The organism is Corynebacterium sp. ACRPQ, assembly GCF_022347225.1.
GTDB lineage: Bacteria > Actinomycetota > Actinomycetes > Mycobacteriales > Mycobacteriaceae > Corynebacterium > Corynebacterium tuberculostearicum_D.
Genome location: NZ_JAKRNF010000011.1, coordinates 1 through 56,002, shown reverse-complemented (window position 1 = coordinate 56,002; position 56,002 = coordinate 1). Strand labels below are relative to the sequence as shown.

Here is a 56,002-nt window from a genome sequence, read left to right as displayed (position 1 = left end):
GTCAGTGCTTCAAGCAGCGGAGCGACGTCACGGAAGCGGGTAGCGATGATGCCAAAGAACATCGTGACCCACACGCCGTTGACCAGCAACAAGGCCAAGCCAGGGAGGAACAGGAAGAACTCCCAGCCTAGGCTGCGCGGGAAGATAAGGATAAGCAGCAACCAGATGATGAGGTTATGGCCCAAAAACAGCGTCTGGCGCCACACCAAGCGGTAAACGTGCACCGACAGCGGGGCGGGGAGCTGCTTAATCAAGCCCTCGTTGTCAATGAAGACCGTGGAGCCTTCCTTGATGCAGCCCGAAATAAAGGTCCACATAATAAGGCCCACGGTGACGTGGGGGAGGAACTCCGCGACGGGAATCTGGAAGAGCATGGAATACAACAGGCCCAAGGCGAGGGCCATCACGCCGGTGGCGATGGTGATCCAAAACGGGCCCAGGACAGAGCGGCGGTAGCGCTGCTTAATATCTTGAATGCCCAGTTTGAACCACAGCTCGCGCTGCTGTGCACCCTGCGCCAGGTCCGCGAAGGCGGCCTTGAGGGTCTCGGACTGGGACGCTGGGGTGGCCTCGCCGTCTGGCTGGGAGGTCATGCGGGCGATATCAGCGCGCAGTTGATTGTTATCTTGCACGCTCAACACCCTAGCGCGCGGGCTGGGCAAACGGGAACTACACGCCGCCAGCCTGCGAAAACAGCGGTATCCAGCGAAAATTCAAATTTGGGAAACTTGGGCCAAACGCGTATACAGTAGGGAACCGACCGCCACTGTGTGGCGATGCCTAGCGCGATAAAGAAGGGGACCGTAATGCCAGCAGGAGCTTCGGCACACTACGACGTATTCAGTGTGCGCGGTTTATACACCGGGCTATCTGATGGTTGGACCTACCTCAACGCGCACGCGGTCCCCCAAATCTCTGAGCGCGTCGCCTCCGGCGTGGCGCGCTCCTTCCGGATGTCCACCGCAGTGGCCACCCAGGAGGGCCCAGGCGGCGCCCACTCTGCCACTCCCGCGCCGGGCCGTTTGGAAGGCGATGGTAATTACACCGCCGCACGCATGGCTGTAGCGGATATGACCGGGTCCAAGGCGGACCGCGTGGTGCTTGGCCCGTCCTTGCCCGTGTTGTACCAGTCCTTGGCGCACGCGGCCCGCCCGCTGTTGGGCAGCAACTCTTCGGTGGTGCTCTCCAAGCTGGATCCACCGTCTTTGTACTCGGCATTTTCTGAGGTCAAGGCAGAAACCCGCTGGGCCCAGCCAGACTTGGGCACGGGTGAGCTGCCAGGTTTCCAATTTGCCGAGCTTGTCGATGGCTCCACGCGCCTCGTTGCCTTCTCCGCCGCGCACGAGCTTTTGGGCACGGTATCCCCGGCCGCCGAGATCATTGACACCGTCCATGAGCGCTCCCGCGCCTGGACGCTTCTCGACGTCTCCGCGATCGCTCCCTACCGCCCCATCAACTTTGATGATCTCGGCGCCGATATCTTGGGCCTCGACCTGGGGCTGCTGGGCGGACCGCAGCTAGCGGCGCTTGTCTTCCGCGATACCCGCATGTTCCGCCGCCTCGACGCCCTCGATCCGGTGCATACCGGCAAGGGTTCTCGCAAGCTGGAAACACCCATTTCCTCTGGCTTGGCCGGCGGTGTCGGACCGCTCGTGGACCATCTTGCCGCCCTCGCCGGTGGGGAGAGCGGCTCGCGCCGCAAGCGTCTGCGCACCTCCATGGATGCGCTCAGCGTCTACTTGGAGGATCTGCGCGCTGACCTCTATTCCTTCTTGAGCACCCTGCCCGCCGTGCATATCCTCGGCGTGACCGGGGAGGCGGCCGCGGGCGCCTCCGACGATCGCCTGCCTCGCCTCACCTTCGCGGTAAAGGGTGTTCCGGCCGAGACGGTTTACAAGCGCCTCTTTGATAACGGACTTGTTACCACGCTTGCCCCGCAGACCCCGTTGCTTACGGAGATGGGCGTGGAAGAAATTGGCGGCGCCGTTACTGTTGCGCTCGGCCCCTTCAACACCTATCACGACGTTGAGCATCTCATCCGCGTCGTAGCCTCGCTGGCTTAAACGGTAAGAACCAAGGTGCCGGTGACCTCGCCGCTGTCTAGGGCGGTGTGGGCCTGGGCGGCGTCGGCAAGCGGGTAAGTAGCATGCAGCGCGTGCTTTACGCGGCCGTCTTCCAACATGGGCCACACATTTTCTACCGTGCCCGCCACAATCTGTGCCTTGTCTTCTAAGTCGCGGGCGCGCAGCGTCGTGCCCTGGATGGTCAGGCGCTTGGGCAGCATAGCGCCCAAGTTGATTTCCGCCTTGGTACCGCCTTGCATGCCAATGATGATGAGCTTGCCGTCCTTAGCCAGGCACTTCATATTCTTTTCCAGATATTTCGCACCGATGATGTCCAAAATGACATCGCAGCTTCCCTTCAACTCTTCTACGAAGTCGTGCTCCTTATAGTTGATGAGAATATCGGCGCCCAGCTCGCGGCAACGCTCCAGCTTCTCCTGTGAACCGGCCGTCACCGCCACCTCTGCGCCGAGCGCCTTGGCTACCTGAATGGCAAAAGTGCCAATGCCGCCGCCTCCGCCATGGATGAGGACGCGCTGGCCCTCGTGAAGGCCCGCCTCAATGCCCAGGTTGGACCACACGGTGCATCCGACCTCAACCACCGCTGCAGTTTCCTCAACGCTCAACCCCTTGGGCACGGGAAGCAGCTGGCCCTGCGGAACCGCAACGTATTCGGCGTAGCCGCCTCCTGCTAGCAGGCAGCCCACTTCAGCGCCCACCTCCCAATCGGTATCACCAGCATCCGCGATGGTGCCTGCGGCTTCTAAGCCTAAGATTTCGGACGCTCCCGGTGGTGGCGGGTAGGCGCCCATCGTTTGCAAGATATCGCCGCGATTAACGCCGGCAGCGTGTACCTTGACGAGTACTTCACCTGGTTGCAGCTGCGGGACAGCGACTTCGCGGAGCTCTAAGGACCGACGATCCTGCGGGTCGGTCTGAACGATGGCCTTCATGTGTGTTTTAGTCATGGGCCCAATCTAACGAACCTTGTGTGTCCTGTGCCACGAAATTCGGAGTATCCTACGGTGACATTCAGTGCTGCAGGTGGCTTTTTGGGAAACCGGGCTATCTATTTAGTACACTGACCAAGTTGCTTCGTAGGCACGATGAGCGTTTTCGAAGAACACCATGGAGACGTGGCAGAGCGGCCGAATGCACCGGTCTTGAAAACCGGCGAGGTAATACCTCCGCGGGTTCAAATCCCGCCGTCTCCGCAGCTGCCTAAGCTTCCTTTCTAAATTAAAGGAGCATAGAAGCTTATAGCTTCTGAGTGAGAGAGTGCAGTATTAAGGCACCCTACCGATCCGGTAGGGTGCCTACTCACGTTTTGGGACGGATGCGCCGAGAGGCAGTGAAAATTAAGTCCACGGCCAGTCAGCGTTTACATTGAGCTCCTACCTTGAGGTACGGACTTTCAAACACCGTTAACGTCGAGGCGACTATGACAAGTTGCATTTCCTACTTGGCAGAGGACCAGATACCGGCATCGTATGACTGGCTATGGAGCGGGCTAGGAGCCGTCATCGTTATTGGGCTGTTGGTCTTTTGGTTGGCCTCTCTCATTTCCATCATCCGTTCGGGATATAGCGTTGGCGTCAAGGTATTGCTGGTGATGGCGGCATTTGCCTACCCATTCCTCGGGCCACTTGTATGGTTCCTTTTTGCGCGAAATAAGGAGCATAAGACCAAAATCGACCGTTAGGCTGCGGTCTTGCCAAGGGGCATTCGGTTACTGCTGCTCGAGCCAGGAATTGATGCCGCCGCGCAAGGAGACGACGTGGGGGAAGCCGCGTTTGCGGAGGACATCGACGGCTTGGGCGGAGCGGATGCCGCTGGCGCAGTAGATAACGGCCGCAGCATCTGGTTCGATGTCGGGATCTTCGCCGGCGAGGATGCGGTCGAGCTCAAAGTGAGTGGAATTGGGGATGGCGGATTGGGCACGCTCGGGGGAGGTGCGGACGTCGATAAGCGGGGCGTGCGGGGGAACCTCGCGGACCTCGGGGGCGTCGGCAGGCTGGGTTGGTTGTGCGCCGGTGGGCTGGAGGGGAATGTATTCCCAGGTACCCGATAGGGCGTCGAAGTAGCCGAGCGTGCCGATGAGTGGGGTGCCCACGCCGGTGATGAGTTTGAGGGCTTCGAGCGCCATGGCTGAGCCGACAACGCCGACCACTGGTCCTAGGACTCCGGCCTGTGAGCAGGAAGGAACCTCGCCGGGTGCGGGAGCTGTAGGAAAGACATCCTCGTAGACGGGGCCGTGGCCGGACCAGAAAACGCTGAGCTGAGCATCGAAGCCGAGGATGGAGGCCCATACGTGGGGGATGCCGAGCTCGTGGGCGGCCCAGGAGCTGAGGTAGCGGGCGTCGAAGTTATCGGTGCCATCGAGGATGAGATCGCAGCCGCGCAATTGTTTCAGCGCCGTCGCTGATTCGAGGCGGCCGTGGTAGGTGATGTCCACCTCTGGATTGAGTGCGCGGACGGCGGCCGCCGCGGAATCTGTCTTCGGTGTGCCGATGGCGGCGGTGGTGTGGATGACTTGGCGGTGCAGGTTGGAGGGGGAGACCACGTCGTCGTCGAAAAGCGAAATGCGGCCCACACCCGCGCCGGCGAGGTAAAGCAGGGCCGGGGAGCCCAGGCCGCCGGCGCCAATGACCGCTACGTGGGCATCGCTGAGCTTGCGCTGGCCCTCCTCGCCCCAGAGCGCTTCCTGGCGGGCATAGCGGATACTCATTCCAGGCCCACCCAATTGGTGGAGCCATCGCCGTGGCTTTGCTCCTTCCAGATGGGGACCTCTGCCTTGACGCGATCGGCGCATTCCTCGGCGGCACGGAATGCATCGCCGCGGTGCGCGGCGGCAGCTACTACGGCAAAGGCGAGGTCGCCGACCTTGAGATCCCCCGTGCGGTGGGCGGCCCACAGGCGCACAGGGTGGTTGGCTGCGACGGAATCGGTGACGTCTTGCAGCTTCTCTGGCGCGGATGGGTGGGCGCTATAGGAAAGCAGGGTGACATTCGGCCGGCCGCCATCGTGATCGCGCACAACCCCTTCAAACGTGACTACAGCACCCATGGCGGCCGTGGCGGCCTCTTCCTTGGCAGCGGCAAGGAGGGATTCAAGGGGTTGATCACTCAGCAGCGTGCCAATGGTGCGGCCGGTTTGCTCGGCCACATAGGAGGGATCAGTGCTCATGTTTTCCTTCTAACATATCGACGATCGGAACGATCAATTCTTCCAAAACCGCGCAGCCGTCTTTTACCCCGCCGGTAGAACCGGGAAGAGTCATGGCAAAGGTGGAGTCATTGACGCCGGCGATGGCGCGGGAGGCCACCGCGGTGGGCACGCTTTCCAATCCCTTCTGCCAGAAGGCGACCGCGATGCCAGGAAGCTCGCGGGTGATGTGTGGTGCTACGGCCTCTACCGTCTGGTCATCGTGTGTCAGCCCAGTGCCGCCAGAAGTCAAGATGACCGCGGGCTTTTCCGCAAAGGCGGCGGCAACGGCGGCGGCAATATCGGCATCGGGGACGATGCGCGCGTCGGGGCAGTCAAAGCCCTTGCGACGCAAGAAGTCCACCGCGATGGGGCCGGAGCGGTCGTCGTAGATGCCCGCGGCGGCGCGGGTAGAGGCGACGATGACGATGGCGGTGCGCTGTGGACTCATAGTGGGTAAACCTCAACTTCTTGGCCTTCTTCCAAGCGTTGACCGGCAGGAATGCGGATGAGATGGGTGGCGTCTGCCGCTTGGGCGAGCAGGTGGGAGCTGGCACCACCGAGGATATGGGCGCGGGAATCGACGCGCCCGCGGCGAAATTGGTCCTTGTGCGGGAGGCCCTCGACGCCCGCGGCAAGGGGGACGAGGAAAGGCCGCGGAGCCCAACCGAGCGCAGGGGCGACGAAGAGGCGGAAACTTACCAAGGTGGAAATGGGGTTTCCGGGCAGGCTGATTACCGGCGTGCCGTCGAATGCGGCGATGCCCTGCGGGCCACCGGGTTGCTGGTCCACATGGCCGAACCAGCCATCGAGTACCTGGCGGACTACTTCAAATTTCCCGGCGGAGATTCCGCCTGAGGTAATGATGGCATCCGGGTGGTGTTGCGCGATGGCCTCCGTGAAAGCGCGCTCTAGGGCCTGTGGGTCATCGTCGGTAGTGATATAGCCGGCGACGTCGATGCCGGCGCGTTGGGCCATTGCCGTCAAGAGTGGCGCATTGGCATCCGGAATGGCGGCGCTGCCGTGGCCGATTTCCGCGCCGCCGGTGCAGATGAGGATGCGGGCGGGGCGGTAGACCTCTACCTCGGCGATTCCTTGGGAAGCGAGGGCGGCCAAGCGCACCGGCGTGAGCTTATCGCCGCGGGCGGCGAGGAGGGCGCCTTCTTCCAAGTCGGAGCCGGTGCGGCGGATGAATTGGCCTGGCGAGGTCTCTGGCACGGTAATGCGGCCGCCCGGAGCGAGGAATTCTTGTGGTTCGCAGCGCTCGATGGGCACGATGGCTGCAGTTCCTTCCGGTACCTTGGCGCCGGTCATGATGGGGCAGGCGCTGGAAAGCGGACTGTCGAGTACCTGGGCGGGCTCAGTGCCGGCCGCGATGGTGGGGCCCACCGGGTAGGTCCCAGCCGCACACTGCGGGAGGGCGTAGCCATCCATCTGGGAGTTATCAAAGCGAGGGGAGGGGAAGCCGGCGTGGATATCCGCAGCCAGAACCATATCCTGCGCCTGGGTGAGGGGCACGGTGGTCGCCTGGCGTGCGGGCAGGGCCGCGGCGACCTCGCGCGCGTGAGTCTCGGGTGTGCGCATGGCGGCTAGTTTACCCGCGGTCTCGACATGGCATGGGCGTGCGGGGCATAGTAGAGGGCATGTTGACCGTTCACTATTTCGCCGCCGCCCGCGCCGCTGCGGGCGTGGCTTCTGAGCAGGTAGAAGCCCCCGCCACCTTGGGTGATCTGGTGGCACAGCTGGGCAGGGAACATACCGGCACCACCGAGGCCGGCATGAGCCTGAAAGAGGTCTTGGGGCGCTGTAGCTTTCTTATCGACGGCGCCGGGAACACCGCCATGGATTCCCCACTGGCTGGCGTCACCCGGGTGGACGTCCTGCCGCCGTTTGCGGGCGGCTAATCGCGCTGCCGCAGCGGGCTAGTAAAGAAGTTGATGACGCTGCTGACGATGGACAGCACGATGGCGCCGATGATCGCGGCGCCCCAGGAGTCGATGACGAGGTGGCCGATTCCCAGGTCCAGGGAATTGAGCGCCCACTCCACGATGATGAGCGCGGCGCCGTTGATGACGAGGGAGAAAAGTCCGAGCGTCAGGCAGGTCAGCGGCGTGCCGAGGACGCGCAGCACCGGCATGACCACGGCATTAATAATGATGAAGACGATGGCGATGGCGATGAAATTACCGGTCTCTGCTGGGGTAATGGTGATGCCGGGGATTACGGCGACCACCGCCCACAGCGCCACCGCGATGGCAAAGACGTTCAGGGCAAAGTTAATGAGTGAGCGCATTTAGCCTCCTACGGTTGCGTTCCACGCCTTAAGCAGGGTGTCGGTTTCTTTTTCGGTGGTCACGGTAATGCGTAGGCCTTCGCTAAACGCGCGCACGAGCACGCCACGTTCGGCCAGGCGAGCGGCCACCTCCTGCGGGGTACCAAGGCGGGCCAGATTCGCGGCCGGCAACCAGACGTGGTTTGCCTCGGAATGCGGCACTCCCCAGTCCTGCAAGGCTTCTTCTAGGCGCTCGCGCTGGGCGACGGCCTCATCGGTGCGCTCCCGCAGCGAATCCTGCGCCGCCAGTGCCGCGCGGGCACCAACCTGTGCCACGGTGCTGGCGGAGAAGGGGATGGCCACTTTATTGAGGGCCTCAATAATATTTTCCGGGCCAAAGGCATAACCGATGCGCACCCCGGCCAGGCCATAAGCCTTTGAGAAGGTGCGCAGGCACACCAGGTTGGGATAGGTGCCCACCAGCTCCGTACCCAGCGGAATATTGGTGGCGCGGTTGTATTCGATATAGGCCTCGTCAAGGGCAACGAGGACGTCGGCAGGCACGGCATCCATGAAGGCGGCGAACTCCTCCTTGGTCACCGTGGTGCCGGACGGGTTATTGGGATTGCACACGAAGATGAGCCGGGTCTTGTCTGTAATCTTGTGCGCCATTGCCGGCAGATCCACGCGCTGGTCTGCACCTAGCGGAACCGGGATGGGGTGGGCGCCGACTACCTGGGCGAAGATGGGGTAGGCCTCGAAGGAGCGCCAGGGGAAGAGGACCTCTTCACCAGGGGTAGCGGCAATTTCCACCAGCTGTTGGCACAGCGCGGACGATCCGGTGCCCACCGCAACCTGTCCATACTCCACACCCAGGTGCGCGGCGAGGTCCTCGCGCAGCGCGGTGGCCGCAATATCCGGGTAACGGTTGGCCTTCGTCACGGCCTCCGCCATGGCCGCGGCCGCCTCCGGCAGCGGCGGGTGCGCCGCCTCATTAGAGGAGAGCTTGAGCGCGTCATCGTTGCGCGCACCGGCGACGTAGGCGGGGATGGCTTTCAGGTCTGGGCGAATCATGCCTCCCACTTTAGGGCCTGCATCTTTGCTGCGGGCGCGAAAGCAGGGGGCTAGTTTGGCAGCGGCGGGGCAGGCAGGTATTCTCAAACGAGGTTCCTTGCGAACCGTGGAGATGTGCCAGAGCGGCCGAATGGGGCTCCCTGCTAAGGAGTTGACCCTTCTGGGGTCCGGAGGTTCGAATCCTCTCATCTCCGCCATCTAATCCCGAGCGTGCGAGCTCGGGATTTTCTCATTTCAGGTGGCGGCGCAAAGCTCTGGTTAAGGGTTAAGAATTCTGCTATTAGCGCTGGTACGCGGCGCAGCGGCGGAAGAGCACGAGCATGCCGGTGCCGAAGATAAAGCTTCCGGTAAATGCCGCAGCACGCAAAGAAGTGACCTCGTGGAAGAGGGCGGGCACCAAGAGAATGGCGATAACAGAGCTAATAACTCCGAGGACGAGGATACAAATCGTTGTGATAGGCCCAGGTGTGGATGGTTGCGGCATGGCGGGGTGTCCTTTCATCAATAAGTCCTGATGAAAATAACTTTAAGTTAACCTCCTAGGAGGTGCAATAGGAAGCGAGAAAGCGCCTTAGAGCCGGTCGGGGGTTAGGGACGCAAGGCGGGAAAGACCTCGTCGCGCAAGAGGTGGGCGAGCTCGCGGTCCGGGTTGGTGGGGTCGACCCACGCGATTTCGGCAATTTCTGCGGCAGCGCGGGCAAGGACGGGGCGCGGATAAGTAAAGATGCGTCCGCGCACGGTCTCGCCGGGTTCGTTGGCGGCCGGGGCATCGAAGGTCCCGAGTGGGGATAGCTCAGGGAGGCGGACATCAACGCCGATTTCCTCTGCGACCTCGCGGGCCGCGGCCTGTACTGGGGTTTCGCCGACCTCTAGCTTGCCGCCGGGCAGCTGGAACTTGGTGGAAGACTCCTTGCGCACGGTGAGGACATGGCCAAAGGAATTACGGAAAACTACGGCGGCAACTTCAATCATGTGCCCGACTATAACTCGCGGCAGCGGATTAATTCAGAAAGCCTGGTACCCACTCGCGCCCACACACAGACCGTCGGGCTTATCACGACGCGGATGGCAAATGAATATAAAGTGGTACCCATGAGTGACTCGAGGTTTCCCCGCTCGGTGTTCGCGGTTGGCACCGACCCTGATCCGCGTTTCACGCTTGCTAATGAACGCACGTTCTTGGCATGGATCCGCACCTCCCTGGCTTTGATTGCTGGTGGCGTGGCGCTGGAGGCCTTTGACGTTCCCCTGCCGGCTGAATTGCGCTCTGCAGTGTCGGTATTTATGCTGGTCGTCGCCATTATTCTGCCGCTCGTGGCATGGGTGCATTGGAAGCAGTCCGAACGCGCGATGCGCGAGGAACGCCCGTTGCCCTTTAGCTTTGCCATCCCGGTGCTCGTCGTGGCGATCATGGTGGTAGCGGGCGCGCTTGTAGTGGGCGAGTTCCTTGGCTAGCCCACTTTTTGATCCCGGCCTGCAGCCCGAACGCACCCGCCTATCGTGGCAGCGCACCCTTCTGGCGTTGTCCTTGGTGGTGCTGGGGGTAATGCGGGCGGTAAGCGTGCACGTCTTCTTGCCACTGGTCTTCCTGGCCGCCGGCGTTGTGGCGTTGGCCTTGGCTGTGTGGCAGCGTGCCGCGCTTGTCGACGCCGCCTTGTCCACCCACCGTTCCCTCTCGCACGCGGTCATCCTTGCGAGCACCGCGGGACTCGTGTCCCTGCTGGCCTCTTTCGCACTGTGGGGGCTCTTCTTCTAGGTTTTCACCCGGCTCGGGGAGCCGCAGCGCTGTATATTATGCCTATGTCTAAATCCCTATCTCTCCCTCTTGCCGTCCTCGCGGTGACCGCCGTCGCCGCCTTGAGCGGCTGTTCCAATTCCACTGACTCCACCGAGTCCGCGGATAAGCCGAATTTCACCGGCACTGCCCCGAGCTCCTCTGCGGCGGCCGCATCCGATACAGAGGCCGAGTCTCAGTCCTCGGCCACGGACTCCCCGGCAGAAGAAACCACCACCGAAGCCGCAGCGGATAAAGATGAAAACGATGCAGACAAGGACGCCGAGGGCGGCGGGGAAAATAAAATCATCCCGGTAGAGGCCCTCGATTCCCTATGGGTGCCGGCGTTGTGCGATAACCAAGCGGGCAACTTGGAAGGCGGCCAGCTACCACAGCATCTTAAGACCGGGATGCTCTATGACGTCGCCGCGGCGGGCCTGAAGTTGAATCAGGACGATACGCCAAAGGGCGCGTACGCGGATATTAACGGCGATGGTAAAGACGAGGCCGTTATTACTTATGTCTGCAATAAAGGCGGCGTGGGCTGGCCGGATAATTTGCTCATCTATGACAACGACCTGAATTACATCACCAAGGTGGATGATTGGGAACGCGAGGGAATGCCACCCGCGCGCGGGCATATCCAGCAGCTGCAGTGGACCAAAGACACGGTCACCGTTACCTGGCGTGCCTATGCTGACGGTGACCCGGCCTGCTGCGCTACCCAAGAGTTCACCGGAAACCTCACGTTGGACGGGGATACGCCGCACCTTGCGGTAACCGGTCACCGGCAGGTTGCCGGCTAGCGCCATTCCCTGCAGCATGGCGTAGTCTAAATGGGCTGTAAATAATACTCAGGGAGCTAAATCCCAGAGGCAAGAAAGGCAGGGTAGGGCGATGGCGGAGACCACCAATCAGGCTAGCGATATCGTCGAAGCGTGGCTGAAACAAGAAGACGCCATCGATCCACAAAAGGCCCCGCGCCTGCAAGAACTTTTGGATAGGGTGCCGCTGCAGGATCTCATCGCCGTCGTCGAGCGGCAAAATGCCATCCGTGCGGCGCTGGCCCTGCGCCTGCTGCCGCGCCAAAAATCGATCGCCGTCTTTGATGCCCTCGATGCCAAGCACCAGGCGGATATCATCGATGAGCTGGGCAATTCCGATGTCTATGAGTTCTTTGATGAGCTCGACCCAGAAGACCGCGTGGCCTTGTTGGACGAGCTTCCCGCGGAAATCGCGGACCGCCTGCTGCGCTCGCTGACTCAATCCAAGCGCGATGTCACGGGCGTGGTGCTGGGCTATGACAAGGGCTCGGTGGGCCGCCGCATGTCGCCCGAGGTGCCCGTAATCCATCCAGAGATGAGCGTTAAGGACGCGCTATTCAAACTGCGGGAGACGGCGAATGAGCTAGAAACCATCTATACCGTGCCCATCACGCGCGAAGATCGACGCCTAGTGGGCGTGGTGAGCCTGCGTGAAATCTTTACCGCAGATGCCGCTTTGACCATGGCCGATATTATGCACGATCCCATCTTTGCTCGTGCCAGTGCTGATGCCGAGGAAACCGCGCGTTGGTTCCTGCCATTGGATATCCTCGCGTTGCCCATTGTGGATGATTCGCACCGCCTCGTTGGCCTGCTGACGTGGGATGATGCTACCGACATCGTGGAGGAAGAAGATAGTGAGGACTCCGCCCGCGCCGGCGGTACCGAGGCCCTCCAGCAGCCGTACCTGTCCACTCCGCTGCTCAAGCTGGTGCGTTCGCGCATCGTGTGGCTGCTTGTGCTGGCCGTCTCTGCGCTGCTGACGGTGCAGGTACTCGATTCCTTCGAAGACACACTGGCCAAGGCCGTGGTTCTCTCGCTATTTATTCCGCTGCTGACCGGCACCGGCGGTAATACCGGCAACCAGGCGGCTACCACGGTGACGCGTGCCTTGGCGCTGGGCGACGTCCGCACGCGCGACCTTCTCGCCGTCATGTTGCGCGAGCTGCGCGTCGGCATGCTGCTCGGCGCCGTGCTAGGACTAGCCGGCCTGGCGCTGGCCACCCTGGTCTATGGCCTAAGCATCGGCCTCGTCATCGGCTCGACGCTGTTTTTGATCTGTTCCATTTCCGCGACCGTCGGCGGGCTTATGCCCATCGTGGCTAAGACCATCGGCGCCGATCCGGCGGTCTTTTCCAACCCCTTCATTTCTACCTTTTGCGACGCCACGGGCCTGATTATCTACTTCCTGATTGCCAAGACCGTGCTGGGCATCTAGCACACCTCCCTGCGGTTCGGGGGTGGGGAAGTGGTGGGGACATTTCCGGTTTCAGGCAGGTGCGATGTGTGCTCTATGGGGGTGCGGGGGTGCTTGCGTGTGGCGGGATATGGTTTCTGCGTCACATGTTTTGTATGGTCAGTGCATGCTTCGCAGTGAACTGGATAACTTTCGGTCTGCTGCCTCGGCCTAGCTAATAAACTGGGAAATACGGAGCATAACCCACAGCACAATCCCCTCTAAGTGAAGGAGCGCGCGGTATGACCACCCCGCATACTCACGAATCTACCGCCCACACCGAAGGTGACGAGGCCCCCGGAGCGCCGCGCAGCGAGTGGCGCCGCCAGTTCATCGGCCTCTTCATTGGCTTGGGCTTGGCCGTACTGGTCTTCTTTATCTTCCCCTCGAATGCGATCGAGACCGTACAGGGCTCCGCGGGTGCAGATCCGGAAGCCGAGTACACGCTCAGTGCCATCCGCACCGTCGCCGCAGTAACCATCTTGATGGGTGTGTGGTGGATGACGGAGGCCATTCCGCTCGCCGCCACCGCGCTGCTGCCGCTGATCATCTTCCCGCTCGCCGGTGTGGGCACGATTAAGGAAGTAGGCGCCCCATACGCGTCCGCCACCATTTTCTTGTTCATGGGTGGCTTCCTGATTGCGCTTGCCCTGCAGCGCTGGAACCTGCACCGCCGCTTAGCGCTATACGTGGTGAAGATCATCGGCACCTCGCCCAAGCGCCTGATCTTGGGATTCATGCTGGCTACCGGCTTTTTGTCCATGTGGGTATCTAATACCGCCACGGCAGTGGTGATGCTGCCGATCGGTACCTCGGTGCTCGCGCTGACCGCGGAAACCGTAGGTGGTTGGGATAAGCAAAAGAAGTTTGCCACGGCACTGATGCTCGGTATCGCGTATTCCGCCTCCATCGGTTCGCTGGGTACGCTCATCGGCACCCCGCCGAATGCCTTCCTCAATGCATATATGGCCGATACCTGGGGCGTGACCCTCGGCTTCGGCCGGTGGATGGCGGTCGGTGTGCCGCTCGCCGTGATCTTCTTGCTGATTGCCTGGGCCCTGCTTATCACCATTTTCAAGCCGGAGATGAAGGATATTCCAGGCGGGCGCGAGCTCATTAACGACGAAATTAAGGCACTCGGCCCCTGGACCCGCCCTCAGATCATGACCGGCATCATCTTTGTCCTCGCCGCCGCAGCCTGGGTTACCCTGCCTTTGGTCCTCAAGAAATTTGAGAATTATGACGATGCCATCGTGGGTATCGCCGCCGGCACCTTGCTCTTTATCCTGCCCGCGGATAACCAGCGCCGCATCCGTTTGCTGGACTGGAAGACGGCCAATGAAATGCCGTGGGACGTCCTCCTGCTCTTCGGCGGCGGCCTGTCGCTGTCCTCGGTCTTTAATTCCTCCGGCCTGTCCCTGTGGATTGGTGAGATGGCCAAGGGGCTAAGCGTCCTGCCGGTTGTCCTCATCGTCTCTGCCGTGGCTGCGCTGGTGCTCTTCCTGACGGAGATCACCTCCAATACCGCGACGGCGGCTACGTTTATCCCGATTATGGGTGGTGTTGCCGTGGGCGTGGGGCTTACTGCCGATGGCGATATCAACGTCCTTCTCCTCACCATCCCGGTGGCCCTCGCGGCAACCTGCGCATTCATGCTTCCTGTCGCTACCCCGCCGAACGCCATTGCCTATGGTTCTGGCTACGTCAAGATTGGCGAGATGATCAAGGGTGGCCTTGGCCTCAATATCATCGGCATCTTCCTCATCACGCTGACGGTGTACTTGCTGGCAGTGCCAATCTTCGGCCTGTCCATTTAAGATTAGGAGCTTCGTAGCCATTCCCTAATGAAAAACGTTACCATTAGGGAATGGCTACACCCGTTACTGTACTGTCCGGATTTTTGGGCAGCGGAAAAACCACGCTCTTGAACCACCTGCTTGCCAACCGCGAAGGGCGCAAGCTTGCCGTCATCGTCAACGACTTCTCCGAGGTAAATATCGATGCCGCCCTCGTTGCTGGCGAAGGGCACCTCGAGCGCGGCGAGGACCGCTTTGTCGAGCTATCCAATGGCTGTATCTGCTGCACCCTGCGCGAAGATCTCATCGAATCCGTAGGTAAGCTGGCCCGCTCCGGCCGCTTCGATCAGATCGTCATCGAGTCCACTGGTATTTCCGAGCCTATGCCCGTGGCCGCCACCTTTGAATGGGAGTTTGCGGACGGCACCACGCTTGCCGACGTCGCCCCTATTGACACCATGGTCTCTCTCGTGGATGCTTCCACCTTTCTTGATTACCTGCGTCGCGGCAAGAGCCTCGCGTCCGAGAATATTGAGGCCACACCCAGCGATGATCGCACCGTGGCGGACCTACTCGTGGACCAAGTCGAGTTTGCTGACCTCATCCTTGTTACCAAGACCGATCTGGTTGATGCTGCCGAAACCGAACGCGTCATCGCGACCGTTCGCGCTATGAACCCCCGTGCTCGAGTCGTAATGGTCACCGATGGTGCCATTGACCCACGGCTGGTCCTTGATGCCCACCTGTACGACGCCGCCACTGCCGCGACTTACCATGGCTACACCGAGGAGCTGGCTAAGCCGCACACGCCCGAAACCGAGGAATATGGCATTTCCTCCGTCGTTTTCCGCGCCGACCGCCCCTTTAACCGCGACCGTCTGCTCGCCGCCCTTCGTGCCAGTACCGGCCTGGTGCGCTCTAAGGGGTATTGCTGGCTCGATACCGATCTTCAACTCGCCCACGCTTGGCAGCAGGCTGGGCCTAACCTTCAAATCCTGCCCGCTTCGCTCTGGGCTGCAAATGATGTGACGCCCGGTACCGAAATTGTCCTTATCGGTATCGACTTCGATCACCGGTCCACCCTCAGGGCGCTTCAGGGTGCCTTGCTTTCCGACGCCGAAGTTGCCGCCCTCATCGCTTCCTAATTGCCTCCGTTTCCGTCAGGTGAACGGCGGGTGAACAGGCGATTTGTTAGTTTTCCGGACCGTGGGTATAGTAAATTCTCGTTGCACAGCAGAGCACACGCACTGCTTACCAACGGTCTGCGCCCGTAGCTCAACGGATAGAGCATCTGACTACGGATCAGAAGGTTGGGGGTTCGAATCCCTCCGGGCGCACAATGTCATGAGTCGCGACATGTTTGACAGATGAGTCGCGACATCGTTAACAAACCGGCATTCCAGTTGCTTTTTGTTCTGGGGTGCCGGTTTCTTCGAACAGGCGAGCAGTGCCAGGGCGCATCGTTCCAAGCAGCAGTACCAAGACGCCGTAAGAACACCTACGTCTGACGGGCGGAGCCCTTTCCCTCTTGGGCTCTAGAAGGTGCCTTAGGCCCTGAATGGCCGCACTCTATTTCGACGCCACCGGATTGGCGTACAGCTTTGACGATGGCCATATTGCGGTTAGGACTGTTCATAGTGTCAAACATGTCCCGACTCACCAGTCAAGCATCACCCGACACGGTAAGGTAGCCCTAAGCGTCAAATATGTCGCGGCTCACCTGTCAAGCATCACGACGATTCCCTCAGGCACAGACTGTCAAATATGTCATGAACTCAGACACCTCCGGGCGCACAAAATCAGCCGCCTTCGGGCGGCTTTTCTTGTATCTAGTTCGCCCCACCCAAGGCTCGATCTATGAAGTCTTCCGTCCTTGTTCCCGGCCTCATTGCCGGCGCCATCCTTGGCCTCCTGCTGTGGCTAGGGTCTGGCGTTTTCTGGCTCTTTTTGGCAGGCTTAGCCGTCGGCATCGCCGCAGCCCCGCTTCTAAAGCTGGCCACCGATCCTTCCCGTTCGCGCAAGCGCCGCGATAGTTCCTTCCGTGACTAGTCCCGCACCGCTGTACACCGTGCTCCACACAAGTCTCACTCAATCCACTTATAAAATGCAGGACACGTATAAAATATTTGCAGCAACCTTCCAGACAGACTTAGTAGAAAAAGAAAGTCTTTATTAACAAGGGGAGCGCGGTGACGCGTTCCCCTCCGTCTTGAAGGAGAACGCTAGGTGTTAGCACCCTCGCGCATTGTAGGGCTCGATATAGCCCGCTCACTTGCGATTATCGGCATGATAGTTTTGCATATGGCCTCCTTGGTGTGGCATACCAAGGTCATTTTAAATGGCCTGCCCGCCGCACTATTCGCCGTTCTGGCCGGCGTCACGTTGATGCTTATTTCCCGCGATTTCACGGCGACTACGTTCCTGCGCATCATCGCCCGCGGCTGCATAATTACGTTTATCGGCCTTGCCCTGCTGCCCGTGGGCGGCGAGATTCAAATCGTCCTCGTGGTCATCGGCATCACGATGATCCTGGTGTCCTGGGTCCCGCCGCTGCGCTGGTGGTGGAAGCCCCTGCTCCTCGCCGCCGCCACCGCTGCCGCGACCATAAAATATGCGCCGCTGACCCTTCCGCAGGTCTATCCACTGCTGGCCTATTGCGCCTATTTCCTCGCTGGCATGCTGCTCTATGAGGTCTATATCCGCAGCTCCCGCGCCGCTGCCCAGTGGGTGTCCACCGCCATCGCGGCCGCCGTTGCGGCTGCCGGTTTTTACTTCCGCTCTAACCCGGATATGCCTGGTTGGCTGCGCTTTACCGGCCACACCGGCGTGCTAGGAGAGATTGTCCTATCCATCGCCGTCGCCGCCATCGTCCTGCACCTATGCCTGCTTATCGGTTGGACGGTGCCTAAGTTGGCGTATCCCTTTGCTGCGCTGGGCGCGATGTCGCTAAGCATCTACATCCTGCATGTGCTCACCGCTTACTACTGGCAGAGCCACGTTTCCCTCCACAACACCGGGTGGGCCTGCGCGTTTATCGCCCTCTTTCTCGTCCTCGCGAGCCTATGGCGCCGCCTGATAGGGAAGGGGCCGGCCGAATGGGCCGTCGCTAAGACCATCGCCATCGCCGTTCCTGCCGGAAAGAAGGACTAATCATGCAGCACAAAATCTTCCCCGCCCTCCTTACCGCCGGCATCGTGGCATTAACCGCCGCCCCTGCCAGCGCCCTCGAGCGCGGCGAGCCGGCCCAAGACTCGGCCGAGTCTCGCACCGTGGCGCAATTGAAAATCGGGCGCGTGGGCAGCTTCGGCGATTGCACCGGCACCCTCGTGGCCGCCCAGTGGGTCCTTACCGCGCGCCACTGCCTCGAGTCCGTCAACAACGAGGGCACGCAGGCCCGCATCAATGGCACCACCTACGACGCCGATTCCTGGGCGCTATCTCCGCTTTCCGACGCCGCCCTTCTCCACCTCACCACCCCCGTCACCGACACCACCCCGGCCGAGATTTCCACTCACGTGCCAGAACCTGGCCAGCGCGGCACGCTTTACGGCTGGAGCAGCAGTTCCTCCATGGCACGCCGTGGCCAGCTGCCGCAGGCGGAGATGGAAGTGGCCGAGCTCCTCGGCGCCGGCCCTGCTAGCCCCGCCAGCTCCACCGCACCAGGTGCCGCAGACGCCTCCGAGGTTGGCGCCGAGGTTGCCGCCGAGGATGCCGCTGGCGGAGAAAGCATTCCTGCGGCCGAGGCCATGCCGGGGCTCAGCGCACCAGAGGGGACAGAAAGTGTGCCGGCCGGCGAAGCGATGCCGCTGATTGAAAGCGCGATCCTTGATGTGCACTCCACCGGCCGCGCCGGCATGCAGGGCGGTGACTCCGGCGGTCCCTTCTTCGTCGACGGAAAGCTTGCCGGCCTGGCCACCGCGGGAACGGCGAATGGGGATCCGGACTTGCCCTCGCCAAGCGCGGCAATCACCACGCTGGCCGGCACCAAGGATTGGATAGAAGGCGTGGTGAGCGACCGCGATAAAGGCGCCATCCTTTCCGCTAAGACCACCCCTGAACCGCCGAAAACCCCGCAGACCAGTGCAGATCATGCGGGGCTCTATGCGGGCATAGCCGCCATCGGCCTGATCGCCGCCGCGGTGCTGGCGCGGATTCCCCGTCTGCGCAACCGCGGCCGCAAGGGCTAGAAAATCTCGATGCGTCCGCCCAGGGACTCGGATTGGCGCAACTGTGCCACCCACTTCGGGCCGCCTGGGTGCAGGCGCAGCACCGGGCGCGAAGAAATCTTGACCGGGGAGACCGATTCCTTGCGCGCGCCGGAGCGGGCGTCGATGCGGGTGCGGGCGCGGTAGCCGGCGTCGGAAAGCTCAGCGATGGAAGGCTCGGGGGAGTCGAGCTTCTCGCGGGCATCGCGCAGCAAGTCCATGGCCTCGTCCAATGCCTCCACCAACGCCGGCGCATTGGTCTCGCACATCTGCTGCACCAACTCCGGGTGCGTGCCGGCCACGCGGGTAGCGTCCTTGAAAGAACCGGCGGACAGGGACTGCGCCAGGATTCCGCCGTTATCGCCCACCACGGCGAGGATCTCCGCAAAGACGTGTGGTAGGTGGGAGATGCGCGCCACCGCGGCATCGTGATTAGCCACGCGGATAGGCACCGCCTCTGCGTGCACCATCTGAGTCATGCGCACGACCTCGGTGAAGGTCTCAATCCACTGCTTCGGAATCTTTTCTCCGCGTGCCTCGCACTCGGCGGCGTAGTCATAGGTAATGCCCCACGCCGCGCGGCGGAACAGGTCCTTCTGCGAGTTATCCCAGCCGGACTTGGACGTGCCCGCCATCGGGTGGCCGCCCACGTAGCGCGACTCCATTCCGCGCTCCAGCACCTGCTGGCGCACGGCCGTCTTAACGGAAACGACGTCCGTAATACCGCAGCTCGGCGCGTGCTCCTGAATGGCGTCGAGCACCTCGCCCACCGCGCCCATAGGCACGGCTATGACAATGAGCGCGTTCTCCGTTTCCGCGCGGGTCAAAATTGCGGGAAGATCATCGGTGACGTCAAAACCCTGCTTTACTGCAGTGCGGGCGCCGGACGTGGAGTGGTTGTAGCCAAAAACGGGGTGATTGTATCCGGCGAGATCGCGCAGCAAAGAGCCGCCGATGAGGCCGAGGCCAATAATGCAGATAGGGCGTTGAACATCTTGAGAACTCACGATGACAATTGTGGCACAACACGACTAATCTCACGAGGTATGAGCAACGAAAATTACTCCTTCGCAGTAACCGTCGCCCGCAACTCGGGCCAATGGCTAGTGCGCAGATTCAACGATGACTTTGAGGATCCGCAGACCTCCATCAATGCGGTGCGCAGCCTGCGTTCCGAGGGCGCTGCGTTCGCGCTGCTGTGTGTGGAGGATGCCTATTTTATTGCCGTGCGCCCAGTGCCGGGCGGGGTAAAGATGCTCATCTCGGACGCCACCTATGGTGTCGACGATGACTTCGCCGCCGATTTCATGGATATCAACGATCATGAAATCCCGGATGTGGACCCCGAAGAGGCCGATCCTTATGGCGAGGGCGATTTCGATATCTTCGCCGACCTTGGCCTATCCGAGGACCAGGTGGGCTACATCATTGACAATGATGAGGACTGGCCTTCCGATATGTTGCTGCGCATCGCCGGCGAGCTTGGCTTTGGCGATGAGTTGGAAGACGTCATTGATAACGCCTGAGCCCCTGCTGCGCGCTGAGGCTAGGATGCGCCGCGCCCTCGACGTCGCCAAGCGCACGCCAGCCGGCGACGTCCCCGTGGGTGCGGTGCTTTACGACGCCGCCGGAACCGAACTTGCCACCGGCGTCAACCGCCGCGAAGAGCTGGCGGACCCCACCGCCCACGCCGAGGTCGAGGCCATTCGCCAGGCCGTCCGCGTGCACGGCGATGGCTGGCGGCTTTCCGGCTGCGAACTCGTGGTCACCCTGGAACCTTGCGCCATGTGTGCCGGTGCGCTGCAGGCCGCGCGGGTGTCTTCCGTCGTCTTCGGCGCCTTTGAACCCAAGACGGGCGCGTGCGGCTCGCTTATCGATGTCCTGCGTGCCCCCACCGCCCCCTTTACCCCGCAGGTTCGCGGCGGCGTCCTCGAAGACGAATGCGCTGGGTTGCTCCGAAACTTCTTCAACGGCCTGCGCTAAACGCGCGTACACTGGTCGTTATACGACAACCGTCTACTCAAAGGAGTGATTATGGGCGATTTGGAAAACAAGAAGGATGGCCTCGTAGGCAAGGCAAAGGAAGCCTACGGCGACGCTACCGGCAACGAGGACGTAGCTAACGAGGGCAAGGCCGATCAGGTCACCTCCGAGGCTAAGGACAAGCTGTCTGACGCCGCTGAAGGCGTTAAGGACAAGGCCAACGAGGTTATCGGCGGCCTGAAGGACGACTAATCCTCGTTCCTCGTTTCCACATCTCGCTGCGCTGGCACCCCGCCGGCGCAGCGATTTTGTCGCTCGGGCCCACTCCCGTAATCTGGAACGCGGTGGCGTGTCCGAGCGGCCGAAGGTGATCGCCTCGAAAGCGATTGTTGGGTAACCCCCAACCGCGGGTTCAAATCCCGCCGCCACCGCACCGGGATCCCGGCCTGTTTGCGCAGGTCGGGATTTTCTTTTGCCCAATTTTCCGGGAGGCGCGGGGAATCCGGCTGGCTGGCCGCCAGCTGTGAAAACTGGGACGCAGGTGGCTTCGCGATAGGGGATTAGAGGGGATGGCCACTACACTAGGGCAAAGTTCAACCCGTCCCCCACGCGAATGCAAAGGTACATCTACCCGTGGCTAAACTGCTTTATCGTCTTGGGCGCTGGTCTTTCCTCCATAAGTGGAAGGTCATCGTGGCATGGCTGCTGCTGCTCGCCGCCGTCGGCGGTGCCGCCGCCTTGCTGATGAAACCGATGACGAGCGAGTTCTCCATCAAGGGAACCCCGTCCATCGACGCCACCTACAAGACCATGGACCTCTTCCCAGAGGGCGGCAACCCTGCCAACTCGCCCTCGGTCAACGTGGTCTTCAAGGCCCCAGACGGCCAGAAGCTTTCTGATCCCGCCAACCGCGAGGCTATCGACGCCACCATCTCCTATCTCGAGGACAACCTGGAGATGGGCGATACCACGCGCTTTGGCAACCCGCTTGAGGTCTCTCCTCGCCTGCAGGACCAGGTCATCCACCAGTTCACGGATATGGGGCTACCGGAAGCATCCGCCCGCGCGGACGCACATAACCTCGCCATGGTCAATGATGACGAGACCATTGCCTACACCACCTTCAATTTCGACGCCGAGTCGCCCTATAGCGTGGAGCAGGCCGACAAAGACACCGTTACCGACGCAATGAACATCGCCCGCGACCGCGGCCTCACGGTAGAAGGCAATGGTGCCGGCTTCGGCGATGAAATCGCGGTCAATTCCACCTCTGAGATCATCGGCCTCGGCGTTGCCTTTATCGTGCTCATCTTTACCTTCGGCTCCCTGGTGGCCTCGGGCATGCCTTTGGTGTCCGCCGTTATCGGCGTGGGACTAGGCGCGCTGGGCATGTTCATTGCCACCCACTGGATTGAGCTCAATAATATGACCCCGGTCCTGGCCATCATGATTGGCCTTGCCGTGGGCATTGACTACGCGCTGTTTATCCTGTCGCGCTACCGCGCCGAGCGCCGCCGCATGGACGGGCCCGATGCCGCAGGCATGGCGGTGGGAACCGCCGGATCCTCCGTGGTCTTTGCCGGCGCGACGGTCTTTACCGCGCTCTTCGCGCTCCTCATTGCGCGCATCGGCTTCCTGACGGCGATGGGCTTGGCCGCCGCCGGCACCGTGGCCATCGCCGTATTGGTCTCGCTCACGCTCATCCCCGCGATGCTGGGCGTGCTGGGCGATAAGGCCTTCAATGGCCGCATCCCCGGCGTGGCCGGCAACCCGACCCGCAAGGGCAAGCGCCGCCGTGGTCCCACCATGGGCAACCGCTGGGTGCGCCTGGTCCAGAGGGTCCCCGGCCTGGCCATGGCGCTGGTTGTGCTCTCCCTAGGCGCGATGACCGCGCCGGTGCTCCACATGGAGCTCGCCCTTCCGGCCGATACTACTTCCAATCCCGATACCACCCAGCGCAAGGCCGCCGACATCATGTCCGAGGGCTTCGGCCCCGGCGTCAACGGCCCCTTCCTCGCCGTGGTCGATGCCCACACGGTCAACGCGGATGCCGGCGCCCTCGCCCCGCTTGTCGACGCCCAATCCCAGCCCGAACCAGCCCCCGCCCCCGAGGGCGCTGCACCAGAGGATGGTGCGCCGCAGGACGGTGCGCCGGAGGACGCAGCCCCTGAGCAGCCGCAGCCGGACCAGCCCGCAGCCGAGGCCGAGCCGGAAATCGCCCCGGCCGCAGAGGTAGTAGACACCTCCGCAGACGCAGCGGACAATTCCTCGCCGGAGGATAAGGCCGCGCTCGCGTCCTTCCTGTACACCGCGGACCAGCTCAAGGGACTGGGCGGCGTGAAGCACGCACAGATCGTCGGCCTGAGCCAGGACCAGCGCGCCGCGCAGATCATGGTCACCCCAGAAACCGCGCCGACGGACGCCGCGACGGTCAACGTCGCGCATGCGCTTCGCTCGGCCACCGGCGAGATCGAAGACGCCACCGGCACCGACATCGGCCTGACCGGCCTGACCGCCGTGCAGCTCGATATTACCGAGCGCCTCGAGGAAGCCATGGCGCCGTACCTGGCCATCGTCGTGGGCCTGGCCATCGTGCTACTGCTGTTGGTCTTCCGCTCCATCCTGGTGCCGCTGGTTGCCGGCCTGGGCTTCCTGCTGTCCGTCGGCGGTGCCTTCGGCCTGACCGTCCTGGTTTGGCAGGAAGGCCTGTGGAACCTGGTTCCCGCGCCGGGCCCGCTGATTTCCTTCATGCCGATCTTCCTTATCGGCGTGACCTTTGGCCTGGCGATGGATTACCAGGTCTTCCTGGTCACCCGCATGCGCGAGCACATTTCTCGCCACCCGGAGGGCACCGGCGGGCGATATAGCGCCGTCGACGAGGCCACCATCACCGGTTTTACCCAGGGTGCCCGCGTGGTCACGGCCGCGGCAATTATTATGATTTCGGTCTTCGTGGCCTTTATTAATCAGCCGCTGCCCTTCATCCAGATTTTCGGCTTTGCCTTGGCCGCCGGCGTGCTTTTCGACGCCTTCTTTATCCGCATGACCCTCGTCCCCGCCACCATGTTCCTCATGGGCCGCGCGACGTGGTGGATGCCAAAGTGGTTGGCGAAGATTCTGCCCACCCTGGATATCGAAGGCACCGCCTTGGAAGAAGAATGGGAAGCTAAACACGCTACCCCTAGCCCAACCCCTAGCCCTGCACACAAGGAAGAAGAGTAAAGATGGACTTGAGCTTCGACGTCGGCAAGCGCCTGCCCGAAGGCCCCGGCAAGCACGGCCGCAGCGGTGTCATCCACACCCCGCACGGTGATATCCAGACCCCCGCCTTCATCCCGGTGGCCACCAAAGCCACGGTCAAGACGCTGACCCCGGAACAAATTCGCTCTACCGGTGCGCAGGCCATCCTGTCGAATGCGTACCATCTCTACCTGCAGCCGGGCCACGACATCGTGGACGAGGCCGGCGGCGTGGCCGAGTTTGAAAACTGGCACGGCCCGACCTACACCGACTCCGGCGGATTCCAGGTCATGTCCCTGGGCGTGGGATTCAAGAAGGTCCTCGCGATGGATATTGCGGATCTCAGCGATAAGGACATCCGCGCCGCCAAAAAGGAACGCATGGCGCAGGTGGACGAGGACGGCGTGGATTTTAAATCCGTCATCGATGGCTCCAAGCACCGCTTTACCCCCGAGAAGTCCATGCAGATCCAGCACGGGCTGGGCGCAGACATCATGTTTGCCTTCGACGAGCTGACCACGCTGGTTGATACGCGCACCTACCAGGAAGAATCTGTCGCGCGCACGCACCGCTGGGCCAAGCGCTGCCTGGATGAGCACGATCGCCTCACCCGCGAGCGCGCCCACCGCCCGAAGCAGTCGCTGTGGGGCGTTGTTCAAGGCGCGCAGTACGAGGATCTGCGCCGCCAAGCCACCCGCGGCCTGCTCGACCTCGACCGCGCCGCCCGCGAGGACGGCAAGCGCGGCTTCGGCGGCTTCGGCATCGGCGGCGCGCTGGAAAAGGAAAACCTGGGCACCATCGTCGGCTGGGTCTGCGATGAGCTACCCGAGGACAAGCCGCGCCACCTGCTCGGCATCTCCGAGCCGGACGATATCTTCACCGCCGTCGAGGCCGGCGCCGATACCTTTGACTGCGTGGCGCCCACCCGCCTGGCGCGCCGCGGCGGCGTCTACACCCTTGACGGCCGCATGAACCTTACCAATGCGCGCTTCAAGCGGGATTTTGCCGGCGTCGACGAGGAATTCGGCGGCTACGTATCCGAGAATTACTCCCGGGCCTACCTGCACCACCTGCTCAAGGCAAAGGAATTCCTCGCCGGCACGCTGTGCACCATCCACAACGTGGAGTTCATGATCCGCCTGGTGGATAATATCCGCGCCGCCATCGACGGCGGCTACTACGAGGCCTACCGCGATGAATTCCTCGGCCGCTATTACGCCGGCAAATAGTCCTCGCGCTTCTTCACCCACTTAATGACCGCGGCCGTCACCGGCAGCATGACGGCCTCCATCAGGGTCTTCCATACGAAGCCCACGATGACGTAATTGATGAACCCGCCCACGGTGTCTACGCCGATAACCGGCGCGGCGATGGCGCAAAAGAGTAGCGTATCGCCGAACTCGCCCACCACGGTGGAGGCGATAAGGCGCGCGAAGAGGCCCTTTTCGCCGGACCGCTTCTTCATGGCGGTCAGCGTCCAGGCATTCAGCAGCTGGCCCACCAGGTAGCCGGCCAGCGAAGCTGCCAGGATCTGCGGCATCAGGCCGAGCGTGGCGGCGAAGGCCTCTTGGCCCTCGTAGAAATCGGCTGCCGGCAGCCAGATGGCGATATAGAAGCACACGGCCGCCAGAATTGCCATCGCGAAGCCGATGTAGACCGCGCGCCGGGTGGACTTGAAGCCATAGCACTCGGAGAGCACATCGCCGACGATATAGGCTAGCGGGAAGAGGAAGAAGGCGCCGTCGGTAACCAGCGGGCCGAGCTGGACGCCCTTGGTGGCGTTGATATTAGAAATCAGGAAGGTCACCACAAACACGGTGACCAGCCAGGGGTAGAGGGTGGAGCGGACGGGAATGAAGCGCACCTCAGCGCCGTTCGATTTTTCCATGCCCGCCATTGTGCCAGCCCGTAGACTGTGGGCATGAATTCCGCGACCACCGGCGCCGGCCGCTACGCGCCAAGCCCCTCTGGCGATCTGCACTTTGGCAACCTCCGCACGGCGCTTCTGGCGTGGCTTTTCGCCCGGTCCACGGGCAGGCGCTTTGTGGTGCGCGTGGAGGACATCGATAAGCAGCGCTCCTCCCAAGAGGCGGCCGAGCGCCAGTTAGCGGACCTGCGCGCGCTCGGGCTGGACTGGGACGGCGAGGTCATCTACCAACACGACCGCGACGCCGCCTATGAGCAGGCCCTGGCCCAGCTGCCCACCTACGAGTGCTATTGCTCCCGCAAGGATATCCGCGAGGCCTCCCGCGCCCCGCACGCCATTCCCGGCCAGTACCCGGGCACCTGCCGCAACCTCACCGAAGACCAGCGCGCGGCCAAGCGCGCCGAGCTTGCGGCCCAGAATCGCCAGCCCGCCCTTCGCCTGCTTGCCGACGTCCCCACATTCACCATCCACGACGCCCTCCACGGCACCTATACGGGCGACGTGGATGACTTCATCCTGCGCCGCGGCGGCCAAGACACCGGCTGGGCCTATAACCTGGCCGTCGTCGTCGATGATGCCTACCAAGGCATCGACCAAGTGGTCCGCGGCGATGATCTGCTCTCCTCCGCGCCGCGCCAGGCCTACCTTGCCTCGCTGCTCGGCATCGAACCGCCGGAGTATATCCACGTCCCGCTCGTGCTCAATGCATCCGGCGAGCGTTTGGCCAAGCGCGATGGGGCGGTGACCATGCGGGAGATGGGGGAAGAGGGGGACGTCGTCAAGCAGCTGGCGGCCTCCCTGGGGTACGAAGCTCACAGTGCTGCGGATCTGCTCGCGCAATTCGCGCCCGATCGACTCAGCCCTGAGCCTTATATCTGGCGCGGGTAAAATCTGAGCCCATGGAAGTTCTACTGGTGCTCATTGGGCTCATGCTGCTGACCGTGTTCGTCGTCGCCATCGGTGACAAGATTGGGCTGCCGTGGCCGGCCCTGCTGACGATCATCACCGCCTGCGCCGTCTTCGTGCCCGGCCTGCCCCAGTTCGAGCCGCCCACCGAGCTCATCCTGCCCATCTTCCTGCCGCCGCTGCTGTGGGCGCTCGCCCGGCGCACCTCGTGGGGTGTTATCCGCGAGCAATGGGTGACCATCTTGAGCCTGTCCGTGCTGCTGGTGGTCGCCACCACGCTGGCCGTTGGCTTCACGGCCTATGCCTTCCTGCCCGGCATCAGCCTGGCCGCGGCCATCCTTATCGGTGCGGCCATCGCCCCGCCGGACCCCGTCGCCGTTGACGCCGTGGCCGAGCCCGCCGGCATCCCGCGCCGCATCATCACCACCTTGCAGACCGAGGGCTTGTTTAACGACGCCGCCTCTATCGTCGCCTTCAATCTCGCGCTGACGGCCGTAACCCAAGGCGATGAGCTTTCCTTCGGCGGCGGCGTGCTCAACTTCTTCTACTCCGCATTCGTCGCGGGCGGCCTCGGCTGGGGCGTCGGCCGGCTGGTGGCGCTGTTTATTACCCACGTCCACGACGTCACCGCGCGCAACGCACTGACCTGGGTGACGCCGTTTGCGGTCTACCTCATCTCGGAGGAACTCGGCGCCTCCGGCGTTATCGCCGTGGTCATTGCGGCCGTGGAGCTTAATTCCCGTGCCGATATCCAGGCCGAAGACCGCCTGTCCGGCCAGTCCTTCTGGGAGACCATCGAGCTGCTCTTTACCGGCGTGGCCTTTGGACTCATTGGCCTGACGGTCAATACCGCTATCGGGGAGGTGGGCTCGGACCTATGGCACTCCGTGGTGGTGGGCGTCATCTTGTCCCTTGTGGCCTTCGTCGTTCGCTTGGTGTGGATGTACATCTATTACCGCATCAACGTCTCCCGCGGCCGCCCGCGCGTGGCGCCGCTGCGCCTGCAGGAGGTGCTGCTGATGACGTGGTCCGGCATGCGCGGCCTCGTCACCTTGGCACTGGTTTTGTCCATCCCAGCCGGCGTGTTCAGCTTCCACCACGAACTGGCGGTCATTGCGCTGACCGTTCTCCTGGTCACGATGGTGGTACCCGGCCTGCTGCTGCCGTGGCTGATGGAGCGCCTCGACCTCACGGAGGCCTCCCAGATTGCCAGCGATAAAATGCGCGCCGCCGTGGTGAGCCGCGCGCGTGCGGCCAGCATCGAGGCCCTGTCACACTTCCGGCCGGACGGCCACATTACTGCCGACGCCGAAAAGGTCGACCCCGAAATTTCCGCCAACGTGATTCAGTGGTTCGAGGACCGGCTGGGCGATGGCGAGGATGTTTCCGATGATTCCCGCAAGCAGCGCGCCTGGCAGGCCCGCCACGTGGCTCTGGAGGCCCGCCGGACCGCTTTGGCGGCGGCGCAGGAGGAGCTGCTACGCATGCGCGGCGATCGGGCTTATAACCCGGCCATTGTGGACGAGGTGCTCGAGGAGATTGACCGCATGGTTCTAGGCGCCAAGCGCCACTAGGCTGGGCGGCATGGATCCCTTCGATTATGCGCAGCTTGAGGACGCGCTGGATTACCTCTACGACTTCCTCGACCAGGACCTAGCGGACCGCGTGCGCGCCGAGCGCGAATATGTCCCGGCCGGGTTGGAGGGCCTGCTTGCCGACGACTCCCTCGACGACTACGTCTGGCTCTGGATCAAGGACCCAGGCCCGAATGGCTTCCGGCAATACCTGCGCGATGGGGGCTATTCCGAGGCCGAGGTCTCCCAGGCTTTCCTCTGGGCGCGCACCGAGTGGGGGATGAATACGCCGCCGCACGTCGCGTGGCTGAAGGCGGATGGCTATGAGCCACCGGTCATCGATTAGCGGCCAGCGCGGCCGCGCGCCCGTATACAACAAAAATCCCGGCTCCATGCTGTGTAGCAGGAGCCGGGATTTCCTGTGGCGGAGGATGTGGGATTTGAACCCACGAGGGGCGTGAACCCCGCACGCGTTCCAGGCGTGTGACATAGGCCGCTAGTCGAATCCTCCGAGAAGAAACATTAGCAGCCGTGGCAATTATTTTACCAATCGCCAGGTCAGGGGCCATTTTCAGCGATCTAAAGTGGTTTTGTGTCGGATGGTCCTTGGGTTGCGCGCCTGCGGGCGGTGGCGGCCCGTGCGGTCGGAGGCTCATTTGGCTAAACCGGCGCGCGGGCGTTAGAGTATGAGGCAGGATTCCGCGTGGCGTCCATCCTCTGAACTCCCCCAGGGCAGGAATGCAGCAAGGGTCAGGAGGCTCTGGCGGGTGCGCGGGGTCCCCTTTTTGTATGGCGTGCGTTACTATTGGGGGCTAAAAGTCGCCCTATACATGGAAGGTAGACATACGCATGTCGCTTCTTACTTTGGAATCGTCCGAACTCGCGGAGCTCGCCGCCCAGGTCCGTAAGGACTACGAGGACCTTAAGGCTAAGGGCCTGAAATTGGACCTGACCCGCGGAAAGCCGGCCAAGGCACAGCTGGACCTCTCCAATGATTTGCTGGCGCTGCCCGGCCCGGGCCATTACACCGATGCGGCCGGAAACGACCTGCGTAACTACGGCAACCAAAAGGGCATCAAAGAACTGCGCGATATCTGGGGCAAGCTGACCAACATGGACCCAGAGCTGCTCGTGGCCGCAGACTCGTCCTCGCTGAACATCATGTTCGACCTGATCTCTTGGGCGTTTCTCTTCGGCACCAATGATTCCGCGAAGCCGTGGAGCAAGGAAGAAAAGCTCAAGTGGATTTGCCCGGTGCCGGGCTACGACCGTCACTTTGCCATCACCGAGCAATTCGGCTTCGAGCTGGTCACGGTGCCAATGGAGGAGGACGGTCCGGATGTAGAGGCCGTCGAAAAGCTGGTAGCGGATCCGGCAGTCAAGGGCATGTGGGTAGTGCCGATGTTCGCTAACCCCACCGGCGCCGTGATTTCTGAAGACAAGGCCCGCCGCCTCGCCCGCATGGAGGCCGGCGCGCCGGATTTCCGCATCGTGTGGGATAACGCCTACGCCGTGCACACCCTGACCGAGGACTTCCCGGAAATCCTGCCGATTCTGGATATCGCAGCGGAGGAAGGCAACCCGAACCGCTTCTGGGCCATGTCTTCTACCTCGAAGATCACCTTCGCGGGCGCGGGCGTGGGCTTCTTCGGCACCTCGGAGGACAACCTCGAGTGGTACCTGGAGCACGCGGGCATCCGCGGCATCGGCCCCAATAAGATTAACCAGCTGGCGCACCACGAGTTCTTCGGCTCTGCCGAGGGCGTGCGCGCGGTGATGCGCCGCCATGCCGCGCTGATCAAGCCCAAGTTCGATGCCGTGCTGCGCATCCTAGAAAAGCGCCTCGGCGAGTACGAAGTGGCGCAGTGGACCAACCCGAAGGGCGGCTACTTCATCTCCCTCGACGTCGTCGACGGCACCGCCAACCGCGTCTGGGAGCTGGCGCGCGATGCCGGCATCCTGCTCACCCAGGCCGGATCCGCCTACCCTTATGGCCAGGACGACAATGACCGCAATATCCGCCTCGCCCCAACCCTGCCGCCGCAGGAAGAGGTCGAGGCCGCGATGGACGGCGTCGCCACCTGCGTCCTGCTCGCCGCCGTGGAGAAGCTGGGGGCCTAAAATCAACGCCGACGAGTCTGCCCTGTGGCTGAGCGAGCTTATCCCGGCGCCGCTGGAGTTCCGCTACGTCGATAAGCGCCGGCTGGGCCTTGCCTCGCTTGCCGACGCCCAATCGCTCGCCCTCACCACCACCTTCAACACCACCGACACCGGCCTGCAAAACCAGGACGACGGCACCGATGTGCGCTGCGAGCTGCTCACGGTGGCGCGCACCGGGCAGCCCGAGGTGGCCGCCGCCATCAACGCCGCGGCTGACACCTTCGAAAAGGCCGACGGCCTGCTGCCGGCGCAGCCGGGCGTGATGCTGCCGTCCCTCCTCGATATCCCTGACGTCACAGTGCACCACGGTCTGTTCATTGCGCCGTACCTGTGGGGCGGGCAGACCCCGCAGTTTCGCGAGGAGGGCCGCCTGACCCTCATCTTGCAGTTGGTCATGCTGACGGATTCGGAATATGCGTTTGGGGTAGAAGAGGGCGTCGGCAAGCTGCAGGAGGCGGTGGCTGAGCAGGGCATTGACCTGCTGGACTGGTCGCGCGAGGGTTAGCCGGTAGACTGGCTAACCGTGGCTTTATACCGGAAATATCGTCCAGCAACGTTCGCGGAGGTCGTGGGCCAAGAGCAGGTCACCACGCCGCTATCCGCCGCCCTTGACGCAGGGCGCATCAACCACGCCTACCTCTTTTCCGGCCCGCGCGGCTGCGGCAAGACCTCCTCGGCGCGGATTATGGCCCGCTCGCTCAACTGCGAGCACGGGCCGACCTCGACGCCGTGTGGCAAGTGCGATTCCTGCGTCTCCCTCGCCCCCGGCGGTCCCGGCAACCTGGACGTGACGGAGCTCGACGCCGCCTCGCACAACGGCGTGGAGGACATGCGCGAGCTGCGCGACCGCGCCTACTACGCGCCGGCCGAATCGCGCTACCGCATCTTCATTATTGACGAGGCGCATATGATTTCGCCCTCCGGTGCGAACGCGCTGCTCAAGGTGGTGGAGGAGCCGCCCGAGCACGTCATTTTCATCTTCGCGACCACGGAGCCGGAGAAAATCATCGGCACCATTCGCTCGCGTACCCACCACTATCCCTTCCGCCTGCTGACCCCGCCGGCCATGAAGGGCCTGCTGCAGCGCACCGTTGCGGCCGAGGGCGTACATGTCGAAGACGCCGTGTACCCCATGGTCATTGAAGCGGGCGGCGGCTCCCCGCGCGATACTTTGTCTCTGCTGGACCAGCTGCTAGCCGGCGCCGGGCCCGATGGCCTGACCTATGACCTTGCCCGGCCGCTGTTGGGCGTCACCGATGTCTCGCTGCTTGACGACGCCATCGAAACCCTCGCCAACCAGGACAAACCCGGCCTCTTTGCGATGGTCGACCACGTCATCGAGGCCGGCCACGACCCGCGCCGCTTCGCCGTCGATTTGCTCGACCGCCTGCGCGATTTGATGATCTTGCAGGCCGTGCCCGGCGCCATCGATGCCGGCCTCGTCTCCGCGCCTACCGACCGCGCCTCCGTGCTCACCGCCCAGGCGCAGCGCTTTTCCGGCCCGCAGCTGACTTACCTGGCCTCCACGGTCAACGACCGCATCAGCGACCTCACCGGTGCGACCTCGCCGCGCCTGCTGCTGGAAATCATGTGCGCGCATCTGCTTATCGGGTCCACCGGCCCCGCTGCTGCCGCGCCGGCACCCGCAGCGGCTCCCGCCCCCGCTCCCGCCCCCGCTGCCAATGCTGCCGCGGTCTCGCCCGCGCCGGCTGGCCCTGCGACCCCGGGCGGTGCTCCCGCGGCCAACTCTGCCGTCGCCAGTGCTCAAGACCCCCAGTCCGCCGCTGCTGCCATCATCGCTCGCCGCCGCGCCAAGTCCCAGGAGCAGCAGGCTTCTGCCCCGTCTTCTGCTCCAACCTCAGCACCGGCCGCTCAGCCGCAGCCGCAGCCGCAGGCCCCGTCCCAACCGGAATCGCAACCGAAGGCGCAACCCGAGCAGCCGGCGGCCGCCGAGGCGCAACGCACGCAGAAGCCTCAGAACCAAGAGTCGCAGCCGCAACCGCAACAGCAAGAGGCTGGAGACCCGTGGCAGCGTGAGCGGCAAATCCCGCAAGCGGACGTGCCCGAGCAGCAATCGGCGCAGCCGGCGCAGCCAGCACAGAGCGAGGCACCGCACTCAAGGCCGGCCCAGGAGGAGCAGCGCGAGCCACTGGAGAAGCCCGTGCCGGCCCGTGCAGAGGAATCTGTCCAGGAAACCAAGCCGGAATCTGGGGCGGAGTCTGGCGCAGAGAAGGCGTCGGAAATGGCGCAGCCGCAGGCGGCGGAGGAGCCGGCGGGTGACTTCGCAGAGGCCGTGAGGGAGAAATGGGTGGCGTTGAGGGGGAGCGTCGGAAAGCGGAATAAGGTGGCCGAAATCATGCTGGCTGAAGCCCGCGTGCTTGGCTTCCGCGATGGCACCCTGACGCTGGGGCACACCACCGGCGCGCTGGCCGAGCGCATCAACGCGCCCGCCAATAACGCCGTCATCGTGGAGGTGCTCAAGGAGGAGTTCCAGCGCGATGTGGCCGTGACCTGTGTGGTGGGCACCGACCCGAAGACCGCCGGTTTCGATGCCCCGCGGCCGCCGCAGCGCAAGGAAGCGTGGACGCCGAATCAGCCGGCGCGCGAGCCTGCCGACGACCAGGAGGCGGAGAGTAAGCCGGAAAGCGTCCCCGGGTGGCGCTCACGCATCGCACGGGCGACGCAGGCTGCCAAGCAACGCGATGAATCGCAGTTTAGTAACGGCGTGCCGCTGCCGCCCGAGCCTGAGCCGGACTTTGCCGCTCCGCCCGAGGAGCCGCCGGCCTACACCCGCGACGACGAAGAGCGCGACATGATGGAGGCTGCACAGTCCACCGGCGAGATGGATCATCGCAGCGCTACCGAGGTAGCTATGGAACTGCTGGAGCGCGAGCTGGGCGCGCGGCGTGCCTAACCGGCAAGCACGGTACACTCGGGCAGTAGCGAAATTTACAGTTGATTTAGAAAGGAAACGACATGGCTGACCAAGACCCAATGCAGCAGGCAAATGACATGAACGACCTCATCGCGCAGGCCGCGCAGGTGCAGGCAGACCTGCAGAAGGCGCAGGAAGAAATCCTCGCCACCAACGTCGAGGGCCAGGCAGGCAACGGCCTGGTTAAGGTGACCATGACCGGCGGCGCCGAGCTCGTGGACCTGCAGATCGATAAGTCCGTCGTGGACCCAGAGGACGTCGACACCCTGCAGGACCTGGTCATGGGCGCGTTCAAGGAGGCCCACGCTGCGGCCGGCCGCCTGGCACAGGAGAAGATCGGCCCGCTGTCCCAGGGCATGGGAGGCCAGGGTGGCCCGTCTTTTGAGGATGTCTTCGGCGGCAACCAGTAGCCCGCACGATACGATAAAAGGCCGTTGCCCCGCGTTGGGGCCGCGGCCTTTTGCTGATTTTGGGAGTAATTGATGTTTGAAGGACCTCTGCAAGACCTCATCGACGAGTTTTCGCGCCTGCCGGGCATCGGCCCGAAGTCGGCGCAGCGCATCGCGTTTCACGTTTTGCACATGGAGCCCGAGGACATCGAGCGGCTGCAGAACGCGCTGGGCGCGGTGCGCGACGGCGTGACCTTCTGCCGCATCTGCTGCAATATTTCCCGCGAGGATGTCTGCCGCATCTGCATTAATTCGCAGCGCGACGCCTCGACCATATGCGTGGTGGAAGAGCCGAAGGATATCCAGGTCATCGAGCGCACCGGAGAGTATGAGGGCCGCTACCACGTCTTGGGTGGCGCGCTGGATCCGCTAGCGAATGTGGGCCCGCGCGATTTGAATATTTCCACGCTGCTGCAGCGCCTGGGCGGCGTGCTGCCGGACCGCGAGCTGGCGGATTCCACCCCTGAAGCCCCGCTTTACGACGCCACCCCCACCATCCACGAAGTCATCCTCGCCACCGACCCCAATACGGAGGGCGAGGCCACCGCCGCATACCTGGTGCGGTTGCTGCGCGACTTCCCTGATTTGAAGATCACCAGATTGGCCTCCGGCATGCCGCTCGGAGGCGATCTGGAGTTCGTGGACGAACTCACCTTGTCCCGCGCGCTTTCTGGCCGCCTGACCATTTAGCACGGGGAATCCGCAAGCGCGGGCTAGGGGACGGCGGCCGTGGGCCCGGTTCGCGCGCGGCCGGTGAATACCGGCGGGCCGTGCGCTCTGCTGGCCACCCCGCTCTCCGCGTTGCTGTGTATACCGCTGTGGCCGCTATGCATGCTGCTATGCGGGCTGCTAGGCGAAGCGTTGTGCCGGCTGGCGGGCGGAAGCCAGGCGAGTCGGCCGTTGACGCGGGCCATGCGGCCGCGGCCCGGCAGGCCGTTGATGGAGTTGTGATACGGGCACAGCAGCGTCATGTTTTCGGGGTGGGTGAGGCCGCCGCGGGAGTATTCGATGAGGTGGTGGGCTTGGCATTCGGAGGCGGGGCGTCGGCAAGCGGGCCAGGCGCAGCGGGCGCCTTCGGCCTCGAGCATGCGGCGCTGCTTCGCGGAGGCCTGCCGGGTGCGGTAGAGATTGACGGGGCCGCGCTCGGGGTGGATGAGCGTGAAAAGGCCGGCGCCGGCTAGGGTGCGGCGGATGAGTTCGGCGCCGGTGATGGTCGCGCCATTGGTCATGGCGAGGCGGATGTCATCGCCGTCGCCGGCCAGGATTTTCAGGTAATCCGGCAGCTCGATGATGACATTAGTGGTCACGGTCGCGGGCGCGGCGGCGCGGGAACCGGTGAGCCAGGCCAGCGGGTCGGATTTGGCGGCGGCCCAGATATCGGCCATCTGCGCGGCGGGGCCGGTGAAACTCAGGGTAGTTTTCTCGCCGTGCATGATGCGGCGGCCGCCGTCTTCGCGCTCGGGCGGCGGGTTGATTTCGCGCAGCAGCCGGGTCGCCGCGCGCGAGACCTGCGCGGTGGTGCCGGCGGTGGCGCACAGCTTCTCGCGGAATTGCCAGCGCTTGGTGGGGTCAGAAATGCCGCGCGAGCGGCGGGCGATGAGCGCGAGGGTCTCCAGGCTGTGTTGGTTGCGGCGCGCGGCGGCCAGGGCGCGGGATTGGTAGCGCGAGTGGCTGGTGGGCGAGAGGAAGGCCGCGGCGGTGCGGCGCACGGTGCGCGCTTGGTCCGCGGGCAGGGGCAGGCTGGAGGCGGCGTGGGCCTCTTCGAGAAGTTCCACGCCGCGCTTAGCGATGTCGCCCAGCTGCTCCAATAACGTCATGCCCCGCAGCCTATGGGCGGGGGCAAGCCGCTACAAGGGGAAGCGGCCGAGCCTGTGGATAACTCGGGGGTTTCGCGGCCGCCGGGCGAAGTTATCCACAGGTTTGAGCCTATCTTTGGGAGCGCGGGGGCTCGGAGGCGTTGAAACGTTCGACGCGCAGGCGGTCGACGGCCGGAATCTCAATCGGCTCGAGGTCCGCGAGGGCCACGCCCATGGCCTGGGCGAGGAGGAGATCCGCCAGCTGCGGGTTACGGGCCAGCGCTGGGCCGTGCATATAGGTGGCAATGACGCTTCCCTGGACGGCGCCTTCGTAGGTGCGCTGGGCGGAGCCGTCGCTGAGGTCGGCGGTGGCGGCCTGGTCGGCATTGCCATTGCCGCGGGTGAGCGTGCCGAGCGGCTGCGCGGACGGGCCGAGGATGGTGGCGCCTAGGTGGTTTTCAAAACCGGTCAGCGGCTCGGTGAGGTCAGCGGTGACACCGGCGCGGGTGGGCTCGGAGGCTACCTCGCCGATGGTGCGGTCCTGCATGCCGGCCGTGGTGGCGTCGAGCAGCCCGACGCCGTCGATAATGCGGCCGGAGGCGCGGAAGGATTCGCCTAGGACCTGCAGGCCGGCGCAAATGGCAAAGACGGGGCGGCCGGCGTTAGCGGCGCGGGTAAGGCCGCCATCGGAAATCAGGTGGTCCGCAGCCAGGATCTGCGCGGTATCTTCGCCGCCGCCGAGGGTGTAGATATCCAGCGTCTCGGGCACGGGCTCGCCCAAGCGGATGGGGTGAATCTCCGCCTCGAAGCCGCGCATGCGGGCGCGCTGGCGCAGGACGAGGGCGTTGCCGTCGTCGCCGTAGGTACCGAGGACGTCGGGAAGCACTAGGCCGATATTAAGCATTGGTGGCCTCCTTGGATAGCGCCTTCTTCAAATCGCGGAAGGCGGTGTAGTTGGCGAGGACCTCGATACGGCCCTCCGGGCAGGCGGCGAGTGCGTCCATCGGGTCCGGGATGAGCTCGTGGGAGATATCGGCGTAGACCAGGCGCACGGCCAGGTCGGTGCCGCGCTCGCCGGCGGCCTTGACGCTTAAGCCATTGAAGCCTTCGAATTTCACGTCCCAGAGCCAGGACATGTCGATGCCATCGGCCACCTGGCCATTGGTGGCGATGACCAAGCCATCGGCGCTGCGGTCCACCATGGACAGGGCTTCTTGCCAGCCGGCAGGGTTCTTGGCCAGCAGCAAGCGAATTTCGCGGCCCTTCCAGTGGATGGTGGAGTATCGGCCGGCGACATCGTCGATGCCCTCGGCGGCCGCAATGGCCCTATCGAGGTCCACGCCGAAGCCCTGCACGGCCGCGGCGATGGCCTGGGCGGCGTTGCCGCGGTTCGCGCGGCCGGGCAGCGCCAGGTTCAGCGGGCGCTTGGCGGTGGGGGTGATAATGCCCCGCTTATCGACGCCCCAGGTAGGCTGCGGCCGGCGGAATTCGCGGCCGTCGGCAAGCGGCTTAACGGCGTACCAGTCATCCTCGGTGCGCACGACGTGCCCGCCGGTGCGGGGGCAGGTGACGGAATCGCCGAGCCAGCCGGCGCCGGCCGAGACCCAGATGACATTCTTGGCGTCATAGGCCACGGAGGTCATGAGCACGTCGTCGCAATTGGCGATGACGAGCATGTCTGGGTGAGCCTCCACGGCGCCGCGCAGGGCGCGCTCAATCTTGTTGATTTCGCCCACGCGGTCCAGCTGGTCGCGGGTGAGGTTGAGCAGGACTAGGGCCTGCGGGTTGAGGTTATCGGCTACGTGGGGCACGTGGAGCTCGTCCACCTCGAGGACCAGGTGCGAGGCGTCTTTGCCGGCCATGAGCGCGGAGATGATGCCGGCGTCCATGTTGTCGCCGCCGTCGTTGGTGGCTACGGTGTGCTCGGCGCGGACCGCGGCGGCCAACATGCGGGTGGTGGTGGACTTGCCGTTGGTGCCGGTAACCAGCACGGCTGGGCGCCCACCACCCAGGTTGGTCATGATGGAAGGGTCAATGGCATTGGCGATTAGACCACCGATCATGCCGCCGGCGCCACGGCCGGTGGCGCGGGAAGCGGTGGTGGCCAGCTTCGCGGCGGTAGTGGCGGTGGTGGTGCGCAACTTCTTCAACGCACCCGGGACTCTAAAACTCATGTCCCCTAGGGTAGTCGGGCGGGCGGCCTAGTCGTTCTTTTTCCCCGCCGAGCCGCCAGAATTTCGTCGGCCCCTGCCGCGACCTCCGCGGCCGCCGCGGCGCCGGCGCCGCTTGTTGTTCTTCCCGCCGCCCTTTTTGTTGTTCTGCGGCGAGCGTTGGGCGCGCGGCGCAGGCTTAGCGGATTCGGGTTCGGGCTCGGCGTCTTCGATGCGCGTGAGGGCGTCAAGAAACGCGGCGTCCGACATAAGCGGAATGCCCTTGCGGTGGGCATGCATGGGCTTTCCCACCAGATCCGTGGTGACATTGCAGACAACCAGCGAGGACTCGCGGGTAAGCTTTTCCGAATAATTGAGCTCCTCGCGCATGAGCGCGGCGATGATGGTGTCCGGATCCTCGAGGATTTCCGGTGCGACCACGATTTCCATGCCGCGGCGCAGCTCCTTGCCCGGCTCGTACTTGCCGGGGTTGTGGTGCTGGACGGGGGCCTCGGCGGCGTCGACGCGCACGTGGGAGCGTTGCAGGCCGAAGCGATCGGCGCGCACGTCATCCGGCGCATAGCTGCGCACTGTGCCGCCTTCTTGCTGGCGGTAGAGCGCGATGAGCAGCTCGGTGTCCTCGCGGGAGGTTTCTGGCTCGGGCCGGCCGGCGCGCTCCACCGAGGCTTTCGGCGTGGCGTCCAGGCCGCTCTGCTTGGCGACGCCCCCCAACCGCACATCATTCGACCGCACCTGCTGCGCATAGGAGGTGGCCAAGGTATCGATGATGCGGACCGGTGTGGGCACGTGTCCGACTTTTTGGCGACGCCGGCGGCCCTTATTGCGGCCACGGTTGCGCGCCCGGTTTTGGCGCGCGGCGGCCATCATGGCGCGGCGGGCCTCGGCAACGATAAATCCCCAGGTATAGGGGAGATCGTGGACGATGAGCGTGCGGCCGTCGATAAGCTTGTCCAGCGATTTAAGGATCTTGCCAAAAGCTGGTGCCTGCTCAATATCGGTGGTGCTCAGCCCGTGGAGGTGGCGCGGTCCGGCGTCGATATCGGGTTTAAGGACGGCGTGGAAGAGCTGGCCGTGTTCGCCGGCGTCGTTGAAAGCAACGGCGTCGATAGTCACGATGCGCCCGGTGCTGGGGTGGATGCCGGTGGTCTGTAGGGTCAGCGCCACGTAGGGGTAGTCGGCCGCATCGGTGGATGATTCGGCCTGCTGCGGCTGCTGCGGCTTCTTGTTAGCTGCCTCCGGCGCGGCAGGTCGCTCGTGATGGGCTGGTGGGTGCGGCTTCGGCTTCGGTTTTGGCTTGGGTTTTGCGGCGTCTGGTTCGCCGGACGGTCGCACCGCGCGGCGCGGCCGGGCGCGTCGCTGTTCTGTGCCCGGTTTGGGCGCTGTGGACCTGGCCGCGTGGCGCGAAGCCACCGTCGCGGGCGACGGCGCTGGGGCCGACGCCGGCGTGTGCTGCGGGGAGGGGCCAGGTGTGTTGTTCATTAAACTCAGTGTAGTATCCCGCATTTCGTGCAGGGGGACAGGACGCGCCGCTTAATTTTCGACGACGATGACAATGACCTTCGGCGGAGTCGTTGGCTCCTCGGGCTCCTCAGGTCGCCCCGGTTCCTCCGGCTCTGCGGGCTCTGCCGGTTCTGCCGGTTTCTCCGGTTCTTCCGGCTCTTCCGGCTCGGACGGTACCAGCGGCATCTCCGGTCCATCCGGTGCGCTGCGGTACGGCATAGGCAGCGCCGGTTCGAGCTCTACAGGGATCTCTGGTTCGGGGGTGGGGTCGATTTCTGAGCCAGGGATCGTCGTCGTAGGAGCAGTAGTCTCCGGCTCTGGCGTCGGCTCGAGCTCGGAACCTGCGATAGTGGTGCTTGGCGCGGTGGTAACCGGCGCCGGCTTAGGCTCGGGCTCGGACTCCGAGGTCAGCAACGGAGACGTCGTCGTAGGTGCGGTCGACTCCGAGGGCTTTGAATCCGAGGACGCAGGCTCTGAAGATTCGGGCTCGGGCTGTGCCGAAGTGGACGTAGAGGACGCAGAGGTAGACGTAGACGAGTCTGCAGCCTGGGTCGGCTCAGACGTTGGCTCGCTCGTGGCAGAACTGGTGGCGGAGCTGGAAGGCTCTGCGGTCTGCTTTTCCGTCGAGGCTGCGGTGGTGGTTTCAGTCGTCGTTTTCTCGGAAGTTGTCTTTTCCGAGGTAGATGTGCTTGAGGTCGGCAGATCGGACGGCTTGGCAGGCGAGGATGCCGCAGAGGACGGCTCCGCAGATGTCGTGCTCTTCGTAGACTCCGTGGTCTGGGAAGGCTCTGCAGACTGGGAGGACGAGGAGGTTGCGGTCGGCGTCTTGGCCGCCGCTACCTGGGGTGCGGGTTCTGAGCTGGAGGATGGCGTCGCGGCAGGCGTGGTCTGAGACGGTGCTGGGGCTGGGGCCGGGGCCGAGGCGACGTCATTGGCTGCGGCCATGGCGGCAGAAGCCGCGGCGGAGGCGGCGCGGGAAATTGACTGGGAATCCTCGCCGTGGTGGCCGCCGCGGGGTTCGCTGTGGTGGCCACGTCGGTTGTCGGAGGCAGGGGCGTGGGTCTGGGCACGGTCAGCGTGACGAGAGTGCGTCGCGCTGGGCTTTTTCGTGCTCTGCGAAGGGTAGGTGTGGCGGTGCGGTGCTGGAGAGGAGGGGGCGTCGGCAAGCGGGGGCGGAGCCGAGGTACCGCTGGTGGGGCCGGCATCGTAGATGCGCGGCGTGGCGGGGTGCGCGGGGCGCTTGGGGCCATTGCCGTCGAAGTGGGAAGAATGGTTGCCTTCCGGAGCAGGAGCGGTGGAATGCGCGTTGGAGTCCGAAAGGGCTTCGTCGTCGCTCAGTAGGTTGGTGGCCACGGTGGCACCGCCACCAACGAGCACGGCGACGCCGGCTGCGGCCAGCAGGTTCGAGGTCACGGCACCGGAAGCGCCAGCAGCACCGGCTGCAGAGGTGACACTGAAACCGCTGGTTGCGGAAGCGCCGGCGGTGGTGGCACCGGCAGTAGTGCCGCCGGGAACAGCGGATGCGGCCTGTGCGCGGGCTGCGGTGGCTGCGGACATGACGGCGGCACCACCGGCGACAACGCCCAAAACTAGGCCGGCGTGGTGCTTATTGGCGGCGTTGTGCGCGTAGATGGTCAGCGCGGGGCGGTCATCGGCGTTGTAGTGGAAGTAGCCGTGGGCAATGGCGAGGCGGCCGGTCTTGGTGCAGTCGAGGACGGCGGGGGCAATCTCGCGGGCGGCGTCTCGCGGGAGGGAGCCTAAGAAGGTGCTATTGACATAGACATCAACGGTATTTCGACGCAGGAAACCGCGGGTGTGCAAAGAGACGAGATAGTGCTCGTCGGTTTGCGGAAAGCCGGTGACGTCCTTGGAAAATTCCGTCATCGTGGCGGTGGTCTCGCCGGGCAGCATGGTCCAGCGCTGCGCCGGCGGGTTATTGGCGGGGATGCACAGGTGCGGTGCCGGCAGGAGCAGGTTGAGCGTGGGCCATTCTTTGCCGGAGGCGTCCGTCATGCTCACATGGGCGGTGGTGTGCGGGCGTAGGCCGGCGCTGAGAATCCAGTCAAAGAGGGCGTAGGCCTGGGAGTCAGCGGCGCTGAGGCGGCCAAGGAGAGAATCGCCGATCCACACCGCGAAGCCTTCCTGGGCGGTGCGGGGACCGAGCTCCGCGGAGAAGTAACCGCCTTCCGCGGCGGTGGACTCGAGCAATTCGCTGAAAACTTCTGGCGGAACATCCCCGACGGGCAGATTATGGATCACGCCAAAACCGTGGTCGGGGACCACGTAGGTGGCGGAATCCAGCGAAGTCATTGGGGTCTTTCGATACGGGGGAATAGTAACACTGCATTTTAGGCGTTGACTTGGGCCATTTCCAATTTCCCCTGCCGGTGAATAAGGGGCGTTGTCCTGAGCAAAAGTTTCTACAGGATGAAAATAAGTACGGCGATAAGCGCTGCAATCATCAGTAGGGCAATGAGGGCAGGCCGCCACTGACGGCGCGGTGCGGAGTCATCGACGTTGACGGCGCGGAAGCTCGTGGTTTCGAAGGTTTCGGTGGCGGCGGGGGAGGTAGGGGTGGCGTCGGCAAGCGAGGCTTCCTTTGAATCCGGCAGCGGCGCTCCCGCATAGATGCTGAGCACCCGGCCAGTGCTGCGCGGCGCATGGTAGGCGTGGGCTAGGGTTATGCCCTGCTTGGCGACGTCCACCCCTTCCAACCGCCCCAGCCACCGCGGGCCCAGGTAGGCATCGGTGCCGGAACCGGTGGTGCTGGGGGAGAGCGTAACCAACACGTGCATGCGGGCCTGGGCGGGAATATCCAGATCTGCGGGGAGATCGGTGATATTGATGGGCGGGGCATAGCCCAGCATTGTCCACGGGCCCGCTGGCGGATTATTCGCCGGCAGGCAAAGGCCCGGCCGAGGCAGCAGCAGTGACAGTGAGCCATCGGGCTGCGGCGCGGCGGTGGCTGCAGGGGTGAGCCCGGCGCGAAATAGTAGATCTATTTCGGGATACTCGGCGCGGTCGGCACTGGTGATGTGCCCGATGAGGGAGTCGGTGCGCACCTCCAGGCCACCGTCCTGGCGGGGCGCCAAGGTGACGGTGAACTCCTGGTTTTCCTTCGTCTGCGCACCATAGATGGGCAGGGCCTGCACGGCGCCCAAGCCGCGGTGCGGAATGAGGTAGGTAGAAGAAGGCATACCCACCCTTCTACCACGCCGGGGCGCGGCGCTGGTGTGTAGTACCGGCGGCTGGGCTTAGGCCAAGGCGCGGTTGACGGCGGAGTTAATCGCGTTGATGGAAGCCCGCGTGGTGGAGCCGGCGATGCCTGCTCCCCAGACCTTGTTCTGGTTGACGTCGGCGGCGATATAGCAGGCGGCCTCGGCGTCGTCGCCGGCGGAGCGGGACTGCTGGGAGTATTCCATGACCTCGAAGTCGATGCCCAGGGATTCCAGCGCGTTGGCATACGCCGCGATGGGGCCGTTGCCGGTGCCGGAGACGGTGGAGTTTTCCCCTTTGAATGTCACGGTGGCGGTCACGGCAGCGTCCTCCTCGTCCGTTGGGGCATTGTCCATATGGAAGGACTCTAGGGCCAGCGGAGTCTCCCGGTCCAAGAACTCGGTGGCGAAGATGTCCCACATATTCTTGGAATTGATCTCGCCGCCCTCGGAGTCGGTGATTTCTTGCACCACGGTGGAAAATTCTGCTTGCATGGCGCGCGGCATATTGATGCCGTGGTCGGTCTTCATGATGTAGGCAACGCCACCCTTGCCGGACTGGGAGTTGACGCGGATGACCGCCTGGTAGTCGCGGCCCACGTCCTTTGGATCGATAGGCAGGTAGGGAACCTCCCAGATGGCTGCGCGCAGTTCTTCCCACGAGACCTCGGTATTGTTCGTGCCGGGGCGGATGGTGGTTGCCAGCGCATCCAAGCCCTTGTTGATGGCGTCTTGGTGGGAACCGGAAAAGGCGGTAAAGACCAACTCGCCGCCATAGGGGTGGCGCTCCGGCACGCGCAGCTGGTTGCAGTATTCAACGGTTTCGCGAATCTGCGGCAGATCAGAAAAATCGATCTGCGGGTCCACGCCCTGGGTGAGCATGTTCAGGCCCAAAGTGACGAGATCGACGTTGCCGGTGCGCTCGCCGTTGCCAAACAGGCAGCCTTCGATGCGGTCCGCGCCGGCCATAAAGCCCAGCTCGGCGGCGGCGATTCCCTCGCCGCGGTCATTATGCGGGTGCAGGGAGAGCACGATGTCCTCGCGGCGGGCTAGATTGCGGTGCATCCACTCGATGGAATCGGCGTAGACATTGGGCGAGATCATCTCCACGGTGGAGGGCAGGTTGATGATCATTGGGTTATCAGGGGAGGGATCCATGATCTCTACTACTTCATTGCAGACCTCGCGGGCGTAGTCTAGCTCGGTGCCGGTGAAGGATTCGGGGGAGTACTCCCAGCGCCACGTGGTGTCTGGGTAGTCCGCGGCGATGGATTTGATGAGTGCGGCGGCGTCGGTAGCCAGCTTCTTGATGGCGGGCTTGTCCTTGCGGAAGACCACACGGCGCTGCAGCTTCGAGGTGGAGTTATAGAAGTGCACGATGACGTTCTTGGCGCCCTCGCAGGCCTCAAAGGTGCGGCGGATGAGGCGTTCGCGCGCTTGGACTAGGACCTGGATGGTGACGTCATCGGGAATCTTATTGCCTTCGATGATTTCGCGGACGAAGTTGAAATCCGTTTGGGAGGCGGACGGGAAGCCGACCTCGATTTCCTTGTAGCCCATCTTGACCAGCAGGTCGAACATGCGGTGCTTGCGCTCTGGGCTTATGGGATCAATCAGCGCTTGGTTGCCATCGCGCAGATCCACCGCGCACCACTGTGGGGCGTGCGTGATTTTCTTGCTGGGCCACGTGCGGTCCGGCAGGTCGATGTCTTCCACCTCGACGGCGAAGGGCTGGTAGCGCTCGTGGGGCATGGCGGAGCCGCGCTGCTTATTCCATGCGGGCTGTCCTTCGCGGCGTGGGCCGTTCGGGGTGGTGATATCGCGAGGGGCGCTGATGAAAGAGTCAGTGGGGGACATGGTGGTGCGGTTTCCTTGTCTGTGGTGTCTATGGGGAGACGGCCAGCTGGGCTTGGGTAGCCGGACTCCGCGACGGGGCGCTGGCCAGTGATTAGGCCGAAATCCCGCCGCGGCAGATAAGGAGTAGGTCAGTCCGCTGTGTCATATCGGTCACACTACAGGCTCTCTCACTATGTGGCAAGAGATTTCATTCAATGAGACGCGACGGCGGTGCGGTACTATGCCTTTCGTGTCTACCGCCCGCAATGCCGTGTCCAACTCGTCGTCCTTACTGCGCTACTTGTGGGCGCCTGCTGCGCTCGTTGCGCTCATCGGAGCCGCAGTGCGCGTGGGCGTGCTCGCGGCGGTGGCCGCCGTGCAGGACGATAAGCTCTGGGGACTGCTTAATAAGTGGGACGCCAAGCACTACGTAGAAATCGCCCGCGGCGGTTACTTCGGTGCGGATATCTCAACGGATGGGCCGGTCCATGAGACGACCATGGCCTTCTTCCCGGGCTTTCCCTTCCTGGTGCGCGCGGTAAGCGGCATCCTGGGAACCGGTGAGGCCGGCACTGCCATCGCGCTCAACGTGCTCTTTAGCATTGCGCTGGCCGCCGGGGTGATGGCCCTGGCCGCGCAGATGGGCATGGGGAAGTGGGCCCAGGTGCTCAGCGCCGTAGTGGTAACCAGCGCGCCGATGTCCATCGTGTTTTCTATGCCGTATACCGAGGCGCTTTTCGGGGCACTGGCTATCTGGGCGGTGGTGGCGCTGGTGGGCGAGCGCTGGTGGGCCGCCGCGGCGTATATCTTTGTGGCCGGGCTCGTGCGCCTTACCGCGGTGGACCTTGTTGCGGTCTTTGGGCTTATGGTGCTGCTGCGGGCCCGAAAGGACTGGCGAGCCTGGGCCGCGGTGGCGTTTTCGGTCGTGCCGCTGGTGGGGTATTTGTGGTGGTCGAGCAGCCATTTGAAAGATGTCGGCGGTTACTTTGGTATCCAGAAGGAACATTGGAATTCCGGCTTTGATGGCGGCAAAGCCACGGTGGTGTGGCTGTGGGAGACGCTCACCGGGGCCACCAATGGCGGCTACCTGCTTAGCGCCGGCGTAATGATCGCTGCCCCGGTATGCCTGGTGCTGGCGTGGCGCCGCCTGCCGCTGGCGGCCTGGCTATTTTCCGCCGTCCTCATGGCCAATGTGCTGCTTTCTGATGGCATCATGCACTCGCGGCCCCGGCTGCTCCTGCCGGCGGTGATCGTGTTGTTGCCGTGGGTGAAAAAGGGGGCGTCGGCAAGCGTGGCGGTTATTGCCTGGGCCCTGTTTGGCGCGTGGTTTTCGGCCTATATGCTCGGCGTATTTGAGTGGGCCATCTAGCCGCGCTGGCTCACCGGGCTGCGGGAGAGCACGATGGTGGATAGCACCATGACGGTCAGGGCGATGAGCATAATTGCCCAACCGACGGCCGTATCGATGAGGAATTTCTCTCCCAGCACCATGTATCCCAAGCCGAAGGCCACGATGGGTTCAAAGATGGTCATGGCCGGCAGGGAATGGGCCAGGGGGCCGGCGTTGAAGGAATATTGCTGTACCACCGTGCCGGTGAGCGCGAGGCCGATGAGGCCGTAGAACTGCCAGCTGGCCAGCAGGGTGGTGAGGCCTTCGTGGGTGAAAATATCCACCACGGCCTTCGAGAGCAGGGCGACGAAGCCATAGATAACGCCGCAGGCCGTGCCCAATGCCAGGGGGCGCTGATCCGGTAGCTTTGCGGCCGCCGCGCCGAGGATTGCGAGGGTGGTCAACCCCACGAGGAGCGCCGGCCACCAATCGCTCCATTCTGGGCGGGGATTGCCGGCAACCGGTCGGCCGTAGATGACCATGATGCCCACCGCGATGGTCAGCGCAATGGACCAGAAAACTTCGTGGAAGGGCATCTTGCGGCCGGAGTACCACGCCGATAGCGGCAGGGTAAACATCAAGGACAGCACCAAGATGGGCTGGACGACCAGCAAGGTGCCGAAGCCGAGCGCGATAACCTGCAGGCCGTAGGCGCCAATCGCGGCCGCGGTGCCCACCCACCACAAGGGGTTAGACATGGCGGCGCGCATGACCGAATCATCGGCGTCAAGGGCGATGCGGTGGCGGATGACTGTGCCCCAAGCAACCGTCAGCGCGGATGCGAGCGCGAAAAAGATGGCGAGGAGGTTGCTTAACACCCGCTCAACGGTAGTAAAGATTCCTGTTATATGCATATTCTGCGCTGTATGGCGCGCGTTTTTCTCCATGGGGGGCGGCCGGCGCATGGCGCGCTTTACGCTCGGGCGTGTGAATAAAAAGCAAGCATTGTCTAGGAATTATGATGAGGACTAGACCCCTGCGGGGTAGCATGGGTATTTGACTAATGACCGACAGATATTTCTGGACGCGCGCGAACGCACACTCCGGAAATGCCTGGAAAGACGAAAGGCGGCATCCTCACCGTGGCCCTGATCGTGCAAAAATATGGCGGCTCATCCCTCGAATCCGCAGACCGCATTCGCGCCGTTGCGGAGCGCATCGTGGCCACCAAGAAGCAGGGCAACGACGTCGTTGTGGTGTGCTCCGCCATGGGCGATACCACCGATGAGTTGCTCGACCTTGCCGCCCAGGTCAACCCCGTGCCACCACGGCGCGAAATGGACATGCTGCTGACCGCGGGCGAGCGCATCTCCAATGCGCTGGTGGCCATGGCCGTGGAATCTCTGGGTGCCCATGCTCAGTCCTTTACCGGCTCCCAGGCCGGCGTGCTCACCACCGAGCGCCACGGCAATGCCCGCATCGTGGACGTTACCCCAGGCCGCCTGACTGAAGCGCTGGATGAGGGCAAGATCTGCATCGTCGCCGGATTCCAGGGAGTTAATAAGGAATCGCGCGATGTCACCACGCTGGGCCGCGGTGGTTCCGATACCACCGCGGTGGCGCTAGCCGCCGCGCTGAATGCGGACGTGTGTGAGATTTATTCCGATGTCGATGGCGTGTATACCGCAGACCCGCGCATCGTCCCGGACGCGCAGAAGCTAGACAAGCTCTCCTTTGAGGAGATGCTGGAGATGGCCGCGGTAGGTTCCAAGATTTTGGTTCTGCGCAGCGTGGAGTACGCCCGCGCGTTCAATGTACCCTTGCGAGTTCGCTCGTCTTATTCAAATGACCCCGGCACCCTAGTGACCGGATCGATGGAGGATATTCCTGTGGAAGAAGCAGTACTCACTGGTGTAGCAACCGATAAGTCCGAGGCAAAGGTCACCGTCCTTGGAATCCCGGACCGCCCAGGGGAGGCAGCGAAGGTTTTCCGTGTCATTGCCGATGCGGAGATCAATATCGACATGGTCTTGCAAAACGTCTCCTCCCTGGAGGATGGCACCACCGATATCACCTTCACCTGCCCGCGTGCCGACGGCCCGCGCGCCATGGAGCTGTTGACCAAGCTGAAGTCCGAGGGCGGCTGGGCCAATGTGCTTTACGACGACCAGGTGGGCAAGGTCTCCCTCGTCGGCGCCGGCATGAAGTCCCACCCGGGCGTGACCGCCGAGTTTACCGAGGCCCTGCGCGACGTCGATGTCAATATGGAGCTCATCTCCACCTCCGAAATCCGCATCTCCGTGCTCACCCGCGAGGCTGACCTGGATAAGGCAGCTCGTGCGCTGCACGATAAGTTCCAGCTTGGCGGCGAAGAAGAAGCCACGGTTTATGCTGGAACCGGACGTTAAATACCCAAAAGCAACTACAGAGGATTTTTAAGTCATGACCACTGTTGCAGTCGTAGGCGCTACCGGCCAGGTCGGCCGCGTTATGCGCTCCATCTTGGAAGAACGCAATTTCCCGGCGGATAAAGTGCGCTTTTTTGCCTCGTCTCGCTCCGCCGGCACCGAGCTGGAATTCCGCGGCGAGCAGATTATCGTAGAAGACCTCGCTGAGGTCACCGAGCAATCCGTTGCAGACGTTGATATTGCCTTGTTCTCCGCCGGTGGCTCCACCTCCAAGCAGTGGGCCCCGGTATTCGCCGCAGCCGGCGCGACCGTGGTGGATAATTCCTCGGCCTACCGCAAGGACCCAGAGGTTCCCCTCATCGTTTCCGAGGTCAACCCCGAGGCAGCCAAGAACACCCCGAAGGGCATCATCGCGAACCCGAACTGCACCACCATGGCTGCCATGCCGGTGCTGAAAGTCCTCCACGATGCCGCTGGCCTGAATAAGCTCCACGTGTCCTCTTACCAGGCGGTGTCCGGCTCCGGTCTGGCCGGCGTGCAGGCGCTGGCCGCGCAGGTCTATTCCGTTGGCGAGCACAATGTGGGATTGGTCCACGATGGCTCCGCGCTCAATGATGAAGACTTTGGCCCGTACGTGGCACCTATCGCCTATAACGCCCTGCCGATGGCCGGCAACCTCGTTGATGATGGCTCTCTGGAGACCGACGAGGAACAAAAGCTGCGCAACGAATCCCGCAAGATCCTGGACATTCCGGAGCTGAAGGTAGCGGGTACCTGCGTGCGCATCCCCGTCTTCACCGGCCACACCCTGACCATTCACGCCGAGTTCGATAAGCCCATCACCCCAGAGCAGGCCACCGAGCTCTTGGGTGGCGCTCCGGGCATTACGCTTGCCGACGTCCCCACTCCGCTCGCCGCCACCGGCATCGACGAGTCCTTGGTTGGCCGCATCCGCCAGGACCAGACGGTGGACGATAACAAGGGCCTCGTGCTCGTTGTTGCCGGTGATAACCTGCGCAAGGGTGCAGCGCTGAACACTATCCAGATCGCGGAGCTGCTCGTCTAAGCCCACACCGGTGCTCCGCCGCGCTTTTGCGCTACGGGCAGACGAGCTAGTCCCCAGAGACCGGCTTAGCAGTTCCGGTGCCGTTACCAGTACCCTTGGCGCTACCAGCTGCGGAATCCTTCTTGCCAAAGTCGAGGTCGCTATCCACGGAAGGGACCTCCGGCTTGGTGTGCTGCACGTAGGTCACGGACGGCTCCGGATCTTCGCGGTCATACTCAATATCATCATCATTTTCGAGCTCCTCGTGGATCTCTTCTGCGATATTGGTAACGAACTCGGTGGTTTCCATATTGGATGCTGCAGCCAGCTTGCGCAGCTCGCGCTCGTTCTTCTTGGTAAAGCGCTTGCGCGGATCCAGACGACGGGACACCAGCTCGTGTGCGCGCATGCGGCGGTCAGACTCGTCCGAGAGCTTGCTGCCGTTCTTGATGCGGTTAAAGACCATCACCACGATCATCAGCAGGCCCAGGTAGCCCAGGATCGGGTAGACGTTGCTGACCAAGGCCTGGAAGCCTACGAAGGACAAGATGAAGCCGATGATGCAGGCGCCGGCATAAACCGGGTAGAAGCGCTTGGGGTTATTGCGGGTCAAGCGCTTGCCCAGCGCGTAGAACATGCCGATGGCGGTATTAAAGACCATGCCGTAAATGACAAAGGTCATCAGCACGCCCAAGACTGGGTGGATGCTGGTAATCAGGCTCAGTACCGGCATATCCTGGCCGTTGACGGTTTCTGCTTCGAAGAAGAGGGCGAATACCAACAGTGCCAACAGGATGAGATAAAGCAGGCCACCGATGAGGCCACCGACGCCAACTGCACGGTTATCCAGGAAGTTACCGCCAATAACGATGGACATGGATACTGCCGTCATCACGTTCAGGCCGGTGTAGTTCAGTGCGGCTAGCCACCAATTAGGCAGCGAGGTATCAACATTGTTGACCGCCCAGTCATTCATGGCAGAGAAATCAACGTCTGCATTCAAGATGGTATAGCCGGTGGCAAGCACCACGAAGATGATGATGAATGGGGTGATGGTACCGATGACTGCGGTTACGCGGTCGACATCCATCAGGCCGACGAGCAGCACCAAAATCAGCATGGCGGTGGCGCCCACCCATACTGGGACGGACGGGAACTGCTGATTGATATTCGAACCACCGCCGGCGAACATGACGAAACCGATGGCGAACAAGGTCACCAGGGTGGACCAGTCCAAAATCTTGGCGGTAAATGGCGATGCGACCTTGTCGTAGACAGCGGTGTGCTCCTCGGCCTGGAAGTACGAGCCGAGCTGCAGGATGGAGATGCCGGTGATCATCATCAAACCAGCGGCCAGGGCGATGCCCCACAGGCCCCAGTTACCAAAGGCCACGAAGTACTGCATGGCCTCCTGGCCGGAGGCGAAGCCTGCGCCCACGACGACGCCGATAAACGCCATGGAAATTCCGATTGCGCGTTTTAACATGAAAGGGAGAAACTCTCTTACTCACACGCGCCGGGCCCGGCATTGGTATCGCGCGGGCCCGGATCGACGGTCGATTTATCACGTGTGTACACAACTAATAAACCACACATTGGACAGATATTTCGGGCAAGAATCGCCCTCATTGTGGCCTCGTTCACCCCACTCATTGCGCGTAAAGTGCAGCTAAGTGCCAATATCTGGGGCCCGCGGGATACAAGGTAACCAGAGCGTAACAATTTGAGAGTGAAATTAACTCCGCAATCGCAGGGGGCTATTTGGGGGTATTAACCTGTCCCCGCGATGAGATCCTTGCGGGCGCGCGCCACGCGGGAGCGAATGGTGCCCACGCGCACGCCGGCAATCTTGGCCGCCTCCTCATAGGTATAACCCAGTACCTGGGTGAGGATGAGGGCTTCGCGGCGGTCGGCCGGGAGGGCGTCGATAAGCGTACGCGCGTCGATCCACTCGCTCCACGCCGCGGATTCTTCCGGCGCCGCACCCATCGCGTCTTCGTACTCGGTGGCAGATTTCCGCGGCCGGGCCATATCGTGGCGAATATTGTCCACCCACACGCGCCGGGCCAAAGACAGCAACCACGTGCGGGCGGAGGACCGCGCCGCAAAGCGCGGCAGGGCGCTGATGACGCGCAGATAGGTCTCCTGGGTGAGATCGTCGGCCCCCTCGGGCCCGCCCAGGTGCGCCAGCAAGCGCCACACATCATCCTGGGTGGCCTTGATAAACTCCGTCAGGGCCGCGCGGTCGCCGCGACCGGCCCGAAGAGCGAGGTCGGTGACGCGGGCGTCGTCTGCTGCGGAGTGGTGAGTCACCTGAATGAATCTACCAGCACCCTTTACTCTCTTTGGCGAGCCCTGACAACCGTGCAAAGTTTTGCCACACTGGGAAGAACTGACCGCGAATTGCCAGGAGGCAAAAATGAGTGAATTTACCGCTGATGACATCCTGAACAAGGGCCAGCGCCCCGCTGGCAAGGGAAATACCACCCGCCCCTCGGGCCAGCCGGTGCCGTCCGAAAACACCTCGGTGACCGCGGGCCAGCAGGGACCGGTGGCGCTCAATGATATCCACCTCATTGAAAAGCTCGCGCACTTCAACCGCGAGCGCGTGCCCGAGCGCACGCCGCACGCTAAGGGCCACGGTGCCTTTGGTGAGCTGCACATCACGGAAGATGTCTCTGCCTACACCAAGGCCAAGGTCTTCCAGAAGGGCACCGTCACCCCGATGATGGGCCGCTTTTCCACCGTGGCCGGCGAGCAGGGCTCCCCGGATACCTGGCGCGATGTGCACGGCTTTGCCCTGCGCTTCTACACCGAGGAGGGCAACCTCGACATCGTGGGCAATAACACCCCGGTCTTCTTCATTCGCGATGGCATTAAGTTCCCAGACTTCATCCACTCCCAGAAGCGCCTAGGCACCAATGGCCTGCGCGATGCCGATATGCAGTGGGATTTCTGGACCCGCAACCCGGAATCCGCACACCAAGTCACCTATCTGATGGGTGACCGCGGCACCCCGAAGTCCACCCGCCACCAGAATGGCTACGGCTCCCACACCTTCCAGTGGGTCAATGAAGAAGGCGAGGCTTTCTGGGTCAAGTATCACTTCAAGTCCCGCCAGGGCGTGGAGAACTTCACCGATGAGGAGGCCACCACCACCGCCGGCCAGAACCCGGATTGCCACCGCGAGGATCTTTACAACGCCATCGAGGAGGGCAACTACCCGATCTGGGACGTTAAGGTGCAGATCATGCCGCTGGATGAGGCGGAGAATTACCGCTTTAACCCCTTCGACCTGACCAAGGTCTGGTCCAAGAAGGACTACCCGCTGCACGATGTGGGCTACTTTGTACTCAACCGCAACCCGCGCAACTTCTTTGCCCAGATTGAGCAGGTGGCGCTCGATCCTTCCAATATTGTGCCGGGCGTTGGCCTATCCCCAGACAAGATGCTGCAGGCCCGCGCCTTTGCTTACGCTGACCAGCAGCGTTACCGCATCGGCGCGAATTACAAGCAGCTGCCGGTTAACCAGCCGCAGAATGTGAACGAGGTCAATACCTACGAGCACGAGGGCAGCATGCAGTTCCTCTTCAATGCTCCGGAGGATCCGGTCTACTCGCCCAACCGCCACGACAAGGGTACGGGCGTGCTTGACGACGCCGCTGTAAACGACCGCTCCCAGCTCGAGACCACCACCGCGGCAGAGCTCTACATCAATCCGGAGTCCCACGGCAGCGACTTGGTGCGTGCACCGTATGTTCGCCACGCCGAGGACGATGACTTCGTGCAGGCGCGCGACCTGTACGAGAACGTCTATGACGATGCCGCCAAGGAGCGCCTGGTCACCAATATCACCAACGCGATGGCCGGCGTATCCGAGGAGACCGAGGAGCGCGTCTACGAATACTGGACCAACGTGCACCCAGCCCTAGGCCAGCGCGTGCGCGAGGTCTACGCCGAGAAGAAGTAATCTTTTCCCGGCAGCGCTTGTGCGCTAACGACGCCGCCCCCGTACCGAGTTGCTTTACTGCACGGTACGGGGGCGGTTTCTTGCTGTGTGGCTAGTCGCAGCGGCGCATCTTTTCCGTAACAAAGGCGGGAGCGCCCTCGGCGGCCCACTTATCCACGTCGTAGCACGGGGCGGCCATGCCGGAGGTTGCCTCGCCAATGGATTCAATGGCTACCCACTGGCCGCCCTCATAGCGCGCCCAGGCAGTCCAGTCCGTGCTGTCTTTGCCAAAGTGGGCCCACTGGCCATCGCAGTTATTGACTCGGATATTGGTCATGGTGGGAGCTGCGGGCTGTAGCGCTTCTGGGGAGCAGTCGCCGCGGCCGGTGTCGGCGGGTACGGCGGCCGGAGCTTCACTTACTTCGTCGGCGGATCCCGCGGTGTCCTCGGCGGGAGCTGCCTCCGCAGAAGTGGGCTCGGCCGCTGCGGTCTCGGTGACGGTGGCTGCGGCTTCCGAGGTAGCGGGCTCGCTCGTGGTTTCTTCGGACGAGGTCTCCTCGGCCGACGAGCTTGCGGCGGTGGCGTCGGAGAACTCCGGTTCTGCCGACGTATCGGCGTCGTTGGAGCAGGCAACAAGGCTGAAGCACAGCGGCGCGATGGCCGCAGCGGCGAGGTAGCGGGAAGGGGATAGGGAATAATTGTGGGACATGCCATATATCGTAGAGGAACTGCCAATGCGGGGGTGTTCGGCGCGCCTGCAACAGGGGAGTGACCTGCAAGGATAGGTTCATTACCATGACCTCACGCCTTGCCTCCCCAGACGCTGCGTCCCCCTCCCGGTGGCGCAGCGTCCTCTTGATCCTCCTGCTCGCCCTGCCGCTCATTATCGGCGCTGCGGTGGCGGGCCTTGCGCAGTGGGAACCCGCCCACACCTGGTCTAGCGCCGCGCAGCCATTTGGAGCGCCGCGGGAAAATTCCGCCTCGCCAGAGGTGAAGGAAGCCGCCGAGGCGGCCAGCCGCGCGCAGGCACAGGCGAGCATGCTTAAATCGGGCGCCACGCAGCTTGACGACGGCACAGGAGAGCTGAATAAGGGGGCGGATGAGCTCGGAGGGGGCGTCGACAAGCTGGCGACGGGCTCCCAAGAACTGGTGGCCGGCCTCAATCAGCTGCAGTCCGGAACTAATACGCTCGGTGGCGGTGCAACGGAGCTGGCCAATGGCGTTGGCGGTGCCGTGGACCAGGTGGTGGGCCTCGGTGCCGTCCAAGGGCAGATTCTGCAGGCCATCGATGGCACGATGCGCGACCTGGAAGGCAATAAGTCCAAGGAAGCGAAGGAAATTCGCTCGCAGCTGGGCGATCTCCGTGCACAGGTGAATAATTTCCGCCTGGATAATTCGGTGACTGATCAGCTCAAGAAGCTCAAGGACGGCTCGCGCGATCTATCCAATCAGTTGGCGGTCAATGGCTATGCCTATCACGATGGCGTGAACCAGGCCGTATCCGGTGCGCAGGAGCTCAACGAGGGAATTGCGGAGCTGAACAAGCGCGTTGGTGAGGCGCAGGAGGGCGTGGACAAGCTTGACGACGGCGCCGGCAAGCTCTCCACCATGGCAGCCCAAAACCAGACCAACGTGGGTGAAATTCAGCGTGCCCTGCCGCCGGCGCATACCGCGACCGACGGCCCGGCACATCTGCTCAGCCCCATCGTCGCGATGTTGGTCTCCGCTTTGGTCCTGCTCGCAGGCGCCGCGGCCGGTGTGGCCTGGCAAGTGGGATTCCGCCCATGGCTGACGGTCCTCGGCGGCACGCTGGCCGCGGTCGCCATCGGGGAAATCCTCCTCTTTGTGCTCGCCACCGGATTTACCCCTGTGGCTGCGGTGTGGGCCGGCGCGGCGCTCCTTCTGGGCGCGCTGTCCATGGCGGCCATCACCCGCGGCCTACTCGGGCTATGCGGTATTACTGCCGGCAGCATCCTCGCCGCGCTGTTTGGCATCGGCCAGACCGCGCTGGTGGGTTGGCTATGGAAATCCGCGGCAATTGCCGGTGTTTCTAAGGTTTGGCAGATTGTTTCTAATCTTTTGCCGCTGAATTGGACTACCGCGGCCGTCACGGCGGCGGGTAACGAAGGCGAACAGGCCGTGTTGTGGACCGGCGTTGCGGTATTGCTCGCCATCACTCTCATTGGGCTGAGTGCAAAGTGGTGGGCTCCATCCACAGGAAAATTCAAACCTACGGTTCATTAGGTCTGAAAAAGCACACCTAAGAATAAGAAACATTGGTGGAAACTGGGAATTTTGATTCGCGTTACCGTTTGCATTGTGCGAGTGCTACAGTTGGTCTTGCTCACAAAGCCTACTTAGGGGGTAGGCGAACGGTTTCTCCAATCCGTTGTGAGTGATAGGGAATAGGGACGACGCGGCGCTGTAGGGGCACCGCGTCGTTTCCCATATGTGGGGTGCCTAGCTGCAATTTTTGCGGAAAATTCCGTGCAATTTCATGAATGCTTTTGCGGCCTAAACGACAGAATGTGTTGTTTTGCGGCGTGTCGGGCTAAACGACATTTTGTGTTGGTGGGGTTTAGCGTATGTGGCCTTTGCGTATTCCCATAGAGTGGTTGTAGGCAGTGTCGATGGCACTGTCGTAGGTTGCTGGTCGGCCGTCTTCGTGGCCGCTGGTGGCTTGTTTTTCTTGGTTGGCTAGGGTTTGTGCTTTGGCGAGTGCGTCCTGGCCCCAGTTTTGCTGCCTGGCGATCTCTACAGGGTCGTCAGGCAGTTGCGTGTGGAGGTATAGCCACCAGTCGCAGGCGATGCGTTGTTGTTCGTCGTGCAGTCCTCGGTGGGCGTGCATGAGGTTCTTTATTTGTGAGTTCACCCCGCCTTCTAGCTTGTTGGTCGTGCGTTCCAATCGTT

General features: G+C 63.1%; 53 protein-coding genes, 5 tRNA genes, 1 other RNA gene and 1 pseudogene (1 of these 60 cut by a window edge). 35 read left to right on the top strand and 25 right to left on the bottom strand.

The window, feature by feature from the left end; all coding sequences use genetic code 11:
• A protein-coding gene (locus MHY24_RS07855; protein WP_239229380.1) for an ABC transporter permease crosses the window boundary here: on the bottom strand, positions 1-593 show its 5' portion. Its footprint begins 259 nt before the window's first position; only the first 593 of its 852 coding nucleotides appear in the window; its start codon is at positions 591-593; its stop codon lies off the left edge, out of view.
• A 213-nt stretch (positions 594-806) separates the two neighbouring features.
• Between MHY24_RS07855 and MHY24_RS07850 the strand changes: the two genes are divergently transcribed.
• The gene (locus MHY24_RS07850) at positions 807-2,063 is read left to right on the top strand and encodes an aminotransferase class V-fold PLP-dependent enzyme (RefSeq protein WP_239229341.1); all 1,257 of its coding nucleotides are present in this window, start codon (positions 807-809) and stop codon (positions 2,061-2,063) included.
• Here MHY24_RS07850 and MHY24_RS07845 read toward each other — a convergent pair.
• The gene (locus tag MHY24_RS07845) at positions 2,060-3,016 is read right to left on the bottom strand and encodes an NAD(P)H-quinone oxidoreductase (protein ID WP_239229378.1); all 957 of its coding nucleotides are present in this window, start codon (positions 3,014-3,016) and stop codon (positions 2,060-2,062) included. The genes MHY24_RS07850 and MHY24_RS07845 overlap by 4 nt on opposite strands.
• A gap of 177 nt (positions 3,017-3,193) precedes the next feature.
• Between MHY24_RS07845 and MHY24_RS07840 the strand changes: the two genes are divergently transcribed.
• Together MHY24_RS07840 and MHY24_RS07835 are read left to right on the top strand one after the other, a co-directional pair.
• Positions 3,194-3,277, top strand: a tRNA-Ser gene (locus MHY24_RS07840).
• A 227-nt stretch (positions 3,278-3,504) separates the two neighbouring features.
• Positions 3,505-3,765, top strand: coding sequence for a hypothetical protein (locus MHY24_RS07835; protein WP_204610507.1), 261 nt, complete (start codon positions 3,505-3,507; stop codon positions 3,763-3,765).
• Positions 3,766-3,792: 27 nt separating this feature from the next.
• On the opposite strand, the gene MHY24_RS07830 is transcribed toward MHY24_RS07835, so the two are convergent.
• The 4 genes from MHY24_RS07830 to MHY24_RS07815 are packed head-to-tail and all read right to left on the bottom strand — an operon-like array spanning position 3,793 to position 6,851.
• Positions 3,793-4,791, bottom strand: coding sequence for a ThiF family adenylyltransferase (locus MHY24_RS07830; RefSeq protein ID WP_239229339.1), 999 nt, complete (start codon positions 4,789-4,791; stop codon positions 3,793-3,795).
• Entirely contained in the window at positions 4,788-5,249 is a 462-nt protein-coding gene (locus MHY24_RS07825; protein ID WP_239193999.1) for a molybdenum cofactor biosynthesis protein MoaE, read from the bottom strand. The genes MHY24_RS07830 and MHY24_RS07825 overlap by 4 nt, the downstream gene beginning before the upstream one ends.
• Complete coding sequence (locus MHY24_RS07820; protein WP_204610502.1) at positions 5,239-5,718, bottom strand: MogA/MoaB family molybdenum cofactor biosynthesis protein; 480 nt, start codon at positions 5,716-5,718, stop codon at positions 5,239-5,241. The genes MHY24_RS07825 and MHY24_RS07820 overlap by 11 nt, the downstream gene beginning before the upstream one ends.
• On the bottom strand, positions 5,715-6,851 hold the full coding sequence (locus tag MHY24_RS07815; RefSeq protein ID WP_239194001.1) for a molybdopterin molybdotransferase MoeA: 1,137 nt from the start codon (positions 6,849-6,851) through the stop codon (positions 5,715-5,717). Before MHY24_RS07815 ends, MHY24_RS07820 begins: the two co-directional genes overlap by 4 nt.
• 59 nt (positions 6,852-6,910) lie before the next feature.
• On the opposite strand from MHY24_RS07815, the gene MHY24_RS07810 reads away from it, so the two are divergent.
• Positions 6,911-7,171 carry a MoaD/ThiS family protein gene (locus MHY24_RS07810; RefSeq protein WP_239194003.1) on the top strand — a complete coding sequence of 87 codons (261 nt, stop codon included), beginning with the start codon at positions 6,911-6,913 and terminating at the stop codon, positions 7,169-7,171.
• Here MHY24_RS07810 and MHY24_RS07805 read toward each other — a convergent pair.
• Together MHY24_RS07805 and hisC are read right to left on the bottom strand one after the other, a co-directional pair.
• Positions 7,168-7,560, bottom strand: coding sequence for a phage holin family protein (locus MHY24_RS07805; protein ID WP_239194005.1), 393 nt, complete (start codon positions 7,558-7,560; stop codon positions 7,168-7,170). The two genes, MHY24_RS07810 and MHY24_RS07805, sit on opposite strands and share 4 nt — an antisense overlap.
• Positions 7,561-8,613, bottom strand: coding sequence for a histidinol-phosphate transaminase (gene hisC / locus MHY24_RS07800; protein WP_239229336.1), 1,053 nt, complete (start codon positions 8,611-8,613; stop codon positions 7,561-7,563).
• A gap of 108 nt (positions 8,614-8,721) precedes the next feature.
• Between hisC and MHY24_RS07795 the strand changes: the two genes are divergently transcribed.
• Positions 8,722-8,810, top strand: a tRNA-Ser gene (locus MHY24_RS07795).
• An 83-nt stretch (positions 8,811-8,893) separates the two neighbouring features.
• Here the strand turns inward: MHY24_RS07795 and MHY24_RS07790 are convergent.
• Entirely contained in the window at positions 8,894-9,097 is a 204-nt protein-coding gene (locus MHY24_RS07790; protein ID WP_239194009.1) for a hemolysin III family channel protein, read from the bottom strand.
• A gap of 104 nt (positions 9,098-9,201) precedes the next feature.
• The gene (locus tag MHY24_RS07785) at positions 9,202-9,585 is read right to left on the bottom strand and encodes an NUDIX domain-containing protein (RefSeq protein ID WP_204610497.1); all 384 of its coding nucleotides are present in this window, start codon (positions 9,583-9,585) and stop codon (positions 9,202-9,204) included.
• Between the two features lie 120 nt (positions 9,586-9,705).
• Between MHY24_RS07785 and MHY24_RS07780 the strand changes: the two genes are divergently transcribed.
• The 10 genes from MHY24_RS07780 to MHY24_RS07735 all read left to right on the top strand — a co-directional run bounded on the left by MHY24_RS07780 (position 9,706) and on the right by MHY24_RS07735 (position 18,650).
• Positions 9,706-10,068: a YidH family protein gene (locus MHY24_RS07780; RefSeq protein ID WP_204610495.1), complete on the top strand. Its 363-nt coding sequence runs from the start codon at positions 9,706-9,708 to the stop codon at positions 10,066-10,068.
• On the top strand, positions 10,061-10,369 hold the full coding sequence (locus tag MHY24_RS07775; protein WP_239229334.1) for a DUF202 domain-containing protein: 309 nt from the start codon (positions 10,061-10,063) through the stop codon (positions 10,367-10,369). Before MHY24_RS07780 ends, MHY24_RS07775 begins: the two co-directional genes overlap by 8 nt.
• A gap of 44 nt (positions 10,370-10,413) precedes the next feature.
• Positions 10,414-11,193, top strand: coding sequence for an LppP/LprE family lipoprotein (locus MHY24_RS07770; RefSeq protein ID WP_239229332.1), 780 nt, complete (start codon positions 10,414-10,416; stop codon positions 11,191-11,193).
• A gap of 91 nt (positions 11,194-11,284) precedes the next feature.
• A complete protein-coding gene (gene mgtE, locus MHY24_RS07765; RefSeq protein WP_239229330.1) occupies positions 11,285-12,649 on the top strand; it encodes a magnesium transporter in 1,365 nt (454 codons plus the stop codon).
• A gap of 260 nt (positions 12,650-12,909) precedes the next feature.
• Positions 12,910-14,484 carry a DASS family sodium-coupled anion symporter gene (locus MHY24_RS07760; protein WP_239229289.1) on the top strand — a complete coding sequence of 525 codons (1,575 nt, stop codon included), beginning with the start codon at positions 12,910-12,912 and terminating at the stop codon, positions 14,482-14,484.
• A 50-nt stretch (positions 14,485-14,534) separates the two neighbouring features.
• Complete coding sequence (locus tag MHY24_RS07755) at positions 14,535-15,608, top strand: GTP-binding protein (protein WP_239229287.1); 1,074 nt, start codon at positions 14,535-14,537, stop codon at positions 15,606-15,608.
• A gap of 119 nt (positions 15,609-15,727) precedes the next feature.
• Positions 15,728-15,800: transfer RNA gene (locus MHY24_RS07750), tRNA-Arg, on the top strand.
• 520 nt (positions 15,801-16,320) lie between these two features.
• Positions 16,321-16,512: a hypothetical protein gene (locus MHY24_RS07745; RefSeq protein ID WP_239229284.1), complete on the top strand. Its 192-nt coding sequence runs from the start codon at positions 16,321-16,323 to the stop codon at positions 16,510-16,512.
• A gap of 177 nt (positions 16,513-16,689) precedes the next feature.
• A complete protein-coding gene (locus MHY24_RS07740; protein WP_239229274.1) occupies positions 16,690-17,613 on the top strand; it encodes a DUF418 domain-containing protein in 924 nt (307 codons plus the stop codon).
• Between the two features lie 2 nt (positions 17,614-17,615).
• Positions 17,616-18,650 (top strand): trypsin-like serine protease, encoded by a 1,035-nt coding sequence (locus tag MHY24_RS07735; RefSeq protein WP_239229272.1) that lies wholly within the window; start codon positions 17,616-17,618, stop codon positions 18,648-18,650.
• Here the strand turns inward: MHY24_RS07735 and MHY24_RS07730 are convergent.
• On the bottom strand, positions 18,647-19,675 hold the full coding sequence (locus MHY24_RS07730) for a prephenate dehydrogenase (RefSeq protein ID WP_239229260.1): 1,029 nt from the start codon (positions 19,673-19,675) through the stop codon (positions 18,647-18,649). The two genes, MHY24_RS07735 and MHY24_RS07730, sit on opposite strands and share 4 nt — an antisense overlap.
• Before the next feature lie 39 nt (positions 19,676-19,714).
• Here MHY24_RS07730 and MHY24_RS07725 point away from each other — a divergent pair, with 39 nt between their 5' ends.
• The 6 genes from MHY24_RS07725 (at position 19,715) to tgt (ending at position 25,120) form a co-directional block, all read left to right on the top strand.
• Positions 19,715-20,194, top strand: a complete 480-nt coding sequence (locus tag MHY24_RS07725; protein ID WP_239194331.1) for a tRNA adenosine deaminase-associated protein — start codon at positions 19,715-19,717, stop codon at positions 20,192-20,194.
• A gap of 25 nt (positions 20,195-20,219) precedes the next feature.
• Complete coding sequence (locus MHY24_RS07720) at positions 20,220-20,651, top strand: nucleoside deaminase (RefSeq protein ID WP_239229258.1); 432 nt, start codon at positions 20,220-20,222, stop codon at positions 20,649-20,651.
• Positions 20,652-20,702: 51 nt separating this feature from the next.
• Positions 20,703-20,903, top strand: a complete 201-nt coding sequence (locus MHY24_RS07715; protein ID WP_204610479.1) for a CsbD family protein — start codon at positions 20,703-20,705, stop codon at positions 20,901-20,903.
• Between the two features lie 91 nt (positions 20,904-20,994).
• Positions 20,995-21,082 (top strand) — tRNA-Ser (locus MHY24_RS07710).
• Between the two features lie 202 nt (positions 21,083-21,284).
• Positions 21,285-23,873 carry an MMPL family transporter gene (locus tag MHY24_RS07705; protein WP_239229256.1) on the top strand — a complete coding sequence of 863 codons (2,589 nt, stop codon included), beginning with the start codon at positions 21,285-21,287 and terminating at the stop codon, positions 23,871-23,873.
• 2 nt (positions 23,874-23,875) lie between these two features.
• Positions 23,876-25,120, top strand: coding sequence for a tRNA guanosine(34) transglycosylase Tgt (tgt, locus tag MHY24_RS07700; RefSeq protein ID WP_005323172.1), 1,245 nt, complete (start codon positions 23,876-23,878; stop codon positions 25,118-25,120).
• Here the strand turns inward: tgt and MHY24_RS07695 are convergent.
• The gene (locus MHY24_RS07695) at positions 25,105-25,779 is read right to left on the bottom strand and encodes a queuosine precursor transporter (protein WP_179387271.1); all 675 of its coding nucleotides are present in this window, start codon (positions 25,777-25,779) and stop codon (positions 25,105-25,107) included. The two genes, tgt and MHY24_RS07695, sit on opposite strands and share 16 nt — an antisense overlap.
• A gap of 33 nt (positions 25,780-25,812) precedes the next feature.
• Here MHY24_RS07695 and gluQRS point away from each other — a divergent pair, with 33 nt between their 5' ends.
• From gluQRS to MHY24_RS07680, 3 genes are read left to right on the top strand one after another with little or no spacing between them, the layout of a single operon-like run.
• The gene (gene gluQRS / locus MHY24_RS07690; protein WP_239229247.1) at positions 25,813-26,706 is read left to right on the top strand and encodes a tRNA glutamyl-Q(34) synthetase GluQRS; all 894 of its coding nucleotides are present in this window, start codon (positions 25,813-25,815) and stop codon (positions 26,704-26,706) included.
• Between the two features lie 11 nt (positions 26,707-26,717).
• Positions 26,718-28,298, top strand: coding sequence for a sodium:proton antiporter (locus tag MHY24_RS07685; protein ID WP_239229228.1), 1,581 nt, complete (start codon positions 26,718-26,720; stop codon positions 28,296-28,298).
• 10 nt (positions 28,299-28,308) lie between these two features.
• Positions 28,309-28,644 (top strand): hypothetical protein, encoded by a 336-nt coding sequence (locus MHY24_RS07680; RefSeq protein ID WP_005323168.1) that lies wholly within the window; start codon positions 28,309-28,311, stop codon positions 28,642-28,644.
• 76 nt (positions 28,645-28,720) lie between these two features.
• Here MHY24_RS07680 and MHY24_RS07675 read toward each other — a convergent pair.
• Positions 28,721-28,809 (bottom strand) — tRNA-Ser (locus MHY24_RS07675).
• Positions 28,810-28,988: 179 nt separating this feature from the next.
• On the opposite strand from MHY24_RS07675, the gene ffs reads away from it, so the two are divergent.
• The 6 genes from ffs to recR all read left to right on the top strand — a co-directional run bounded on the left by ffs (position 28,989) and on the right by recR (position 34,532).
• Positions 28,989-29,087: signal recognition particle sRNA small type (gene ffs / locus MHY24_RS07670), an RNA gene on the top strand.
• A gap of 60 nt (positions 29,088-29,147) precedes the next feature.
• Positions 29,148-30,419 carry an aminotransferase class I/II-fold pyridoxal phosphate-dependent enzyme gene (locus tag MHY24_RS07665; protein ID WP_239229223.1) on the top strand — a complete coding sequence of 424 codons (1,272 nt, stop codon included), beginning with the start codon at positions 29,148-29,150 and terminating at the stop codon, positions 30,417-30,419.
• Positions 30,304-30,963, top strand: a complete 660-nt coding sequence (locus MHY24_RS07660) for a suppressor of fused domain protein (protein WP_239229222.1) — start codon at positions 30,304-30,306, stop codon at positions 30,961-30,963. The genes MHY24_RS07665 and MHY24_RS07660 overlap by 116 nt, the downstream gene beginning before the upstream one ends.
• Before the next feature lie 18 nt (positions 30,964-30,981).
• Positions 30,982-33,372 (top strand): DNA polymerase III subunit gamma and tau, encoded by a 2,391-nt coding sequence (locus MHY24_RS07655; RefSeq protein ID WP_239229220.1) that lies wholly within the window; start codon positions 30,982-30,984, stop codon positions 33,370-33,372.
• A 62-nt stretch (positions 33,373-33,434) separates the two neighbouring features.
• Positions 33,435-33,803, top strand: coding sequence for a YbaB/EbfC family nucleoid-associated protein (locus tag MHY24_RS07650; protein WP_005327377.1), 369 nt, complete (start codon positions 33,435-33,437; stop codon positions 33,801-33,803).
• Positions 33,804-33,875: 72 nt separating this feature from the next.
• Positions 33,876-34,532: a recombination mediator RecR gene (gene recR / locus MHY24_RS07645; protein ID WP_005323161.1), complete on the top strand. Its 657-nt coding sequence runs from the start codon at positions 33,876-33,878 to the stop codon at positions 34,530-34,532.
• 23 nt (positions 34,533-34,555) lie between these two features.
• Here recR and MHY24_RS07640 read toward each other — a convergent pair whose 3' ends face one another.
• The 7 genes from MHY24_RS07640 to leuA all read right to left on the bottom strand — a co-directional run bounded on the left by MHY24_RS07640 (position 34,556) and on the right by leuA (position 44,381).
• Positions 34,556-35,659, bottom strand: a complete 1,104-nt coding sequence (locus tag MHY24_RS07640; RefSeq protein WP_239229218.1) for an HNH endonuclease signature motif containing protein — start codon at positions 35,657-35,659, stop codon at positions 34,556-34,558.
• Between the two features lie 109 nt (positions 35,660-35,768).
• Positions 35,769-36,542: a type 1 glutamine amidotransferase gene (locus MHY24_RS07635; RefSeq protein WP_239229216.1), complete on the bottom strand. Its 774-nt coding sequence runs from the start codon at positions 36,540-36,542 to the stop codon at positions 35,769-35,771.
• A complete protein-coding gene (locus MHY24_RS07630) occupies positions 36,535-37,812 on the bottom strand; it encodes a MurT ligase domain-containing protein (protein WP_239229215.1) in 1,278 nt (425 codons plus the stop codon). The genes MHY24_RS07635 and MHY24_RS07630 overlap by 8 nt, the downstream gene beginning before the upstream one ends.
• Before the next feature lie 27 nt (positions 37,813-37,839).
• Complete coding sequence (locus MHY24_RS07625) at positions 37,840-39,141, bottom strand: DNA polymerase III subunit epsilon (RefSeq protein WP_367398056.1); 1,302 nt, start codon at positions 39,139-39,141, stop codon at positions 37,840-37,842.
• Between the two features lie 198 nt (positions 39,142-39,339).
• On the bottom strand, positions 39,340-41,619 hold the full coding sequence (locus MHY24_RS07620) for a hypothetical protein (RefSeq protein ID WP_239229211.1): 2,280 nt from the start codon (positions 41,617-41,619) through the stop codon (positions 39,340-39,342).
• A gap of 110 nt (positions 41,620-41,729) precedes the next feature.
• A complete protein-coding gene (locus MHY24_RS07615; protein WP_239229201.1) occupies positions 41,730-42,506 on the bottom strand; it encodes a hypothetical protein in 777 nt (258 codons plus the stop codon).
• 57 nt (positions 42,507-42,563) lie between these two features.
• On the bottom strand, positions 42,564-44,381 hold the full coding sequence (gene leuA / locus MHY24_RS07610; protein WP_239229191.1) for a 2-isopropylmalate synthase: 1,818 nt from the start codon (positions 44,379-44,381) through the stop codon (positions 42,564-42,566).
• Positions 44,382-44,601: 220 nt separating this feature from the next.
• Between leuA and MHY24_RS07605 the strand changes: the two genes are divergently transcribed.
• Complete coding sequence (locus MHY24_RS07605; RefSeq protein ID WP_204610459.1) at positions 44,602-45,729, top strand: mannosyltransferase family protein; 1,128 nt, start codon at positions 44,602-44,604, stop codon at positions 45,727-45,729.
• Here MHY24_RS07605 and MHY24_RS07600 read toward each other — a convergent pair.
• Positions 45,726-46,604: a DMT family transporter gene (locus tag MHY24_RS07600; RefSeq protein ID WP_239229189.1), complete on the bottom strand. Its 879-nt coding sequence runs from the start codon at positions 46,602-46,604 to the stop codon at positions 45,726-45,728. The genes MHY24_RS07605 and MHY24_RS07600 overlap by 4 nt on opposite strands.
• Before the next feature lie 228 nt (positions 46,605-46,832).
• Here MHY24_RS07600 and MHY24_RS07595 point away from each other — a divergent pair, with 228 nt between their 5' ends.
• Both MHY24_RS07595 and MHY24_RS07590 read left to right on the top strand, forming a co-directional pair.
• A complete protein-coding gene (locus tag MHY24_RS07595; protein WP_005323151.1) occupies positions 46,833-48,098 on the top strand; it encodes an aspartate kinase in 1,266 nt (421 codons plus the stop codon).
• A 34-nt stretch (positions 48,099-48,132) separates the two neighbouring features.
• The gene (locus MHY24_RS07590; protein ID WP_239229187.1) at positions 48,133-49,164 is read left to right on the top strand and encodes an aspartate-semialdehyde dehydrogenase; all 1,032 of its coding nucleotides are present in this window, start codon (positions 48,133-48,135) and stop codon (positions 49,162-49,164) included.
• A gap of 46 nt (positions 49,165-49,210) precedes the next feature.
• Here MHY24_RS07590 and MHY24_RS07585 read toward each other — a convergent pair whose 3' ends face one another.
• Both MHY24_RS07585 and MHY24_RS07580 read right to left on the bottom strand, forming a co-directional pair.
• On the bottom strand, positions 49,211-50,629 hold the full coding sequence (locus tag MHY24_RS07585; RefSeq protein ID WP_239229162.1) for a hypothetical protein: 1,419 nt from the start codon (positions 50,627-50,629) through the stop codon (positions 49,211-49,213).
• A gap of 284 nt (positions 50,630-50,913) precedes the next feature.
• Positions 50,914-51,456, bottom strand: coding sequence for an RNA polymerase sigma factor (locus MHY24_RS07580; RefSeq protein ID WP_005323148.1), 543 nt, complete (start codon positions 51,454-51,456; stop codon positions 50,914-50,916).
• Between the two features lie 106 nt (positions 51,457-51,562).
• On the opposite strand from MHY24_RS07580, the gene MHY24_RS07575 reads away from it, so the two are divergent.
• Positions 51,563-53,113 (top strand): catalase, encoded by a 1,551-nt coding sequence (locus tag MHY24_RS07575; RefSeq protein WP_204610449.1) that lies wholly within the window; start codon positions 51,563-51,565, stop codon positions 53,111-53,113.
• A gap of 91 nt (positions 53,114-53,204) precedes the next feature.
• Here the strand turns inward: MHY24_RS07575 and MHY24_RS07570 are convergent, their stop codons facing one another.
• Positions 53,205-53,801 (bottom strand): hypothetical protein, encoded by a 597-nt coding sequence (locus MHY24_RS07570; protein ID WP_239229160.1) that lies wholly within the window; start codon positions 53,799-53,801, stop codon positions 53,205-53,207.
• Between the two features lie 86 nt (positions 53,802-53,887).
• Between MHY24_RS07570 and MHY24_RS07565 the strand changes: the two genes are divergently transcribed.
• Positions 53,888-55,336, top strand: a complete 1,449-nt coding sequence (locus tag MHY24_RS07565; RefSeq protein WP_239229143.1) for a hypothetical protein — start codon at positions 53,888-53,890, stop codon at positions 55,334-55,336.
• Positions 55,337-55,670: 334 nt separating this feature from the next.
• Here MHY24_RS07565 and MHY24_RS07560 read toward each other — a convergent pair.
• A pseudogene (locus MHY24_RS07560) lies at positions 55,671-56,002 on the bottom strand (transposase); the annotation flags it as partial.

Coding starts and splice junctions, on each gene's coding strand:
- MHY24_RS07605 (WP_204610459.1), top strand. CDS start 44,602: ATGCCTTTCGTGTCTACCGCCCGCAATGCCGTGTCCAACTCGTCGTCC.
- tgt (WP_005323172.1), top strand. CDS start 23,876: ATGGACTTGAGCTTCGACGTCGGCAAGCGCCTGCCCGAAGGCCCCGGC.
- MHY24_RS07585 (WP_239229162.1), bottom strand. CDS start 50,629: ATGTTAAAACGCGCAATCGGAATTTCCATGGCGTTTATCGGCGTCGTC.
- MHY24_RS07850 (WP_239229341.1), top strand. CDS start 807: ATGCCAGCAGGAGCTTCGGCACACTACGACGTATTCAGTGTGCGCGGT.
- hisC (WP_239229336.1), bottom strand. CDS start 8,613: ATGATTCGCCCAGACCTGAAAGCCATCCCCGCCTACGTCGCCGGTGCG.
- MHY24_RS07720 (WP_239229258.1), top strand. CDS start 20,220: ATGCGCCGCGCCCTCGACGTCGCCAAGCGCACGCCAGCCGGCGACGTC.
- MHY24_RS07735 (WP_239229272.1), top strand. CDS start 17,616: ATGCAGCACAAAATCTTCCCCGCCCTCCTTACCGCCGGCATCGTGGCA.
- MHY24_RS07830 (WP_239229339.1), bottom strand. CDS start 4,791: ATGAGTATCCGCTATGCCCGCCAGGAAGCGCTCTGGGGCGAGGAGGGC.
- MHY24_RS07615 (WP_239229201.1), bottom strand. CDS start 42,506: ATGCCTTCTTCTACCTACCTCATTCCGCACCGCGGCTTGGGCGCCGTG.
- MHY24_RS07835 (WP_204610507.1), top strand. CDS start 3,505: ATGACAAGTTGCATTTCCTACTTGGCAGAGGACCAGATACCGGCATCG.
- MHY24_RS07590 (WP_239229187.1), top strand. CDS start 48,133: ATGACCACTGTTGCAGTCGTAGGCGCTACCGGCCAGGTCGGCCGCGTT.
- MHY24_RS07680 (WP_005323168.1), top strand. CDS start 28,309: ATGGATCCCTTCGATTATGCGCAGCTTGAGGACGCGCTGGATTACCTC.
- MHY24_RS07725 (WP_239194331.1), top strand. CDS start 19,715: ATGAGCAACGAAAATTACTCCTTCGCAGTAACCGTCGCCCGCAACTCG.
- mgtE (WP_239229330.1), top strand. CDS start 11,285: ATGGCGGAGACCACCAATCAGGCTAGCGATATCGTCGAAGCGTGGCTG.
- MHY24_RS07630 (WP_239229215.1), bottom strand. CDS start 37,812: ATGAGTTTTAGAGTCCCGGGTGCGTTGAAGAAGTTGCGCACCACCACC.
- MHY24_RS07760 (WP_239229289.1), top strand. CDS start 12,910: ATGACCACCCCGCATACTCACGAATCTACCGCCCACACCGAAGGTGAC.
- MHY24_RS07620 (WP_239229211.1), bottom strand. CDS start 41,619: ATGACTTCGCTGGATTCCGCCACCTACGTGGTCCCCGACCACGGTTTT.
- MHY24_RS07635 (WP_239229216.1), bottom strand. CDS start 36,542: ATGCTTAATATCGGCCTAGTGCTTCCCGACGTCCTCGGTACCTACGGC.
- MHY24_RS07810 (WP_239194003.1), top strand. CDS start 6,911: ATGTTGACCGTTCACTATTTCGCCGCCGCCCGCGCCGCTGCGGGCGTG.
- MHY24_RS07575 (WP_204610449.1), top strand. CDS start 51,563: ATGAGTGAATTTACCGCTGATGACATCCTGAACAAGGGCCAGCGCCCC.
- MHY24_RS07815 (WP_239194001.1), bottom strand. CDS start 6,851: ATGCGCACACCCGAGACTCACGCGCGCGAGGTCGCCGCGGCCCTGCCC.
- MHY24_RS07665 (WP_239229223.1), top strand. CDS start 29,148: ATGTCGCTTCTTACTTTGGAATCGTCCGAACTCGCGGAGCTCGCCGCC.
- MHY24_RS07570 (WP_239229160.1), bottom strand. CDS start 53,801: ATGTCCCACAATTATTCCCTATCCCCTTCCCGCTACCTCGCCGCTGCG.
- MHY24_RS07685 (WP_239229228.1), top strand. CDS start 26,718: ATGGAAGTTCTACTGGTGCTCATTGGGCTCATGCTGCTGACCGTGTTC.
- MHY24_RS07825 (WP_239193999.1), bottom strand. CDS start 5,249: ATGAGCACTGATCCCTCCTATGTGGCCGAGCAAACCGGCCGCACCATT.
- recR (WP_005323161.1), top strand. CDS start 33,876: ATGTTTGAAGGACCTCTGCAAGACCTCATCGACGAGTTTTCGCGCCTG.
- MHY24_RS07600 (WP_239229189.1), bottom strand. CDS start 46,604: ATGCATATAACAGGAATCTTTACTACCGTTGAGCGGGTGTTAAGCAAC.
- MHY24_RS07565 (WP_239229143.1), top strand. CDS start 53,888: ATGACCTCACGCCTTGCCTCCCCAGACGCTGCGTCCCCCTCCCGGTGG.
- MHY24_RS07695 (WP_179387271.1), bottom strand. CDS start 25,779: ATGGAAAAATCGAACGGCGCTGAGGTGCGCTTCATTCCCGTCCGCTCC.
- MHY24_RS07660 (WP_239229222.1), top strand. CDS start 30,304: ATGACCGCAATATCCGCCTCGCCCCAACCCTGCCGCCGCAGGAAGAGG.
- MHY24_RS07745 (WP_239229284.1), top strand. CDS start 16,321: ATGAAGTCTTCCGTCCTTGTTCCCGGCCTCATTGCCGGCGCCATCCTT.
- MHY24_RS07780 (WP_204610495.1), top strand. CDS start 9,706: ATGAGTGACTCGAGGTTTCCCCGCTCGGTGTTCGCGGTTGGCACCGAC.
- leuA (WP_239229191.1), bottom strand. CDS start 44,381: ATGTCCCCCACTGACTCTTTCATCAGCGCCCCTCGCGATATCACCACC.
- MHY24_RS07785 (WP_204610497.1), bottom strand. CDS start 9,585: ATGATTGAAGTTGCCGCCGTAGTTTTCCGTAATTCCTTTGGCCATGTC.
- MHY24_RS07820 (WP_204610502.1), bottom strand. CDS start 5,718: ATGAGTCCACAGCGCACCGCCATCGTCATCGTCGCCTCTACCCGCGCC.
- MHY24_RS07805 (WP_239194005.1), bottom strand. CDS start 7,560: ATGCGCTCACTCATTAACTTTGCCCTGAACGTCTTTGCCATCGCGGTG.
- MHY24_RS07770 (WP_239229332.1), top strand. CDS start 10,414: ATGTCTAAATCCCTATCTCTCCCTCTTGCCGTCCTCGCGGTGACCGCC.
- MHY24_RS07640 (WP_239229218.1), bottom strand. CDS start 35,659: ATGACGTTATTGGAGCAGCTGGGCGACATCGCTAAGCGCGGCGTGGAA.
- MHY24_RS07845 (WP_239229378.1), bottom strand. CDS start 3,016: ATGAAGGCCATCGTTCAGACCGACCCGCAGGATCGTCGGTCCTTAGAG.
- MHY24_RS07715 (WP_204610479.1), top strand. CDS start 20,703: ATGGGCGATTTGGAAAACAAGAAGGATGGCCTCGTAGGCAAGGCAAAG.
- MHY24_RS07755 (WP_239229287.1), top strand. CDS start 14,535: ATGGCTACACCCGTTACTGTACTGTCCGGATTTTTGGGCAGCGGAAAA.
- MHY24_RS07790 (WP_239194009.1), bottom strand. CDS start 9,097: ATGCCGCAACCATCCACACCTGGGCCTATCACAACGATTTGTATCCTC.
- MHY24_RS07650 (WP_005327377.1), top strand. CDS start 33,435: ATGGCTGACCAAGACCCAATGCAGCAGGCAAATGACATGAACGACCTC.
- gluQRS (WP_239229247.1), top strand. CDS start 25,813: ATGAATTCCGCGACCACCGGCGCCGGCCGCTACGCGCCAAGCCCCTCT.